This window comes from Parerythrobacter lutipelagi (genome assembly GCF_005434975.1).
Classification (GTDB): domain Bacteria; phylum Pseudomonadota; class Alphaproteobacteria; order Sphingomonadales; family Sphingomonadaceae; genus Parerythrobacter_A; species Parerythrobacter_A lutipelagi.
The window spans coordinates 56,073-113,743 of record NZ_SKCJ01000002.1 but is presented as its reverse complement, the minus strand read 5'-3'; the positions used below and the strand labels follow the sequence as shown (position 1 = coordinate 113,743).

Here is a 57,671-nt window from a genome sequence, read left to right as displayed (position 1 = left end):
GGCCCGCAGGTGGCGGTGTCGGGGTCGGGGTCGGCCCGCCGCCGATCGGATTGCTATTGCCCCCGCCTCCGCCGCCGCAGCCCGAAAGCGCCAGCGACATGGCCGCAGTCATGCACGAGAAGTTCCCCCCGCGCCGCATCTTACCGCAACCTGCCGATCGCATTGGTCGCGCGGCCCAGTGCAGCGCGGAACTGAGCGGGCTTGAAACCCTCCGGGCTGCGGACAGCGGCATAGGCAACGTTGATGTCGCCTCTGATGCTGGCCGCCGCGCCAACGGTGATCCGCCCTTCGCGGACCAGCGCGTTCAGCAAGGTATCGACCGCCATTACCGCCTGTGCCGAACCCGAATAATCGGTGAAACGCGGCGCCGTTGCGGTGTTCGAGATCGTCTGGATCACAGTGAAAGCATCGTTGCCGGAATAGGACCGCCCGGCAAGCGCGCCGGACAGGGCAGCCGCCTCTCCGCGCAGCCGCTGTGCTGCGCTGGCAGCCTCTGCCCGGCCCTGGCCCATTGCGCGGTGGAAATCCTTGCTTGCGGCATCGAATGCGGACGCACGGCTTGGCGCAAGCGAACGGGCAACCGATGACAGCATGATAATATTCTCATCGTTGAACGGCGCCTGGCCAAACGGGATCGGCCGCCCGGGATTCGTCTCGAAAGTCAGCCGCCGCTGCGGCCCGTCGGTGATTTCGCGGTGGCAGCTGTGGCAGTCGTAGAAATAGTACTGCGGGAAAATGCCTTTCGTCCCGAAGTCAGGCCGCGCGAAAAGATCGGTCGCCCGCGCCACCGCCTCGGCTTGCCCGACGGCCCAGAGACGCACACTGTCAGTACGCGGCTTGCCGCGAAGGCCTGTGTAATCGGCATCTTCATCATGGTGCTGCTGAAGGGCGGAGAAAAGGTCGAGCTCGAACGACACGCGCGGGTGGCCCGCAGCCATCATCGCATGCGTCACGAACTGGCCCGTGTCCTTGCTGCCATAATGGCAATCGAGGCAAACGCCCGCACGAACCTGCGGATTGGTCAGCCGCTTCAGGCCGCGCGCTACATTGCTTTCATGGGTTACCTGCCCCCGCGCCCCGTCGCTCAGCACATAATGCGATGCCAGCCAGCCCGACGCGGGGCCGTGGCAGCTCTCGCACCCTACCCCGTCGGTGATCTGGTAACGCGGTCCCTTGGCCACGCCCGGCTCGTAAGTGGTGTGGCAGCCGAGGCAGTCGGAATCCTTGTAATTCCCCGCATTCTTCAGACTGGTGATAATCTGGCGACCGCGCGGGCTGGACAGCACCGCATAGGCCCGGCTGTGCGCACCGCTGGCGGCTGACGGTTCTTGCCAGGTGGCGATCTCGTCTTGCCGGACAGCTTCGCCATTGCCTTCTGCACGGCCATGACAGGTCGAACCGGCACAGGTCGCAACGCCTTCGATTCGCGCGCCGCTCGATTGTGCGTCCGCGCTCGATCCACCGCCCGCAAGCAGGGTGAGCCCTGTCAGCGCAGACAGGGCGCCGATAACAATGGATTTTCCCCCAAATCGCATCACGATCCGATCCCCCCTGCTGCGCAGACTAGGCAATCGGCGCAAGGCCGCAAGGGGCTTGTCGAGAAAAGAGGTGAAGCGAAGTTGTGCCCGGCGGACAAACCAAGCGCGCAATCGGTAAAATATCCGCAGTCCACTTCCGCACGCCTCCCCTCAGCCCCGATCCCCGGTGGCTGGATACTCACTTTACCTGCGCCGCCTTGTGACGTGTCGGCAGGTCCGTGCGACCCGGATTGGCTGGAGCGCTTCGCGGCTCCGGAATAGCCTATACCATCTTGTCTGCGAGCAGGTCCAACTGTGCGTCGCAACCGTTTGCGATCAGCTGTTCTGCCATCGCTTCCGGCAGCTGCGCGGGCTCTGCAATCACCTTGAAAGTGACCGTCCGCGCATCGCCGCTCGGTCCGGTGATGACGTAATTTGTATCTTCAGCGAGTTCCATGCGCCCGGCATCCCAGTCCGCCAGCCACTGGTCTTTCTCGAATGCGACATGCAGGTGTTCGGTGCTGGTGCTGCTTGCGATCATATAGGTCGCGGCCTGATCGCCGCCCGGGCGATACAGCTGGATTGCCGAGAGACTTGGCACGCACACGGCGCCCGACTTGGTGACATCGACATCCCACAGCTTCGGGCTGACTGATCCGCCGCCAGCCCCCCCTGCACCCGTGCGGAGCGCCCCGGTTGTCACGCGCGCAGTCGAGCGTTGACGGGTCAGCGCAGCATAGGCTGAGCGCCGGCTCGTGCCGCGCGCTGCCACCCGGTGCGTACCGGGTCCGCTGATGGTTCGGGTCCCGCCATTGGCGAGGATTGTCAGCGTATCCCCTCTCTCCAAGGTTACCGTGCCGGAGTCGGCCAGCTTTTTGCCGCGCGGATATTTTGCAGCCGACGGTCCGCTCGATTTCACGACCACCCCGGCCTGCGCCGCACCAGCCATGGCCAGCGCTGCGGCGCCTGTCGCCAGGGCCAGTGATTTGCTTAGTGATTTACCCGAGAACATAAGTGTTTTCCTCGCTGAGATTGCGCATCCGGTGCAGCAAATTAGCCAATGCCGCGTCGTTCGGATGCCGTGCAACGACTGTCTCTACCAGATTGATCGCCTCGGTATTGTTCTTTTCCGACAAAATCATGGCTTGATGGAGCACTTTGCGGTCTTCGTCCGGGAAATCCGGTGCCGGCTCCATGATGTCGACCGGGCGCGCACGGCCGCGCAGGACGACGCGGCCCATCGGTCGCCACCAGTCCAGCCCTGACCGTTCGGCAAACTCGCGGCTCGCCATGACACTGGATTCAAGCGCCTTGTTGGCTGCTTCCAGCCTCGCCGCCGTATTCATGCTGTCGCCCAGTGCGGTGTACTGGATACGCGTCTCGCCGCCGAAGTTGCCGACCACCGCATCGCCATAATGCAGACCGACGCGGGTCTTGCCGATCTTGGGCAGGTTCGGGTCCATCTTGGCGACTTCTTCACGGAATCGCTCGCCCGCCTGCCAGATGGCATAGCCGGCCTTGGCGGCGCGCATGGCGTCATCCTCTTTTGCGATCGGGGCGCCCCAAAAAGCGACCACCGCATCGCCGACGAACTTGTCGATCACGCCGCCATGGTCGAGCACCACTTGGCTGAGCATTTCAAGATAACGGTTGAGCAGCTTGGCAACCATCTCCGGCGAGACCGCGTGGCTCATTTTGGTGAAACCCTCGAGGTCGGAGAAGAGGACATAGATCGCCTTCTTTTCCCCATGCAGCGCAAGCAGCTTGGGATTGTCGATGATCTCCTGCGCCATTTCGCGCGGCAGATATTTGCCCAATGCGCCTTGCGCGAAATTACGCTGCACCGCGCCCGCTGCGCGCGCCGCCGAAGTGATCGCCGTGAACGCTACGATCCACCCGGCAAGCCAGCCCACTGCGGGCAGCCCATAGGTATCGACCCCGCGAAAATGCATCAGGAACGGGATACCCGTCATCACCGCGAACTGCACCCCGAGCAGCACGTAGATCCGCCAGCTGCCCCATTCGAGCAGCCCGGTCAGCACTGCCATGGTCACGAACAAGATGGCGAAAATCCACAAGGTAACCGGCAGCGGCTTGGCCAGCGCTGCGCGGTCGAGCATTTGAGCCATCATCTCGGCATGGACCTGGAGACCCGGCGGCTCTTTGCCGGTAAACTCGCTCAACGTCGTGGTCTTCCGGTCGACATCGACTAGATCGCCGCCAATGAGGATGTATTTGTCTTCGAAGGCCGGGCGCATCTCGTCCTGAACCTCTGGGATCGACAAGAATTCCTCGTCGGTCAGGTTGCGAATTTCGATCATCGGGAACAGGCTTTCCCCGATCGCGTCCTGCCCGCCTTCGACAAAATCGTTTTGCCCGCTGCGAGCGGACAGCCGATAGCGGATCGCACCGGTGTAGCCGGGCAGAATCTTGTCCCCATCACCGCCGGCCTGCAACATCGAACGGACCATCGTCATCGGCAGGCGCGGGTCCGGCTCGGGGAATAGCCGAACCACTCCCAGTTCATTATTGAGCTGGATGCTTTGCGAAGTCGCTTTGCTACCTTTCAAACGCTCGTGAAACGCATCCAGATATTGCTGCTGGTCCCACTTGATGTCGCCTTCATTCGCCTCTTGAAGCACATAGGCAACCGAGACCGGTGTCTTCATGTTGCGCAGCGTTTCAATCAGTTCATCATCTTCTGCCTGAGGCTGATCGAACAGAATATCGATCCCGATCGCCTTCGCGCCGAAATTGTCCAGATTCCGCAGTGCTGCGGCGAGCATTCCCCGATCGAGCGGTTGCCGCTTTTCCGCAGCAATCAGCGTCTGCTCGTCATAGACCACCATAACGATACGATCGTCCTGCTCGACCGCGGTTTGGGCAGCGGTGTAGTATGCGCGGAAATCGTGCAGGCCGGCTTCTGCTTGCGCAACGATCGGAACCGACCAGCCGAACCGCGCAACGGTCAGCGCAATCAGGACAAGCAGGATCGTCAGCCCGAGCCGGCGCGGACCGGCTTCGCGGACATTGCGCCACCCGCGAAGGATGAAGCTTCCCTTGTCTATGCCGACTTCATCGCTCAAATCCGCCCTCCCCCGCGGAGTTTGCGCGCCCCGTTTTATCTTTTTCTTGCTGTGCGTTGTGGCGGAAGAGGGGCGCGTTTGGCAACCCCGCTTCCGCCCATCACGGGGATCAGCTCAGATTGGGATCATTCCACGCGAGCACCGGCTTGCGCGCGGCTTGCGTTTCATCGAGCCTGCGGCGCGGTGCATAATAGGGCGCCTGCTTCAGCGCGTCATCGCCCGCTTTCGCCCGTTCAGCCACATTGCGGAATGCCGTGATGAACTGGTCGAGCGAATGCTTGCTTTCGGTTTCGGTCGGCTCAACCAGCATCGCGCCGTGAACCACCAGCGGGAAATAGACCGTCATCGGGTGATAGCCCTCGTCGATCAGCCCCTTGGCCAGATCGAGCGTCGACAAGCCGCCGCCAAATTCCGCATCGGAGAACAGTGCTTCGTGCATGCACGGACCGCTCGGACCGAATGGCGCATCGAGCAGGTCTTCCAGGCTGCGCAGGATGTAGTTGGCGTTGAGAACCGCATCCTCCGCCACTTGCGCCAGCCCGTCTGCCCCATGGCTGAGGATATAGGTCAGCGCGCGGGTGAACATGCCCATCTGGCCGTGAAACGCGGTCATCCGGCCGAATGCCTGTGTGTGGTCGAATTCGGCGGCGTTCTCTTCCTCCACCAGATGGACCACACCGTCCTTGGTCTTCGCCGTGAAGGGCAGCGGGCCGAAGGGTGCCAGCGCTTCCGACAGCACCACCGGACCCGAACCCGGGCCGCCGCCGCCATGCGGGGTGGAGAATGTCTTGTGCAGATTGATGTGCATCGCATCGACGCCCAGATCGCCGGGGCGCACCTTGCCGACGATGGCGTTGAAATTCGCCCCGTCGCAATAGACATAGCCGCCCGCCGCATGGACCGCGTCGGAGATCGCCTTCATGTCACGCTCGAACAGGCCGCACGTGTTTGGATTGGTGATCATCACGGCTGCCACATCGGGGCCCAGCCGCGCCTTCAGCGCCGCCAGATCGACCCGCCCATCCTTGTCCGCAGGAATGTCTTCGGTCTGATAGCCGGCAAAGGCTGCAGTCGCAGGGTTGGTACCATGCGCGCTTTCCGGACACAGCACGACCTTGCGCGCATCGCCGCGCGCTTCCAGCGCCGCACGAATGCACAACATGCCGCACAATTCACCATGCGCGCCCGCCTTGGGGCTCATCGCGACACCGTGCATGCCGGTCAGCTCGATCAGCCAGTGCGCCAGCTCGTTCACGACTTCCAGCGCGCCGCGCACCGTATCGACCGGCTGCAACGGATGGACATCGGCAAAGCCCGGCATCCGCGCGACTTTCTCGTTCAAGCGCGGATTGTGTTTCATGGTGCAGCTGCCAAGCGGGAACAGGCCGAGGTCGATGGCATAGTTCTGGCGGCTGAGTCGCGTATAGTGACGCACCGCCTCGCCTTCCTTCAGCGCGGGCAGGCCGATCGGTTCGCTACGGTCGAAGCCGCCGAGCCGGTTGGATGCATCGCTGCGCGGATCGGGCAGGTCGACTCCGGTTTCGTCCATGTGGCCGATTTCGAACAGCAACGGCTCTTCCAGCATCAGCGCGCGGTTGCCGGTCGCGGTAACAGGCCCATCGGAACCATTCGCGTGCATGCCGTCGCCGGATGCGTTCATTTCGGGCTTCCAGCCGGATTTGTTGGGCGCGCTCATGACAGCACCTCCTCAAGTGCAGAGGCCAGGGCGTCGATGTCCTCCTCCGTCGTGGTTTCAGTGACCGCGACCAGCAGCGCACCGTCGAGGCCATCGCTGTTCGGATAGAGCCTGCCGAGCGACACGCCGCCCAGAATGCCCCTGTCCGCCAGTGTGCGCACCACTTCGCGCGCGTCGCGGGCCAGTGTCACTGTGAACTCGTTGAAGAAACTGTCATTCAGCACAGCGATGCCCGGCACCTTCGCAAGCCGGTCGGCGGCATGACAGGCAAGGCGATGGTTCTCCGCAGCAAGCCTGCGAATGCCCTTTTCGCCAAGCAGCGTCATATGGACATTGAACGCCAGCGCGCACAGCCCGCTGTTGGTGCAGATGTTGGAGGTCGCCTTCTCGCGCCGGATATGCTGCTCGCGGGTGGAGAGCGTCAGCACAAACCCGCGTTTGTCCTCCGCATCCCGGGTCTCGCCGCACAGGCGGCCCGGCATCATGCGCACATGCTTTTCGTCGCGCACCGCAAACAGGCCGAGATAGGGGCCGCCGAATTGCAGGCCGACGCCGATCGACTGACCTTCACCGACCACAATGTCTGCACCCAGTTCACCGGGCGACTGGATCGCGCCGAGCGCCACCGGTTCGGTGTTCACCGCAATCAGCAAGGCGCCCTTCTCGTGCGCCGCCTCGGCTATCTTGGCCAAGTCGGGAATACGGCCGAGAATATCGGGATACTGGACGACGACACAGCTGGTGTTTTCGTCAATCCGCGCGATCAAACCGTCATTGTCGGGCTGCGGCTGCAGCGCGAGCGGCGCATCGGCGATCTCGTCCTCAGTGAATTTGGCCATGGTCCGCACGACTTCGGCATAATGAGGGTGGAGCGCGCCGGAGAGGACCACTTTGCGCTTCTTGCCGCGCGCCACGCGCCCTGCCATCGCCACCGCTTCCCAGCATGCGGTCGAGCCGTCGTACATCGACGCGTTGGCCACCGCGCAGCCATAAAGCCGCGCAACCTGCGTCTGGAATTCGAACAGCATTTGCAGCGTGCCCTGCGCGATTTCCGGCTGGTAGGGCGTGTAGGCGGTCAGAAACTCGCCGCGCTGGATGATATGATCGACAGAGGCCGGAACATGGTGCCGATAGGCCCCCGCCCCGATAAAGAACGGCGCATCGGCCGCCGCGAGGTTTTTCTTCGACAGCCGCCGCATATGCTTCTCGACCGCCATCTCGCTGGCGTGCATCGGCAGGCCTTCGATCGGGCCGGACAGCCGCGCCTCTTCGGGCACATCGACAAACAGGTCATCGATCGTGGAAGCACCGACTTTTGCGAGCATCTCGCCACGGTCGGTATCGGTCAGGGGTAGGTAGCGCATTATCTCAAAATCTCGATTGGAGTGAACTCATTTGCTCGATCAGCGGTGGCTACAATATAACCCTCCCCGCTATCATAGATGCTTGGCTTTCCTATCGACCCACGAATAACGACTCTTGTACCGCTCAGTCGGCGGACTTTCGCTTCAATCGGCGTGCCCCCTCCTAGTGAAACACTAGTTCCATCGCCGCCTCGGCGCTCGGAGTGCAGATGACATTCAGTGGATCGGCATTTTCGCGAAATGTAGCCGCTAACGGTTACAACCTGCCCTTCTGCATTTCGGTCGTCGATCAATCTTCGCAGTTCAGCGACCGAAAGCACGTCACTTGACGGCAATTCGACGGAAGTGCAGCCCGCTAGCAAGGCAATTGCGGTCATCGAGCGCAAAAACATCAGAGTGAATCGCAAAAGCTCTTGTAACTCTTGTCGTCCATCAGCCCTTCGAGCTGGCTCTTGTCGCCGATGGTCATCTTGAAGAACCAGCCGTCTTCCTCTGGGCTGGTGTTGACCAGTGCAGGGTCGTCTTCGAGCGAGCCATTGGCTTCCATCACTTCACCGCTGATCGGGGCGTAGACGTCGCTCGCCGCCTTGACGCTTTCAACCACTGCCGCATCGCCGCCCTTTTCCAGCATGGTGCCGGTGTCGGGCAATTCGACGAACACGATGTCGCCCAGCTGTTCCTGCGCATAATCGGTGATGCCGACCGTGGCGCTATCGCCTTCGACATCGATCCACTCATGCTCATCGGTAAAGTAACGGGCCATCCTCTCAACTCCCTCGGTAGTAATTGTGCGGTACGAACGGCATCGGCACGACCGTGGCCGGCAGACGCTTTTTTCTGACTTCGATTTCGAGCGCGGCGCCTGTCGCGGCGTGCTCCGCGGCGAGATATGCGACAGCGATCGGGTAGCCGAGTGATGGCGAGAAACCGCCACTGGTGATAACACCGACTTTTTCATCGCCTGAAAACACTTCAGCCCCTTCGCGCGCGGGCATGCGGCCTTCCACCTTGAGACCGGCCCACTTGCGCGCAGTGCCATCCACGATCTCGCGGGTGATCCGGTCTGCGCCGGGGAAGCCGCCTTCCGTCCGGCGGCGCTTGTTGATGCCGAAAATCAAACCGGCCTCGATCGGGCTGGTGTCTGGCGAAAGGTCATGCCCGTAGAGCGGCAGCCCGGCTTCAAGCCGCAGGCTGTCCCGCGCGCCGAGGCCGATTGGCTGCACCTCAGGTTCGCCGCACAGGAGCGTGGCGATCTCTTCCGCCGCTTCGCCGGGCAGTGATATCTCGAACCCGTCCTCGCCAGTGTAACCTGCCCGCGCGATGGTCACATCGTGTCCGGCGATCGTAAACTTGCCAAACCGCATGAAGGTGAGGTCGGGCAATTCGTGCTCGCCCTTGGCGTGGCGCGCCAGTGCATCTGCCGCCTTGGGGCCCTGCAACGCCAAGAGCGCGCGATCTTCCAGGTGATTGAGCGTAATCTCGTCAGGCAAATGCTCGCGCAGATGGCCGATATCGTCCCATTTCGTCGCTCCGTTCACCACAAGATAGAGATGCTCCGGCCAGCGCGAAACCATCAGGTCATCTAGCACGCCGCCATTCTCGTCGAGCAGCAACGAATAGCGTTGGCGGCCCGGCTTCAGCGTTGAAAGATCGATTGGCAGGACAGCCTCGACCGCAGCATCCAGATCCGGGCCGGACAACAGCAACTGCCCCATATGGCTGACATCGAACAGGCCCGCACTGGTCCGCGTCCATTCATGCTCGGCCACGATGCCGCCATGCTCACCCGCATACTGGATCGGCATTTCGTAGCCGGCAAACGGAACCATGCGCGCGCCCTGCGCGCGGTGCCACGCGTCGAGCGGGAGCACACCCGGTTCCACGATGTCGTCTTCGGTTTCGGTATCGCTCATTCTCAATCCCTGACAGACGCGCGGCGCTTCGGAGCGAAGCACCGTTTCACGCGCCCCCTCTGTCAGGAAGACCTGAGAGCTTGACCCGCGAATGAGCGGGCTTACCCCTTCGGTGGCCCGTGCCGAAACAAGGACGCTTTCCAGAGTGTCAAAACGGGCGAGCGGTCCCGTGTGCCTGAGAGTTTCCGGGGCGGTTGCTCCTTCGGCGTCGCGCCGCTTTCCGCGAACACGAACTCTCCCGCTCGTCCGCCTGCAGAATCGCTCCTGCAGAAGACGCCATCGCCCTGCGCGATTCGCAAGGAATGGTCAATCGGGCAATGCGCCTCACCCCCAATTGAGCCACAGCAGGTATAACGCGGAGACGACGATCCACATCCCGCCAGCTGTCTTGAGCTTGCGCGGACCCAGCCACAGCGCAATCGGCCGCCCGAGGAACGCGCCGAGCAGCGCGCCCGGTGCGGCCAGCAGCACAGCCTCCCACTGCACCGTCCCATGCTCCACATGCCAGACAAGCCCGGCGATGCAGCTCACCGCCGAGATGACACATGCCGTGCCGACGCACAGCACCATCGGGTAGTGCCGCAGGAACAGGTAAAACGCGACCAGCTCGCCGATACCGACCGAAAACAGGGCGGTGATTGCGCCGCCCGGGATGGCAATGAACGCCAGCATGGCGAGATCCGCCGGCGCAAGGTTGGGCCGCTCCGCAATTGTCCGGTTGAAAGTCCATGTCGCAGCTATCAGCGCAAGACCCAGCACAATCGAAAAGCTCTTGTAGCCAAGCAGGACAGCATCGCCGTCAAACGGGACCATTCGCTGGGTGGCCAGCATCGCGGGCAGCGACAGGGCGAGAACCAGACCGCACACGGCCCAGTAATCTCGGAGCTGCGTGCCCGCTTCGAGCGGCGCAGGTGCATGCTGGTGATACAGCCGATCAGTCCAGCGGAGCGCGCCCAGGGTCATGCCGAATGCCTGGATGCCCATGGAAACCGCCACCACACGGAGCGGATCGAGCGCCATGACCCCCAGATCGCGCATGGCGTTGAACACCGGCACGAATACCACTCCGCCACCTGTACCGCTGGCGTTGGCGATGATTGCGCCCACGACGCCGACACCGGGGAGAAACCAGAGCGCGTCTAGCAGCGCATCGTCGGTTCCCACCCCGAACCACAGAGCGCAATAAGCGGTCAGCAACATCGCCCCGCCCCAAATGGTCAGCCGCGAGCTATGCCGAAGAGTCGGCTGGACGGTGTTCAGTCGAGGTTCGGTCGCAGCCATCGTTCGGCGGTCGCCATATCGACCCCGCGCCGCGCCGCATAGTCCTCAAGCTGGTCACGCCCGATACGGGCAACGCCGAAATACTGGCTTTCAGGGTGGCCGAAATAGAAGCCGCTCACCGCTGCCGTCGGCCACATGGCGAAATTCTCGGTCAGGGTCAGGCCGGCATTGGCCGGCGCGTCGAGCAGATCGAACAGGATCGGCTTGAGACTATGGTCAGGGCACGCAGGATAGCCCGGTGCCGGTCGGATGCCGCGATACTGTTCCTTGATCAGAGCCGTGCCGGTCAATTGCTCGTCGGGTGAATAGCCCCACAGGTCGGTCCGCACATGCTGGTGCAGCCGCTCGGCAAAGGCTTCGGCAAACCGGTCCGCCAGCGCCTTGAGCAGAATGTCGGAATAGTCGTCCTTGTCCGCGAGGAACTTCGCCGAGTGCGATTCAATCCCGTGAATGCCGACCGCGAAGCCGCCGATCCAGTCACCCGCCGGATCGATGAAATCCGCGAGGCACATGTTGGCCCGGTCGCGGCTCTTCTTGACCTGCTGCCGCAGGAAGGGGAGCACGACATGCTCCTCCTCGTCAGGCAGGTGGACGGTCACATCATCGCCATCTCGCGCGCACGGCCACAGGCCGGCAACGCCCTTGGCCGTGAGCCATTTTTCGCCGATAATCTGGTCGAGCATGGCCGTTGCATCATCGAACAATTGCTGCGCAGTTTCGCCGACCACATCGTCAGTCAGGATCGCTGGATAATTGCCGTGGAGCTCCCATGCGCGGAAGAATGGCGTCCAGTCGATGTACTCGCGCAGATCCGCCAGATCCCAGTCGCCGAAGGTGTGAAGACCTGGCTGGAGCGGCGGCGCGGGCTTGTCGCTGAGAAACCCGTCATAAAAATTTGCCCTCGCTTCCTCGAGACTGAGAAGCACGCTTTGCGCTTTGCCTTCTCGCGCCTGGCGAACCTTGTCATATTCGCTTGCAGTGCCGGTAACGAAGTCATCCTTCTGCGTGTCGGACAGGAGGCGACTCGCGACTCCCACCGCACGGCTGGCATCCAGCACGTGAATAACCGGCCCTTCATAGGCCGGGTCGATCCGCAACGCTGTGTGGACCTTGCTGGTCGTGGCCCCGCCGATCAGCAGCGGCAAGTCCAGCCCGGAACCCTGCATCTCTTCGGCGACCGTCACCATCTCGTCGAGCGAAGGCGTGATCAGGCCGGATAGCCCGATAATATCGGCCTTTTCTTCGCGCGCCACTTCGAGGATTTTCTGCCACGGCACCATCACGCCGAGGTCGACCACATCATAGCCGTTACACTGAAGAACCACGCCGACGATGTTTTTGCCGATATCGTGCACATCGCCCTTCACCGTCGCCATCACGATCTTGCCCTTGGCTTTGCGCTGGGACTCGGGAAGCAGGTCTTTTTCCGCTTCGATGAAAGGAATAAGGTGCGCGACTGCCTTCTTCATCACGCGGGCGGATTTCACCACCTGGGGCAGGAACATCTTGCCGCTGCCGAAGAGGTCGCCAACGACATTCATCCCGTCCATCAGCGGCCCTTCGATCACTTCGATCGGCCTTCCGCCCTGATCTTCACGGCCCTGGCGCGCTTCTTCGGTATCTTCGACGACATAGGCGTCGATGCCTTTGACCAGCGCATGTTCGAGCCGGCGTTCGACCGGCCAGCCGCGCCATTCCTCCGCCTCTTTTTCCGCCCGCAGATCGACACCCTTGTAGCTTTCAGCAAGGTCGATCAGCCGTTCGGTCGCATCCGGGCGGCGCATCAGGATCACATCTTCACACGCTTCCCGCAGCGTGGCATCGATCTGGTCGTAAACGTCGAGCTGGCCGGCATTGACGATCGCCATGTCGAGCCCGGCCGGAATCGCGTGGTAGAGAAACACCGAATGCATCGCGCGGCGCACAGTCTCGTTCCCGCGAAAGCTGAAACTGAGGTTGGACAGGCCACCACTGGTTTTCGCGTGCGGACACGCGGCCTTGATTTCCGCCACTGCCTCGAGAAAGTCGAGACCGTAACGATCGTGTTCTTCTATCCCCGTCGCCACAGCGAAGATGTTGGGATCGAAAATGATGTCTTCCGCCGGAAAACCCATGCCGGTCAGCAAATCGTAAGCGCGTTTGCAGATATCCACCTTGCGCTGCTTCGTATCCGCTTGCCCTGTTTCGTCGAACGCCATGACGACGACTGCCGCGCCATAAGCCATGCAAATCCGGGCGTGTTCGAGAAACGCCTCTTCGCCTTCCTTCATGCTGATCGAGTTGACGATCGGCTTGCCGGAGACGCATTTCAGCCCGGCTTCGATGACTTCGAACTTGGAGCTGTCGACCATCACCGGCACGCTGGCAATATCGGGCTCGGCAGCAATCAGCTTGAGGAACGTGGTCATGGCTTCGACCGCATCGAGCAGTCCTTCGTCCATGTTGACGTCGATCACCTGCGCGCCGTTCTCGACCTGCTGGCGCGCGACTTCCACAGCCGTGGCGTAGTCGCCCGACATGATCAGTTTCTTGAATCGGGCGGACCCGGTCACGTTGGTGCGTTCGCCGATATTGACGAAGCGAGCTGTCGAATTCTGAGTCATTTATGCTGCGATCGTAAAGGGTTCGAGGCCGGCGAGGCGCATTTCAGGTTCAAGCGAAGGGATCTGCCGTGGCTCCAGGCCACCGACCGCTTTGGCGATGGCCGCGATATGTGCAGGGGTCGAGCCGCAACATCCGCCGAGGATATTGGCACGGCCGCTGTCCGCCCACTGGCGAACCAGTGATGCGGTTGTCTCAGGCAGTTCGTCATACTCGCCCAGCTCGTTGGGCAGACCCGCATTGGGGTAGACCATCAGCAATGTGTCCGCGATTGCGGACAGCAGCTGGACATGCGGGCGGAGCTGTTCCGCGCCGAAGCTGCAGTTGAGGCCGATGGTCACCGGCTTCGCGTGCCGCACAGTGTACCAGAATGCTTCGACCGTATGGCCCGACAGGTTGCGTCCGGACAGGTCGGTCAGAGTCAATGAGATCATCAGCGGAACATCGCGGCCCAGATCGGCCTCGAGCTGCTTCACCGCCATAATGGCAGCTTTGCAGTTCAGCGTGTCGAACACGGTTTCGATCAGGATCGTATCCACCCCGCCTTCGACGAGAGCTGCGGCCTGTTCTCGGTAGACCGATACGATGTCATCGAAGCTGACTTCGCGAAAACCGGGGTCTTCGACATTCGGGCTGAGCGACAAGGTTTTGTTCGTCGGCCCCATGGCTCCGCAGACGAAGCGCTTGCGCCCATCCTTTGCAGTAGCAGCTTCGCAGGCATCCCGGATCACTTTGGCAGCAGCGATGTTGATTTCACGCACCAGGCCTTCCGCGCCATAATCGGCCTGGCTGATGCGGTTGGCGTTGAAGGTGTTGGTCGCAAGGACGGTAGAACCGGCAGCAAGATATTCGTCACAGATGGAACGGATCACCTGTGGCTGGGTCAAATTGACCAGGTCGTTGTTGCCCTTCTGATCATGCGTCAGTCCGGTGTCGCCCGCATAATCCGCTTCCGACAGTTTCGCGTTCTGGATCGCGGTGCCATAGGGTCCGTCCTTGATCAGGATGCGCTGCGCCGCTTCGGCCAGCAATTCTTCGCGCACGCTCATGCGGATATCTCCTTTGGCCGCATCCCGAGCATGTGGCAGATCGCGTAACTCAGCTCGGCACGGTTGAGTGTGTAGAAGTGGAACTGGCGCACACCGCCAGCATAGAGGCGGCGGCAAAGTTCGGCAGCGATCGTCGCGCTGACCAGCTGGCGCGATTCAGGGCGTTCATCGAGACCGTCGAACAGGCCTTCCATCCAGGTCGGTATATCCGTCCCGCACAGCCCGCTCATCCGCTGAACCGCAGCAAAGCTGAGGACCGGCATCACGCCCGGCACAATCTCGCCCACGATACCCGCAGCCGCAGCACGGTCGCGGAATTCGAAGAAGCATTTGGTGTTGAAGAAGAACTGCGTAATCGCGCGCGTGGCCCCGGCGTCGAATTTGGCTTTCAGATTGTCGAGATCGGCCTGCGCGTCGGGGCTGTCGGGATGGACTTCCGGATAGGCAGCAACGGAAATCTCGAAATCGGCCACGTCCTTCAGACCGGCGATCAGCTCGACCGCATTGGCATAGCCGCCTGGATGCGGGGTATAGACGCCGCTGCCATCGGGCGAGTCGCCGCGCAGTGCCACGATGTGGCGAATGCCCTCTTCCCAGTAATGACGCGCAACTTCGTTCACTTCTTCCTTGGTTGCCGCGACGCATGTGAGGTGGGCTGCGGCAGGAATTCCCGCTTCCTTCTGGATGCGCACCACCTGTTCATGGGTACGCTCGCGGGTCGACCCGCCCGCTCCGTAGGTTACCGAAGCAAACCGGGGGCCGAGCGGCTTCAGCGTTTCGACGCTGTGCCACAGGGTTTCGCCCATCTTGTCGCTCTTGGGCGGGAAGAATTCAAACGACACGTCGATATCGCCCGGCAATCCCTTGAACAGCGGACTGTCGAGTGCCGTGCGCGCTTCATGCATCTGGTCGAGAGTCGGGCTCATGCGTTACTCACCGGGCGATTTTCCTCTTGATTGATTTTTCGTCCGCGCTGGCCGGGGCGCCTTGGCGCGTGCCGAGCCAGATCTTGACGACCAGCTCGCCGCCTTCCAGCGCGATTGGATCGCTTGGAACGTATCCTGCTTCGGTCAGCAGCGTGTAAATGGCACCATCTGTAAAGCCGAGCCGCGCGTGCGCATATCGTTCGCGCAATTCCTCGTGACCATGGGCTGCGAAATCGACAATCGCGATGCGCCCTCCCGGACAGGTCACGCGTGCGGCTTCAGTCAACGCAACGGAAGGGTCCTGAGCGAAATGGAGCACCTGATGGAGCAGCACTGTGTCGAACGTATGCGCCGTGAACGGCAGTGCTGCAAAATCGCCCTGCACCAGTTCGACTGTATCAGCGGGCAGGTTCTGCAGCTTTGCGCGGGCGAAGCGCAGCATGTCGAGACTCTTGTCCAGCGCTACGATCCGCTCTGCCTTCTCGGCAAACAATTCGGCCATCCGCCCGGTGCCTGTTCCGACATCGAGCAACTGACCGAGCGGAGCATCGCCCAGCGCCGCCACGAGCCGGTTCTCCACCAGCTGGTCCGGACTATGCAGTTGGCGCAGCTGGTCCCAGTCTTCCGCATGGCGCGCGAAATAGGCTTCCGCACTGCTTTCGCGCGCAGAGCGGATCGCCGCCAGGTTGTGGCGATCATCTTCGCAAGACCTGGCAAAATCGGCATCTTCCCGCTCAGCGGTGGCCAGCAGCCGGTCGACTGCTTCGCCGACAGGGTTTCCGCGCTCCTTGCCGATCGCAGCACGGAGGAACACCCAGCTTCCTTCGCGGTGCCGCTCCGCAAGGCCTGCATCGCACAGGATGCCGACATGGCGCGAGACGCGCGGCTGGCTTTGGCCGAGCACCTGCGCCATTTCCCCCACCGCCAGCTCCATCGCGGACAGCAACCGCATGATCCGCAGCCTGGTAGGGTCGGCAAGGGCCCGCATGATCGCTTCGATGTGCATTCTGGCAGGGCATATAAAGAATTCTTTATATGTGCAAGGCGCCGCAGTTGCAGGTCCGGCTACTTCGGCTATGCCAACACGAAAGGGAGCTATCGACGATGCAATATGTCCAGTTCGGGAACACCGGCCTTACTGTTTCGAAACTCTGCCTCGGCTGCATGAGTTTCGGCGATGCGGCCAAGGAAGGCCACGACTGGGCAATGGACCTTGAAAGCTCGCGCCCGTTTTTCCGCCAGGCGCTCGAAGCAGGGATCAATTTCTTCGACACCGCCAACGCCTATTCTGGCCGATCGAGCGAGGAATTCACCGGCAAGCTGCTGAAGGAAATGGCCAATCGCGACGAGATCGTGATCGCTACCAAGGGCTTCTTCCGCTGGCGGCAGGCGCCCAACACCGGCGGACTATCGGCCAAGGCGCTGATCCACGCGGTCGACGACAGTCTGCGGCGGCTCGGCACCGATTACATCGACCTGTACCAGATCCACCGGCTCGACCCGAACACACCGATGGAGGAAATCGTCGAGACTCTCGATGCCATCGTTCGGAGCGGGAAAGTCCGCTATGTCGGCGCTTCCAGCATGTATGCGTGGCAATTCCAGAAAATGCTGCATCTCGCGGAAAGTGCCGGCCTCAGGCAATTCATCTCCATGCAGAACTACGTCAACCTGCTCTACCGCGAAGAAGAGCGTGAAATGCTGCCACTTTGCGCCGATCGGAAAATTGCCGTCATGCCGTGGAGCCCGCTTGCTCGCGGCAAGCTCACCCGCCCGTGGGACAGCTCGACAGAGCGCTCCGAAAGCGATCTGGTGGGCAAAGCGCTTTACGCCCGCACGCAGGAGAATGACCGGCAGATCGTCGAAGCCGTCGAAGCCGTGGCAAAACAGCGTGGACTACCCATGGCTCAGATCGCGCTTGCATGGGTGTTGCAGAAGCCTGAAGTGACCAGCCCGATCATCGGCGCGACGAAGGCGAAGCATATTGACGATGCCGTGGCGGCGCTCGATCTCCATCTGACCGAGGACGAGATCAAACAGCTCGAAGCACCGTACCAGCCGCATCCGGTCATGGGCTTGTTCGCCATGCCCCCGGCAGAGCTGAAAGTGACAGTCAGGCCCTGACGCTGCCCCTGCTTAGCAAATGAACCGGAACACGCCGCTCGTCCGGGCTGCGCTTGTCGCCAAGGACACTGCGCACCAGCATGCTACCTGCGATTTCAAAATCCGGTTCGATACTGGTCAAAGGCGGCGTGCTGTATGAACCGGCACGAATGCCATCGAAGCCGATAATGCCGCACTGGTCCGGCACGGCAATGCCGCGCCTGGCAAGCTCCTCCAGAGCGCCCAGCGCAATATTGTCATTCGCCACGAACAACGCGTCGAATTCAATGCCTGCGTCGATCAGTGAAGATACCGCCTTGCGGCCCTGCTCTTCCCGGCTGTCGGATTCGTCGATCGCTTCGAGTTGCGGCTCAAGTCCGGCTTTCTCCATCGCCGCCGCATACCCTTCGTAACGCTCGGCGAACTGGCGGTGAGGTGAAGTGGTCGTGCCGACATGCACGATCTTGCGATACCCGGCTTCGAGCAAACTATGGGTCGCGATCTGACCGCCTTCGAAGTTGTCCGACCGCACCCATTCGATGTCTTCGTAGGGCGAACTCCAGAACGTCAGCGTAGCGCCCCGATCGTCCAGCTCGCGAAAATAGGCCCATGCTGCATCATTGGTGGTCGTGCCGATTACAATCACGCCATCGGCCTGACCGCGCTCCTGATATCGACCGGAAAGCGATTCCGGATCCGACTGGAAAGAGACCAGTGTTTCATAACCCGCCTCCGCAGCCGCAGCGCTGACCGATCCAAGCAGCGAGAAATAGAACGGGTTGATGTCCGACACCGCCGTTTCCCTGCGGCAGATCATCACCACGGCAATGGTTCCGGTTTGGCCCCGGCGCAGCATCGCAGCCCGCGCATCGACGACATATCCCAGCTTTTCCGCCGCCGCGACGACCTTCGCACGCGTTTCCTCGGTTATCGCGCTGGATCCTGCCAGAGCGCGCGAAACGGTCGACTGGCTGACACCGGCTTCGGCGGCAACGTCAAACGAAGTGACGCGGTGTGGCGCAGTTGTTCGTGTCATGCCCTCTCCCGGCGTTCCACAGGCCAATCACCCGCTTGCGCCGAGAATGCAAGACCCGCACCTACATTGAAGCCGGACAGTACTTGGCCAGATAGTCTGCATGGTTCGGCATGTGCTGGACCAGGAAGCGGATCGAGCGTTCGATCTCGTCGACTTCCTTCTTCAGCTCCATGCTGCCCAACGTGTCGGCCATCGCATTGTGGCCGCCCATCTGGACCCCCTGTCCCATCATGACCGCTGCCCAGCTTGTTTCAGTAAACAGCTCGTCGTCCTCGCGGAAAATCTGGCCGTTGCTGCGAAACAAGTCCATCTTCTCGGTCAGGCTGTCGGGCACGTCCATGGTCCGGCAATAATTCCAGAACTCGGAGTCGTCGCGAGCTGTCGCCTTGTAGTGCAGGATCAGGAAGTCGCGGATCTTGTCATATTCCTTGCCGGTGAGACGATTGAAGGCGTCTTCCTGCGCCTGAGTAATCCCGTCCAGCGAAAGCAGCGCGACAAGCTTGTTGATGCCGGTGTTGACCAGATGGATCGATGTCGACTCCAGCGGCTCCATGAATCCGGCGGAAAGGCCGAGCGCGATCACATTCTTGTTCCAGAACTTCTTGCGCCGTCCGGTGACGAAACGCAGGAAATTCGGCTCGGCAGTTGGCTTGCCGGCCATATGTTTGACCAGAATGTCGTGCGCTTCGTCCGCTTCCATATATTCGCTGCAATAGACGTGACCGTTGCCGTTGCGCGTCTGGAGCGGAACCTGCCACTGCCAGCCCGCTGAATGGGCCATGGCGCGGGTGTACGGCGGCGGCGGGCCGCCATCATCGCGGTTGCACGGCAAAGCGACCGCACGGTTGCAAGGAAGATAATGCGACCAGTCGTCATATCCGGTTTCCAGCGCCTGTTCGATCAGCAGCCCTCTGAAACCGGAGCAATCGATAAACAGGTCGCCTTCGATCACGGCGTCATCGTCCATTGTCAGCGATGCGACATAGCCGCTCTCGCTATCCAGTGTGACATCGGCCACCCGGCCTTCACGGCGCACGACGCCGCGCTTTTCGGCGTATTTGCGCAGGAACTGCGCGTACGCGGTGGCATCGATGTGATAAGCGTAATTGACCGGCGGCAGATCGTCGCGCTGATAATCTTCCGTGCGGGCAAACTTGCCGAAATGAGCAGCCATGGTCTCGACATTGAAGACCTGGATTGGCCGCTTGTCCCCGGCCTGACGGTATTTGTGCCACACGTGATGGAAGGAAACACCTTCGATTTCGTAGCCGTAATTGCCGAACGGGTGGATATAGCTGTCGCCGAGCTTGCCCCAGTTGATGAACTGAATGCCAAGCTTGAAGGTGCCCTGCACCGCAGAGAGCATCTCCGCCTCGCCAAGTTCCAGCAGCCGGTTGAAATCGACAAACGGAGGGATCGTCGCTTCACCAACGCCAACCGTGCCGATCTGTTCGGACTCGACGAGGATGATTTCCACATCGCGCCCGGTTTTCAGGCGGCTCAGCGTGGCAGCCGCCATCCATCCCGCTGTACCGCCGCCGACTATAATAATGCGTTCAATCGCCATGCCTGTTCCTGTTCCGGTTTAACCCGATGGCCTTGAAGCCCGATTCCGCTCTGCCCGCAAGAGGCGGGCCCGGAGGAAAGTGTTGCAGACTTCTAACACTGGCAAGTCAAATTGTGAACGTTCATTTTTATGGTTGTGAACGCTCCCAATCAGGGTTAGGCGCAGACCGAGAATACAAGAATTTTACGCGATGGAGGGGTATGTGACTCGCAATTTCCGCACTTTAGAATCCGAATCGGGCAAGCGTAACTGGGCGCTTGGCACCGCATCAAGCCTGGCAATCTGCCTTGCGCTTGGTACGCCTGCCGCAGCGCAGGAGGCCCCTGCCGACACTGATGCGACTGAAGACGCGACTGCGGATGACGGTGCGATTATCGTCAGCGGCTATCGCGCTTCGCTTGAATCCGCGCAGGATTTCAAGGAAAACGCAGACACCGTCGTCGACGTTATTACTGCGGAAGACATTGGCGCGCTGGCCGACCGCTCGGTCGCCGAAGCGCTGCAACGCGTACCCGGCGTAAACATCTCGCGCTTCGAACAGCGTGACGATCCCGACCGCTTCTCGGTCGAAGGGTCCAACGTGATCATTCGCGGCCTGCCCTATGTTCTTTCGAACCTGAACGGGCGCGACATCTTCTCGGCCAATGGCGGACGCACCCTGTCGTTCAACGATGTTTCGCCAGAGCTGCTCGGCCGCGTCGAAATCTACAAGAATGTCAGCGCCGACATGATCGAAGGCAATATTTCGGGCCTCGTCAATCTCGTCACCCGCAAGCCGCTTGATCAAGATGGTTTCCACATCGCCGGTACGGTCGAAGTCAATGTCGGCGACATGGCGGAAGAATGGTCGCCCGGTTTCTCCGGCCTTGTTTCCAACACCTGGAACACGGATGTCGGCACCTTCGGAATCCAGTTCGGTTATGCCCAGCAAGAGCTCGTGACGCGCACGGACGCCTCGCAGCTGACCGATCCTTGCTACCGCGCCGATACGCTTGACGGAGCGTGTTTTCGCGTCGCCAATGTCAATTCGGGCGGCTATTTCGGCAACCCCAATTTTGACGCCACGAATTTCCCGCCAGCCAATTCGGTCGTCGTGCCGAAGGGCGCCGGCGTCCGCACAACCACCCTCGAACGTGACCGCCAAGCCTATTCCGGTGTTGCGCAGTGGGAAAGCAATGACGGCAGCGCGCTGGTCACTCTCGAGTACCTGCGTGCTGAAACGCAGGGTGCGCTGGATGAGTTCGCCGTGCTGGCGCTCGTCAATGACGACAACCTGTTCCCCGTCCCGGTCGCCGGCACCACGCCGACGTTCGAGAACGGCATCTTCCAGAGCGGCAATCTGACGCAATTCCAGCCGTTCAATGGCGGCTTCGGGATTCCGACCGAATTGCTGCGCTTCCAGCGTGAAGACGAAGCAACGACCGAGGATTTCTCGATCGACATCGACCTTGCTCCGACAGATCGCCTGCGCTTCAATTTCGAAGTTCAGCACATCAAGTCCGACCGTACCGAAGACGGCTTCATCTCCGCGATGCAGACCTACACGGACCTGTTCATCGACAACACCAGCGGCACGCCGCAGGTGCAGTTCTTCGAGCCGACCACGCAGGGCGATTCGACCGGCTACTTCAATGATCCGTCAGCGACCTTCTATTGGTTCCTGCTCGACAATCAGGTCCGCAACGAAGGTGAGCTCACCTCGATGCGGTTTGACGCCGAATACGACGTCAGCGACACCGGCTTCCTGCGGACCGCCAAATTCGGCGCCCGGTTTGCCGACCGTGAGCGTATCACCCGCAGTGCGAACTTCTCGAACTGGGGCAACCTTGGTGCACCGTGGACCGGTCGCGGCGGCAACTGGAACTGCCAGGACTTCCAGCGTTTCGGATGTGGCGGCGCCTATGTCTTCGACTTCCCGGAAAGCGCGCAAATCCGTAATCCGTTCGGGGACAACTTCCAGCGCGGCAACGTGCCAATTCCACTCGGCAACGGTTCTGCCTTCTTCTTCGGCGGCGACAATCTAGTCGACGAATATCTCAACGGAACCGTCGATCAGGTCGCCGATGATATCAACGCGTTCACGCTGACCCCGAACCCATACGGCACGATCAGCCAGCGCAATGGCCTTGTCGACGGCACGAACTTCCTGCCGGGCGAAATTTCCGACGTCGAAGAATCGACCAATGCGTTCTACGCCCGGTTCGATTTCGGCAGCGACTTCAGCAATGGCTGGGAACTGTCGGGCAATATCGGCCTGCGCTATGTCGACACGACTGTTCGGACCGAAGGCGAGATCAATTTCCCCTTCGCGAACTTCTTCGATACGGACGGCAACAATCGGGTCTCCGTGGCTGAGATCAACGCCGCCTGTAACAATGCCCAACAGCAACAACCGAACCAGCAGCTCCCAGGATACTGCTCGCTTTCCGACGCTCGCAAGGCGGAGTTTGCGGCAACGTTCACCGGCGCGGTGATTGACGACAGTGAGAACATCAACTTCGACAACTGGTTGCCGAGCGCCAACGTCAAGCTCGACTTCGGTGGCGGTCTGCTGGCACGCTTTGCAGTGTCGAAGGGCATCTCTCGCCCGGATCTCGCTGCCTTCCGTACCGGTGGTTCGATCTTCGACAACACGACGGATCTGCGTCAAGCCGGGACTCAGGCACTCGAAACAGGGCCGCTGTTCCAGATCTTCACCGGCAACCGCTTGCTGACGCCGATCGAATCCTGGAACTACGATCTCAGCCTCGAGTATTATTTCGATGATGTGGGTTCGGTTACGGCCGCGTTCTTCTACAAGGAATTCGACAACCTGTTCGGTGACGGGCCGACAGTTCGGCCTTTCACCGATCCAGGCGGCATCACAACCGATGTCGAGGTCAACGGTCCGATCAACTTCGGCTCCGCGAAGCTGAAGGGTGTCGAGCTCGCCTATCAGGACGTGTTCGAGTTCCTTCCCGCTCCGCTCGACGGACTGGGTACGCAGCTGACCTACACCTATATCGATTCGAAGGACTTCAGCAGTTCGGGCGATGTCTTCGGTGAATTGCCGCAGCCGGGTGTTTCCAAGCATACGGTCAATGCGACAGTGTTCTACGAGAAGGGCCCGGTATCTGCCCGTGCCGCCTACAACTGGCGGTCGGACTTCCTGCAGACTCCGCGCGACGTGATCTTCCCGTTCTCGCCGATTTACGGCGAATCGACCGGACAGCTTGACGCATCGATCTTCTTCTCTGTCACGGATCAGATCAAACTCGGTGTCCAGGGCGTCAACCTGCTCGACGAAGTAACCAAGACCAGCTCGGTCGTCGATTTCGATGGAAACCGGATTATCCGTTCGGCCTATCGCAATGACCGCCGCTTCACCTTCCTGGCGCGCTTCGACTTCTAAGGTCGGCCCGCCTGTGATGTAGCAATTCCGGGCCCCCGTTTGTGCGGGGGCCCGTTTTTGTTTGCGATTGAAATCCGAATATGGGCGGAGTGCGAAATGCCTGCGATCAATCGAATTCTCGCTGCCGTATTGGCATTCTTTCTCGCTGCTTGCGGAAACTCTCTGACGAGCGACAAGCAGACTGAGGTCATCGACCAGGTATCGCTCCCCGCGCCGGGAGAGGGACGTATGCCCGCACTTGAAAGTGGCTGGGACCTTGTCTGGTCGGATGAATTCGACGGCGCTCTTATCGACACCGGAAAATGGAGCCTGGTGGCCGATTGCTGGGGCGGCGGCAACGAAGAGCGGCAATGCTATGTCGACAGGTCGGACAACGCATCGCTCGAAGATGGCAAGCTTGTGATCACCGCGCTGAGGCAAGAACATACCGGCGCAGCCTGGCCGGACCATATGCGCGGCAGTGTTCCGGATGCCGATGCACAGGCAACCAAGCCATTCACCTCGGCCAAGCTCGTCACGAAGGGTAAGGCCTCTTGGCGCTATGGGCGGATCGAAGTCTCGGCCCGCTTCCCGCAAGGCCAAGGCACCTGGCCGGCGATCTGGATGCTCCCGCAGGACGATGCCTATGGCGGCTGGGCAGCCTCGGGCGAAATTGACATTCTCGAGACGGTCAACCTCGGCGTTGATTGCGATGAATGTCCGGGCGGACGAGAGAATACGATCCTGGGCACCCTGCACTTTGGCGGCGAATGGCCGGACAACGCCTTCAACAGCACGGAAACACACGCACCCGCGGTACTCGACGGCCAGTTCCACACATATGGAATCATCTGGGCACCGGGCGTTATCGAATGGACTTTCGACGGCGTGGTTTTTGCGCGCAAGCAAGCGGGCGACTGGTGGAGCGGCAATGCACAGCATGCCAAAGCGCCCTTCGACCAGCCGTTCTACCTCATCTTGAACCTTGCGATTGGCGGCGGTTTGCCTGAAGGAAGGGGGCTTGGCGGTGTTTCGGAGGCAGGCTTCCCGAAACGCATGGAAGTTGACTGGGTCCGGGTGTGGGAATGCAATCCCGACCTGGCAGCGAAGCGCCATTGCGCTTCGAAGCAGGGGGAATAATCATGGCGCGGCGCAGGCAGGCCGTCACCATCAAACACGTAGCAGCCGACGCAGGTGTTTCGTTGCAGACTGTCAGCCGGGTCATCAACGACGGGCCGAATGTCCGCCCGGCAATGCGCGAGCGTGTTCAGGCTTCGATCGAGAAGCTCGGCTATGTTCCGTCGATTGCAGCCCAGCGGATGAGCGGTGCGAAATCCTATCTGATCCTGGCGCTCAATGATCGCGAGCGGACCATTGCAGACTGGCGCAAACGCGAAGGCGGCGACTGGGTCGACCAGATGCTTCTGGGCGGCATGCTGAAATGCGCCGAGTACGGATACCGCATGATCATCGAGCTGGTCGACACGCACAACGACCATGTCGAACGCGAACTTGGCGCAGCGATCGCTGCTTTGCAGCCCGATGGCGTGATTCTCACCCCGCCCCACTCCGAAAACCCCTTGATCACCAAGCTGCTGGCAGAGAGGCACATTCCTTTTGCGCGGATCGGCACGAGGGCCAGCGGACCCGGCATCGCACTGACGATGGATGACCAGGGTTCCGCGCGCAAAGCTACGCAACATCTGCTGGAGCTCGGACATCGGCGGATCGGGTTCATTGCGGGACCGGCGGACTATTCGCTGAGCGGTCGGCGCGAAAAAGGCTGGCGCAGCGAAATGGTCAATGCGGGGATCGATGTTGAAGATCTCTACGCAGTAGGTGATTTCGGTTTCGATTCCGGTCTTCGTGCTGCTCGCAAACTGCTCCAGCAATCGTCACCGCCAACAGCCATCCTCGCGAGCAACGACCAGATGGCGCTCGGCGCGATGCAGGTCGCCCGCGAAATGGGGCTTTCCATTCCGCACAACCTATCGTTGATCAGTTTCGACAACACGCCAGTGGTCCGGTTTACGAAGCCGCCATTGACGGCAGTCGACCAGCCAATTGCCGAAACCGCATCGCGTGCAGTCGAACTGCTGATCGGCAACGCGAAGGCAGGCGATGAACCGCTGGTCATAGAAGGCTCGCTGGTCATGCGTGAATCGACCGCGCCGCCTGCCCGGCCCGGAAATGAGTGACGCGGACGTTCGACAAAGCCGGCGCTTCCTTCTGCTCTACGGTATGGCGGCCGCCGGCGGCGCGGTCGCTTACGTGCCATTCCTGACAGTCCTGCTGCCCGTCAGGATCAACGAGCTTTCCGGAAGCGACAATATCGAATGGCTCGCCATGGTCACTTTCGGCGGCGCGATCGCAGCAAGTCTCGCGAACATCGGATTTGGCTGGCTGAGCGATTGGACCAGGCGCAGGCGCTTGTGGATTGCATTGGGGCTCGCCCTGTCCTGCGTCCTGTTGGTGGCGGTTGCGCAAGCGACGACCTTGTGGACTCTGATTGGCATCGTCTTCTGCTGGCAAATCTCGCTCAACATGATGCTTGCTCCGCTCGCCGCCTGGGCTGGCGACAGCGTTCCGGACAATCAGAAAGGATTGCTGGGAGGATTGCTGGCGTTCGCGCCCGCGCTTGGCGCATTAAGCGGCGCACTTGTAACCATGCCCGGCCTGGCGGCGCAGGATTTCCGGCTCGTGCTGGTCGCCGGGCTTGCTCTGGCGATGGTTGCGCCGGTTTTGGTATTCGGCAATCCGAAGCGGATGCCGCACCTTATGCGTTCAGCGCAGACCGCCGGACAGAACGGACGAGAAGCAACCGGATCGGGTCCGACCGCCGCGTGGAGCCAGACACTCCGTCAGAAAGCTGGCAACATTGTTTCGCGCATGTGGCTTGCACGTTTGCTAGTCCAGATCGCAGAGGCCGCCCTGTTCGCTTACCTGTTTTTCTGGCTGCGCACTTTCATCCCCGATTTTTCGGACAGCAGCACGGCACGGTTGTTCGGGGTGACGCTGGCGATTGCGATCCCGTTCTCTTTTCTTGCCGGTTGGTGGGCTGATCGGAAGAGCCGCCCCATCTTGCCCTTGGCGATTTCAGCCGGTCTCGGCTCTGTCGGCCTCGGCATCATGGCGCTGGCGCCAAATCTTGCAGCCGGAATTGTTGGCTATGTCGTTTTCAGTGTCGCAGCGAGCGTCTTCCTCGCCCAGCATTCCAGTCAAGTTCTGCAAGTCCTGCCGACCCCTGAAAGACGAGCGAGAGATCTGGGGATTTTTAACCTTACCAACACAGTACCGTCGTTGATCATGCCATGGATTGCGCTCGCCCTGGTGCCGAATTTCGGGTTCTCGGGACTGTTTGCCCTGCTCGCGGTACTGGCCGCAGTGGCGAGTACTCTGCTACTGCGCGCCAATCGCAAAACTTAGCCGCTTGATTTCCCTGTCCGACCGTGCCAATCGTCCTGTTTGAGAACGTTCCCAAGAAGTATTGGAGGGGTTGGGATGTATCGCGGATTTTCAGCGTTTGGATTGGCTCTGGCGCTGGCAGCATGTGCGGCTCCATCGGCGCAAATGGCGCCCGTTGCGGCTTCTGCCGAAGCAACCGCCACGCTTACCGAAGATCAGATGGTCGCAGCGATACTTGCCCGGATGTCGGTCGAACGCAAAGTCGGCCAGCTGATCCAGCCGCAGATAAATTCCTTCACTGCCGCAGACATGGAGCGCTATCGCTTCGGCAGCTACCTCAATGGCGGCAATGGCGGGCCTTACGGCGATGAATTCGCGCCAGCTTCCGAATGGCTCCGGCTAGCCGACGAAATGTACGAAGCATCGACCCGGCCGCTACCGGGCGATGAGCCGGTAATCCCGACCATATGGGGCACGGATGCGGTTCACGGGCACACGAATGTGATCGGCGCGACGATTTTCCCGCACAATATCGGGCTGGGAGCGACCGGCGATCCCGAGATCGTGCGGCAGATCGGTGCGGCAACCGCGACCGAGATCGAGATCACCGGAATCGACTGGAATTTTTCGCCAACCGTCGCAATTGCGCGCGATGATCGCTGGGGCCGCACCTACGAAAGCTATTCGGAAGATCCGCAAATCGTTGCTCGGATGGGCAAGGCATTGCTCGAGGGACTGCAGGGCGAAAAGGGTTCTGACGACTTTCTCGGGCGCGGGCGCGTGATTGCAACCGCCAAGCACTTTTTTGGCGACGGCGGAACAGACCAAGGCATCGATACCGGCGACGTTAACGGCGATATCGATGAACTGAAGACGATCCACGCAGTCCCTTACCCCGTCGCAATCGATGCCGGCGTGCAATCGGTGATGGCGAGCTTCAACTCGATCAACGGCCGCAAGATGCACGGCAACAAGGATTTGCTGACCGGCGTCCTGCGCGAAGAGATGGGCTTCGACGGGTTGGTGGTGGGTGACTGGAACGGCCATGGACAGGTCAAGGGTTGCACCGTGACCGACTGCCCGCAGGCCCTGCTGGCTGGGCTCGACATCTATATGGTCCCCGACGAGTGGAAGGATTTGATCGAGAACCTGGTCGCTCAGGTCGAAGACGGGACAATCCCGATGGAACGCCTTGACGAGGCGGTCGGCCGTATCCTCAAGGTCAAGATGCGCGCCGGGATCATGGGACCGGGCGCTGTCAAACCGTCGCTGCGCCCCAATGCGGGGGAATATGACAAGCTCGGCATGGCTGCACACCGTGCGGTCGCCCGGGAGGCTGTCGCCAAGTCGCAAGTGATCCTCAAGAACAACGGTGTTCTGCCGCTCAAGGCCGATGCAAACATCCTCGTCGCGGGCAAGGCTGCCGACAGCATCCAGCAAGCAGCTGGTGGATGGACCCTGACATGGCAGGGCGGGAGCGAACTCACCAACGATTACTTCCCCGGTGCCACTTCGATTTACCGCGGGATCGCCGATGAAGTTGAAGCGGCAGGCGGCAGTGTCGTGCTGTCCGAAGGCGCGGATCTGCCGAGCGGTTCGGTCGATGCGGCTATCGTGGTCTTCGGCGAAGAACCCTATGCGGAATTCTACGGTGACCGGAAGAATCTGGCCTTCCCCGATACCGAAGGCCTCGAACTGATCGGCAAGCTTAAAGCGGCGAACATTCCGGTGGTGGCGGTGTTCCTCTCTGGTCGCCCCTTGTGGATGAACCGCGAGCTCAACGCGGCTGACGGCTTTGTTGCAAGCTGGCTTCCGGGAAGTGAGGGCGCAGGCGTTTCGGACATTCTGTTCGGCAAGCGCGAGGCCACTGGACGATTGTCTTTCAGCTGGCCTGCAGAATGCGGCGGTACGCCGGTCAACGGTGCTGCGGGCGCACTGTTTCCGCGCGGCTATGGTCTTTCTCTGGCAGAGCGTTCCGCTACCGCTATGCTCGACGAATCCTGCGGCTACCTTGCGCAGGGACCATCGGCTGCGTGGTACGAGGCCGGACGGCTGTATCCCGGCATCACCGCCAATGCGGGCGGCACGGATTTGCCGAATCTTCGCGGCGAAGCTGGCGGCATCGTGTCCCGCGGGATTGACCGTGAGCGGCAGGAAGATGCGCGTGAGATCACCTTCGGTCCGGGTGCAAGCCTTACGCTTGCGCAGGACGGTGCCGGCTCCGGCGCGTACCGTATTCTCTACAACATCGCCAATCAGCCGGCCGGGAAAGTCACACTTGCGGTGGGAGATGACGTGGTCGACATCACCCGCAACCTCGCCTTGAGTGCAGGCAAGGGCTGGCGCGAGATGATTGTGTCGGCAGACTGCGTCCCCGGGCTGGAAGACAGCATAACGATAACAAGCGACGCGCCGCTGGTCCTGCAAATCGGACGCGTCGCGCGCGAGGAAATGCCGGACGGAACGGAGTGTTCGTTCTAAAGATTGTTTCGAATTCTGATGGACTGACGATAGAGAAGCACTGGTCCATCGGCATCGCCAGCAAGGCGAATTCTTGGGAGGAATATTGATGGCTTTGGCACCCGACGTTGCATCGAGCACTGACCCGCGTCCCGTCATCGATGACGATGCGCCGCCGGTCGATGCGCCGGGCTTGCAATATTTCGTCTTCGGGTTGTTTTTCATCTTCGGCGGCATCACGTCACTCAACGATGTTCTGATCCCGAAGCTGCGAGAGCTGTTTACTCTTTCCTACACGGAAGCGATGCTGGTGCAGTTCTGCTTCTTTGCGGCGTATCTGCTGATCGGAATTCCGGGGGCGAAGCTCGTCAAGAAGATCGGCTACATGCGCGGAGCGGTGGCGGGTCTCGCGACCATGATCCTGGGCTGCCTGCTGTTCATTCCGGCAAGCCAGACAGCCACCTATGCCCTTTTTCTCGGCGCGTTGTTCATCCTCGCGAGCGGGGTGGTCATCGTCCAGGTGGTGGCCAACCCACTCATCAGTCTGCTTGGGCCGCCCTCGACGACGCACAGCCGCCTGACCTTTGCGCAAGCTTTCAACTCGCTAGGCACGACGGTCTTCCCGATCGTGGGCGCAGCGCTCATTCTCGGTTCTCTGGCAAACGTCAGTGCGGAGGATCTCGAAGGTGCAGCCTTGCAGGCCTACCGCGCAGCGGAGAGCGAAGCGATCTGGCAGGGCTATCTTGGGGTTGCCGTGCTGATCGCACTGGTCGCAGCGGCGGTCTGGATGTTCCGCAACCGCTTGCCGCATGACTCGTCAGTTATGGGCGATGGCGAGTTGGTCTCGAACGGACGCTATTTGATGGGGCTGGCGTTGGTCGCTGCGGGCGCTTTTCTCTCGGTACAGGTCAATGCTTGGCTGGGTATGGCGGTCATTCTTGCGGCTCCCGTGCTATGGCTTTATGACAACGCTCTGTTGCGGGGACGCAAGCGCTTCGCTTTCGGCGCGCTGTGCATCTTTTTGTACGTCGGCGGCGAAGTCGCCATCGGCTCGATCATCATTAATTATCTTTCTACGGAGCGGGTTCTTGGCCAGCCGGAAAGTGTGATCGGCTGGATGATCGGAATATACTGGTTCGGCGCCATGGTTGGCCGTTTCATCGGCTCAGCGGCGCTGCGTGTGTTCAGCCCGGGCAAGATCCTCGCCTTCAACGCAATCGGCGCCATCCTGCTGATCATTGTCTCGACCCAGACTTCGGGTGAAGTTGCCGCGTACACGCTGCTGGCCGTGGGCCTGATGAACTCGATCATGTTCCCGACGATCTTCTCGCTCGCCTGCGAGAAGCTTGGCCCGCAGGCAGCGGACGGTTCGGGCATCATCAACGTCGCCATTTTTGGCGGTGCCGTGGTGCCCCTGCTCTACGGCGTGGTGGCCGATGCGACCGGGGGGAACCTTGCCTTGGCGATGATCATCCCGATCATCTGTTATGCGATCATCGCTGGTTTTGGGATATTCGCCAGACGGCCTGCCTAACCCCTTCTACCATCAGGACTCTTGCTGCGGGTCGCCCTTCGTCACCGAAGGGCGACCCGTAAACATTTGTAAATTGGCAGTCCTTTCACACACTTAGCCATGGCCAGGCACATCGGAAAATGTAAACTGCGAATGTAAAAAATAATCGAACCAGCACTTTCGTATGAGAGGACGATATGAAAATTGCAATCGCGGACGACGATCCCGACATCCTGGAGCAAGTCACCATGGCGCTGGAGGGCAGCGGCCATGACTTCGACACATTTCGCAACGGAACCGATCTAACGATTGCGCTTAAACGCAACACTTACGATGTTGTCTTGGCGGACTGGAACATGCCGGGCGAAACCGGCATCGGTGTCCTGAGCTGGGTCAGGGAATCGCTCGATCATCCTCCTGCATTCATCCTTCTCACAAGCCGAACCGAGAAGAGCGACATTGTGCGCGGACTGGAAATGGGCGCGACCGACTACATCGTAAAGCCGGAAAGCAGCGAAGTGATCCTGGCCCGTATCGAAGCCGCGGCGCGGCGCGGCAAACGCGATACCAAAGAGCGATTCGAAGAATTTGGCGACTACAAGATCGACCGGCTCAAACAATCGATCGAATTCAAGGCAGAGCAGATCAAACTCACCTCCAAGGAATTCAGCGTCGCCCTGCTCTTCTTCGAGAACGTCAACCGCCCGCTATCGCGCAGCTATATCTTCGGTCAGGTGTGGGGCGGGTCGCTCGATATCGAGACCCGGACCCTGGACATGCATATTTCACGGGTACGGTCGAAGCTGAGTTTGCGTCCGCAAAACGGATATGTCATTCAAACGGTATTCGGTTTCGGATATCGTATGGATCGGTATCAGGGGGGCGAGGAGGACGAATAGAATGATGCAATGGTGCGAACGGCTTGTGACACGCACCGCGCTTCTGATCGTCCCATCTCTTGGATTGGCGGCATGCGCTGTAGCAACACCTGTTGCGGTTGAGTCCACCGCCCCGGGATATGGTTCCTTTTCCAGCGTGGCCTTGCAACAGGCCGAATCCGGACAGACTCAGCGGATGGCTTTCGCGGACACACTCCGGCGCAAGTTTGGCGATCATGCCATTGTAATTAATGCCGACGCGCCGCTGCTGGCCGATTACGCGATATCGCTCCGCAATTCCGAAACCGGTCTCGCTGAACCGTCCGATGGTGCTGCGAGCGCGCAAGGGATCGACTGGCATTCCGCACCGCGCAAGGGCCGGTTGTTCGACAAATGCGAAGCCGTGCGGCTGCGCGCAACGCTCGTGTTGCTGAGCAAGACTGAAGGTTCGGTCGTTTATCGCGGGCACGGTGAAACCAATGCCTGTAATGCGTCAGAAAGCGATTTCGACCGTTTGGCAGCCACTCTGGTCGATGACGCAATGGCCAAGGCATCACGCTAGGCCGCAAGGCTAAGCTTCCGCGCCTCCACTGGCATCCGGCAAGTTGATCGTGAAACGCGTGCCTTTGCCCGGCGCGCTTCGCACGATGATAGTACCCTGATGCAATTCGACTGCCCGCTTGACGAAGGTCAGGCCGAGGCCCGCGCTGGGGCCTGCTTTCGTTTCATGGGCCCCGAAGCGCGCGAAGGGATCGGCCAGCCTTTCCATGGGAAGCCCGGGACCCTGGTCGGCCACGACCAATTCGAACTTTCCATCCTCCGTTTCGGCCAAACGAACCGTCACCGACGACCCGCCCGGCGCGAATTTGATGGCATTGCCGAGCAGGTTGTCGAGCAATCGGGCGATGATCGAGGCATCGACCCAGGCGAAGATCGGCATCTCCGGCAAGTCTTGCCTGATCTCGATCTTTGCCTTCCGCGCGAGCGAATAAAAACGGTCGCAGGCTTCTTCCACCAGCGCGGCCAGATCTGTATCTTCGTATTGCAGATGCGCTTCTTCCAGACGGGCGATCTGCACGAAGTCATCAGCCAGTTTCAACGTTCGCTCGGCCTGAGCGCGGATGCGCTTGAAGCGTTCCTGCTCGGTCGCGCGCTCTTTGCCGCGATCCGCCAGACCGATGATCGCGACTTGCGGCGAGCGCATATCGTGAGAGAGAAATTCCAGCATCTGTTGGCGCTCGTTCTCGCGGCGCCGAATTTGCGAAATATCTCGTAGAACGACAATCTCTCCGGTCTCCTCTTCGTCGCTCAGTCTGAATTTTGCGCGAGCTACGAGGTACGTCTGATCCGCACCGACGCTTAATTCCCCTTTATCGCCATCGAAGGAAGCGTTGATCAACATCAGCATTTCTTCCAATGTGGGCTGATCGCCTTCCACTTCCCAGCCTGGAAATAGCGCTGCACCGCGCTGATTCATCATTTGCAATGCGCCAAGCCGGTCGAAGACCATCATCGCGTCGGGCGCGAGTTCGATGACACGGCGCATGAAAGCGAAAGAATCGCTGACATTGGTCACCAGACTGCGCATTCGATCAACCTGTCGTGCAACAACGTCGAAGCCAGTCCCCGCCGGGGTTTCTCCTGATGTCGTAAGCAAACGCGCTGCTTCACGGTCAAGGTAGGCGCTGACCGCGCTCAGACGGCGCCAGTTCCACAGTGGGTACGCCAGCAGGAGCGTGATAAGCGTAGCGGCCGGCCCAACCCACACCCGCGCCACCAGAACGAGTATCACTGCAACGAGAAAGGTTGAGGCAATGATGCTGATCGTGGCCAGCAAGCCGCGCTTGGGATCGAGCAACCAGAATGCGCCAAAAAGCAGCGCAATGGCCAGCCATGCCAGCCCGCCGGACCAGAATTTCCCAGCAGGCGTTATCAGGCTTCCATCGCGTGCAGCCAGGAAGAAGCTGGCCTGCGTCTGCACCCCGGGCATCGATTCCCACGCGCCTGACGGGACAATGTAGCGATCCCCCATACCCAAGGCTGTCGCGCCCACGAAGACTGTTCTGCCTTGAACAAATTCGTCAGCCAGCGCGCCCTGAAGCACATCGGAAGCAGAGATGGTGGTGACGGCACCGGGATCCTGAAAGGGCACCACCGGCCGACCGATGCAATTTTCCGCCGTCTCGCCCGCCGCCTGCGCCTGAAGAGCAGCGATGATCATATGCGGGTAGGTCTCGCCATCCGTCTGTTCGCGGCAGGAGAACCGACGTAGCGTGCCGTCGGCATCCTGTGCGGCCGAGACATGTCCGATCGCCTGTGCGGCGGCTGCCAGTTCGGGCAAGGGCAGCTCGGCGACAACGCCATCCTCGCTATTGCCCATTCGAATGAAAGAGTGCGGCAGCACGACTTTGCCCGATTCGATCGTTGCTCTGGCTAGCTCGCCGTCCGCTGCGGAATTGGTCGGCTCGACAAACAGGACATCGTAAATGATCTGCTCTGGCCCGGCAGCGTCGATCCGGTCGATCAGTTCGGCATGGAGATCGCGCGACCATGGCCATGCGCCGACTTGTTCGAGGCTCTGCTCATCGATCGCAATGACAAGAACATCATCGGCCGGTGGCTTGGCAACCAGCGATGTGGCAAAATCCAGTATCCGCGAATCGAGCTTGCTGTTCAGCCCCGTCGCGACCGAATAGGAAGCCAGCGCAAAGCTGCAAAGGAGCAGCAACCACCACTCGAAAACTAACCGTTTGGCAGACATGTGTTGCGCGCTGGCCAATCGTCAGCCGCAGGTCAATCCGACACGGTCAGCTTCTGCACCGGCGCCCAGACCTTGATCAACCCATCCTCTGGATCGGCCTGCATCACCGCGACGCGCCACTCGTAGGCTCCTTGGTCCAACCCGGAAAGGACCATGCCCGATCCGTCCAGCCCGACTTCGTCAACCAGCAAGGACTCGTTACTGCCCGCTGGCCACAACTGGAAAGCGTAATAGCTTTTGCCTTCACCTTCCTGGAGCCACGCAAACAGAAAACCGTCAGCGAGCGGAGATGGCGCGACAGACGGTGCAACACCAAGTCGTTTCCTGCGGAAGGTGTTGGCCTCTGTAGACTTTCCTTCGATGCCCTGAGCCGAAATTGCCCTCGCACGGACGAAGTAGCGCCCATTCTCGATGTTCGCGAAAGTTGCGGCCGCGGCGTTATCGATGCTCTCCGCTATGATATCGACAAAGCCGGCATCGCGGGCGATCTGCGTACGGTAGGCGGTGCTGCCGACCGGAAGATCAGCCACGAAACTGACTTGAGGATCCGTCTGGATTGCACCAGGTTTGTCCAGCGTCGGGGGCGGCAAAAGCGCCTCTTTTGCGCCCAAGCCAGTGGGAGAGCTGGCGATGCCAAATCCGGCATCGGTCAGGTCTGAACCGTCGCCGCTTGCAACCGTCACAGTACCCTCGACAACTTCGGTAATGCTGACGCTTGCGTCAGCATCATGGGCAACGCGAAACTCCGTTCCGCGCACTGCAGTCACGGCGAGCGGAGTGCGGACGCGGAAGCGTTCCTGATCGCGCAATTTCGGCGCTTGAATCGCTCCACGGCCGCCCAGCACTGCAAAATCGACATCCAGCGTCTGCCCCAGAAAATAGCGCCGCGCACGCACCAAGCGGGCTCGCGAACTGGACGGTATGGTGATCAGCGATCCGTCTGCACCGCCGAATGAAACGAAACCGTTGGCACCGGTTTGCACTTCCGTGCCTTCGGCCAGCAGGCTTCCGACAGAGGCCGCGCGCCCGGCAATTCGCACCGGCCCGCTGAATTTCCGAACACGCAGCGAAATATCTTCGTAGCGTGCAAGTTCGCGCGGAATGCGCAGCGTGGAACCGATTTTCAACCGGCGCGGATTTGCTACGCGGTTGAGGCTTTGCACGCGCGCCACCACATTTCGGCCATCCAGATACCGGTCGGCCAAAGCATAGAGCGTGTCGCCCGTCTGGACGCGATAGACCAGCGGAGGGTCATCCTGCGCATGAAGTGCGGGTGCCAGCGCAAATGCCAGGACTGCGGCCAAGACAAAGCGCAGTATCCGTTCCCATCTCGCCATCATCCGCCCTTGTCTCCCGCTATGCTTTTTCTCAGCTTGGCGCATTACCGCCGGATTGCCAACAAAGCATGCTGAAGCTGCTGGTTGTGACAAGTTCTTACAAGCGAACACTTTGATGCGTATGCTGGTGATCGCCAGAGGTATCGATTTGTCGCAACGCAAATTTTTGGTGCGCGATGACTATTGCTGATCGTTCTCCAGCATCCCCAACAGTGCGAAACTCGCCAGCCAATGTTCGCCCATATAGTCACCGGTCACGTGCGGCAGAGCGCTTGCCATGTGCGTATTGGCGGTCTCGCGGGCGATCGCGGCTTGTTTGCCCATATCCCTCGACAAGGATCGCCATGCCCAGGCGCGGCTGAGGTTGAGGCCGTCCAAGTGGGCTATCTTACCATCGGTGCGGTCACTCACGGTCGCGGGAGTGAACAGACTTGCGGGCTGGCGGCGGGCTAGATCGGGCAGAAAAGCTCTGAACCACGCGGCGAAGTCCCCCGCGTTGAGCGCACGCTGCATCAACATTGCTTCAGTCAGTGCGGAAGAGAGAAACTCGTCGCCGCCCGGTTCCCATGCCTGGCAGGCGCGGTCTGCATCGAACCAGCGGCATGCCTTGTCGTCGATCATCGGGACAAGAGCGAGATCATGTGCTTCCGCCCATTCGCGTGACAGCACCAACGCGAAGGCGCTGTTGAAATGCGTGCCGGTGCGGATCGGATAGGTCAGGATACCGAGATAATGCCGCAGCCGCGCGGCGAAGGCGCGGGCGAGCGGTTCGAGCCTCGCGCCCCACTCCGCATCGCCATGCCGGGTCGCTTCGAGGTGCAGATAGAGCAGCCACGCCCAGCCATAGGGTCGCTCGAACCCCGCCGAGCCGGGCCGGTCGAGATAGGCCAGTTCCACCGCCAGCTTGTCCGGCGTGAAGGTGTTCTCCGCCAGCGCGGTAATCTCGCTCGCCTCGGGCATATCGGGATAGAGCCGTCGCAGCGTCAGCAGGGTCCACCAGCCGTGGACGCAGCTGTGCCAGTCGAAACTGCCGAAGAAGCACGGATGCAGCACGCGCGGCGGCTGCGCATCTGCGTCCGCCGCCAGCACATGGTCGAGCTTGTGCGGGTACTCGCGCGCAACATGGCCCAACGCGGTGCGCGCGAAATGGCGGGCGATGTCCTCCGTCAGTTCGCCGCTCAGGTCCACAGGAGGAACGCCCCGACATAGATGATCACGACATTGCACACCCACAGCGGGATTGCGGTGCCGATCTGCTGCTTGATCACCCCGTTCTGGTCTTTCAGTTCGAGCAGCGCGGCGGGCACGATGTTGAAGTTGGCCGCCATCGGCGTCATCAGCGTGCCGCAGAAGCCTGCGAGCATGCCCACCGCGCCGATCACCGCAGGGTTGCCGCCATAATCCTCCACCAGCAGCGGTATGCCGATCGCAGCCGCCATCACCGGGAAGGCGGCAAAGGCGTTGCCCATGATCATGGTGAACAGCGCCATTCCGAGTGCGAAAACGATCACGGTGAGCAGGATACTGCCTTCGGGGATCACCGCGCCCGCCATGGCGCCGATTATGTCCCCCACCCCGGCAAGCGCGAAGACCGCGCCCAGCGCCGCGAGCATCTGGGGCAAGATCGCCGCCCAACCGATCGAGTCGAGCAGGCGGCGGCCTTCCTCTGCCGGGGCGAGCACCGGCGGCCGAAGCCACACCATCGCCGCGGCCAGCGCGAACAGCACGCCGATGCCGAACAGGATCAGCGTCTCGCGCCGTTCCTCGAACAGGCCGGTCTCGCCGAACGGGGTGTAATTGTAGAGCAGCGTGCCCGCGACGGCGGTGATCGGCACGATTAGCGCCGGGACGAACAGCTTGTTGCCGAGCAGCGCGGAGAAGTTCAGCCGCTCCTCGAGCGTGGTGGTCGGCGGATCGCTGCGTTTCAGACCGCCCACGCCCGCGATGCCGACCATGGCGAGCACGAGGACGCCATTGGCAAAGTCACTGAGATGGCTGCCGAAGAAGAAGCTGGCCGCAAGCAGGCCCCAGAAGGCAGCATTGCCCCATTTCCGATCGCGCAGCGACAACAGCGCCCAGATCGCGAAGAAGGCACCGGCGAGGATGAAGAGCCATTCGTAGGTGATCATCGGCCCGCCTCCGTTTCAACCGCGGGCAGCTTGCCGAGCCTCCGGTCCATCGCGAGCAGCCGCCCGCCGTGGATCAGGAAGGCGCAGATCGCGGTCGGGATCGCCCACACCGAGAGTTGCAGCGGGGTGAGCGGGTAGCCCGCGCTTTCGAACACGCCCTGAATCAGCAGGATCGAAGCGATGGCGAAGAAGATGTCCTCGCCGAAAAACAGCCCGACGTTGTCGGTCGCCGCCGACATCGCCTTGACCTTCTCACGCTCTTCGTCAGGCAAGTCGCCGTGTGATTTCTCCGCCGCCGCTTCGGCCATCGGCGCGACCAGCGGGCGAACCGCCTGCGGGTGACCACCGATATCCTTCATTCCGATTGCGGCGGTGATCTGGCGGAAGCCGAGATAGACGACCAGCAGCTTGCCCATGGTTGCACCGCGCATATTCTCGATCAGCCCGCGCGCGCGCTGCTGCAAACCGTATCGTTCGAGCAGGCCGATGACCGGCAGGATGATCCATGTGACCGAGATATATCGGTTGTCGTTGAAAGCCTTGCCCAGCGCCTCCACCACGGCGACGAAATCGAGGCCTGCCAGCAAGCCTGTCGCGAGCGCGGAGACGACCACCACCAGCAGCGGATTGAACCGCAGGGCAAATCCGGCGACGACAATGGCGATGCCCGCCAATGGCCAGTAGTTCATTCCGATGCCTCCCCGAAGCCGCCCCCGCCAGGCGTAAGTATAACAAAGGCGTCACCCGCTTCCATTTCTGCCGATGCGGTGGCGCTGAGCTCTTCCACTGTGCCATCCCTGCGCTCGACCCAATTGCGCCCCGGTAAAGCATCCCCCCCTCCAGCCAGCCCGCGAGGTGCAATCTTGCGGCGATTGGCCAGCATGTTCGCACGCACCGGTTCAAGGAAAGTCATTTTGCGCTCAACCCCGTCGCCGCCGCGATGCGCGCCTGAGCCGCCAGAGCCCCGCCGGATTGCGAACCGGTCAAGCCGCACCGGCAGGCGCGTTTCGAGGATTTCGGGATCGGTCAGGCGGCTGTTGGTCATATGCGTTTGCACTGCGCTGGTCCCGTCATGGTCCGGCCCCGCGCCCGATCCGCCCGCGATGGTCTCGTAATACTGGTGCGTCTCGTTGCCGAAGGTGAAATTGTTCATCGTCCCTTGGCTCGGTGCCAGGCGGCCGGTGGCGGCGAACAGCGCGTCGGTGACGACCTGGCTCGTCTCGACATTGCCCGCGACCACCGCAGCGGGCGGCGCGGGACTCAGCATCGAGCCTTCGGGCACGATGAGCTCGACCGGCCGCAGGCAACCATCGTTCATCGGGATCGGATCGTCGATCAGCGTGCGCAGCACATAGAGCGCAGCGGCGCGGGTGATCGATCGCGGGGCGTTGAAATTGTTCGGCAGTTGCGCGCTGGTGCCGGTAAAATCGAACACGGCGGAGCGGCGCTCGCGGTCGATACGGATCGCGACCGAGACCTGCGCGCCATTGTCCATTGCGTAGGTAAAACTGCCGTCCTCCAGCGTGCCGAGCAGGCGGCGCACGCTTTCCTCCGCATTGGCGAGCACGTGGTCCATGTAGGCGGCGATGACTTCGCGGGTCTGGTCGCGTGCGGCCTGCTGGAGCAATTCCGAGCCGCGCGTGCAGGCGGCAAGCTGAGCGCGCAGGTCTGAGATATTGCGATCGGGATTGCGCGCGGGCCATTCGCCCCATCTGAGCTCTTCGCGGATCGCGCTCTCGCGGAAACGCCCTTCGTCGACCAGCAGGACGTCGTCGAGCAGTACGCCTTCCTCATCGATAGTCGAACTTTCGGGAGGCATGGAGCCGGGGGCGATCCCGCCGATATCGGCATGGTGGCCCCTCGCAGCGACGAAAGCGTCGGGCGTATCGGAGGTGTCGTCGTAGAACACCGGGACGATCAACGTGATGTCGGGCAAATGCGTCCCGCCGCGATAGGGATCGTTGAGCACATAGGCGTCGCCGCGCCTTATGCCGCGATCGTCGCGATTGTCTCCGCGCACTTCGACCACGCGGCGGATCGAATCCGCCATGCTGCCGAGGTGGACCGGGATATGCGGCGCATTGGCAATCAGCGAACCGTCTGCGGCGAACAGCGCGCAGGAGAAATCGAGCCGCTCCTTGATATTGACCGAGGAGGCGGTCGACTGGAGGACCATCCCCATTTCCTCGGCAATCGCCATGAACAGGTTGTGGAATATCTCCAGCCGGACCGGATCGGCTTCGGTCCCCGCCGCGCGGCTTCGGTAGAGCGCGGTGTGACGGGTCAGGACAAGGCTGGTGTCCTCGCCGAGCCTCGCCTGCCAGCCCTCTTCGACCACGGTGGTGGAGCCTGGGTCGATGACCAGCGCCGGGCCATGGGTCGTCTCGCCCGCGCTCATCCCGCCGCGCTCGATCGTGCGCCAATGGCCGCTTGGCTGCGCGCCTGCGCTGTCCCCGACCAGCGGCTGCGCCCGGTCGAGGCCGCCCGAATCGCCACTGGCCTCGACGCTCAGGGCCTCAAGGATAATCAACGCCGTATCGTCCGAATAGCCGAAACGCTGGCGGTGGAGTTTGCGAAAATCCGCATCCATCGACGCTGCATCGGCAATATCGAGCGTGAGCGTGCTGTCGCTCCCCTCGAAGCGCAGCCGCGCGCGGGGGACCACGCTGATCGCTTCCTCGGCAATGCCCTGATCGCGCAAATCGCCGCGCGCCGCATCTACCAGCTCCGCCAGCTCCGCTTCGAACCCGTCCGCCAGCGCGCGCACCACGCTCGCCTCGCGAATCGCTTTCACCGGGGCAAGCCCGATACCGAAGGCCGACAGGATTCCCGCCAGCGGGTGCACCAGCACGGTCTCGATGCCGAGCATGTCAGCCACCTTGCACGCATGCTGCCCGCCCGCGCCGCCGAAACAGGCGAGCGCGTATTCGGCGACGTCGTGCCCGCGTGCGACGCTGATCTTGCGGATGGCGCCGGCCATATTGTCGACCGCGATGGCGAGGAATCCTTCAGCGATTCCCTCCAGCGGCATCGGCTCGGGCAAGGCCGCAGCAACTTCGCGCAATCGCTCTTCGCTCGCTGCCGGGTCGAGCGGCTCGTCGCCGCCCGGCCCGAAACTGGCAGGGAAGAATGCGGGATCGATGCGCCCGAGGAACAGGTTGCAGTCGGTTACCGTCAGCGGGCCGCCCTTGCGATAGCACGCCGGGCCGGGATTGGCCCCGGCGCTTTCAGGCCCCACGCGGAAGCGCGCGCCGTCGAAGCGGCAGATCGAGCCGCCGCCGGCCGCCACAGTGTGGATCTGCATCATCGGCGCGGCGATCCGGACGCCCGCGATCACGCTGTCTCCGGTCAGCTCGTACTCGCCAGCGTAATGGCACACGTCGGTGCTGGTCCCGCCCATATCGAAACCGATCAACTTGCGGAAACCGATGGGTTTGCTGGCAGCGACCATCCCGACCACGCCGCCCGCCGGGCCGGAAAGAATCGCATCCTTGCCGCGAAAGGCGCTCGCTTCCGCCAGTCCTCCGTTCGACTGCATGAAACGCATCCGCCCGGTTTGCGGCATCTGCCCCGCTACCTGCTCGACATATCGGCGGATTACAGGTGACAGGTACGCATCCACCACTGTCGTATCGCCGCGCGGCACCAGCTTGATCAGCGGCGAAACCTCGTGGCTGACACTGACTTGCGTAAAACCGATTTCGCGCGCAATTTGCGCCAGCCGGGCTTCGTGTGCTGTGTGCTTCCATCCGTGCATCAGTACGATGGCGAGCGCGTCGATCCCTCGCTCATGCACTGCCTGCAGGTCGGCGCGCGCCTTGCCCTCGTCAAGCGCGACCTGGACACTGCCATTCACATCGACCCGCTCGGCAATTTCGACCACAGTTTGCGGCAATTGCTCGGGCAGCACGATGTTCCGGGCGAAGATCTCGGGCCGTGCCTGCGTGCCGATGCGCAACGCGTCGCCAAACCCGGCAGTGATCGCGAGGGCGAGCGGCGCGCCTTTGTGTTCGAGCAGCGCATTTGTCGCCACAGTGGTGCCGATGCGGACTTCCGCAATCGGCGCCTTTCCGTGACGTGCCATGAGACGGCGCACCGCCTCGCTGGCGGCATCGGGATAGTGCTCCGGATTTTCCGACAGGAGCTTTTCCGTCACCAGCCGCCCATCCGGCGTGCTCGCGACGACATCGGTGAAGGTGCCGCCGCGATCGATTGCGATCCGCCAGGAAGGGCTATCCGCCATGCCTGACGTCGATCAGGCAGCCCGGCCCGTCTGCTGGGCGCTGAGTTCGATGAAACGCGCCAGATGCTCGTCCTCGTCACCCAGCACATGACCGAGCATGATGAGACGTTTGGCATAGTGCGAGAGCGGCAGTTCCCATGTCATGCCGATTCCGCCATGCAGCTGGATGGCTTCCTCGGCGACCAGCCGTCCGACCTTGCCGAGGGTGTATTTGGCCGCTGCGCCAAACCGGTCGCGCTCCTTCGCATTGCCATCAAAGAATGCCGCCGCGTTGATCGCCGCCGAACGCGCCTGCTCGATTTCGAGCGAAACGGTTGCCATCCGGTGCTGCAGCGCCTGAAATTTGCCGATCGGGATGCCAAATTGCTTGCGGGTGCGCAGATATTCCAGCGTCTGGTCACGCAGGACTTCCATCACCGCCGCCGCTTCCCATGCAGTGGCCACGACACCGGCAGCCAGCGCGGCGTCGATCGCGGTCGCATCTTCGGTCAACAGCTTGGCAGGTGCACTGGAAAGCGTCAGTTCCCCCGCTGCGCCGCCATCGACCAGCGGATAGTCACGCACCTCGACACCGGACGCGCCGGTTTCGACGAGAAACGCCGCAAGGCCGCCCCCTGTTTCAGCCGTGACAACCACGATATCAGCGCTGCCGAGATAATCGACCACGCCTTTGGCACCAGTCAGCGTCCAGCTATCGCCGGATTTTGTCGCTGTCGTTTGCTCTGCGACCGAGCCATCAGCCCCGACCGCAGCTTCATGCGCGAAACTGGCGATGCTCGCTCCGCCGATCACATCGCCCAGTGTTTCCTCATCGCCAGCCGCCTCGAGCAGCTTGCCCGCCAGCAAGGTCGCGAGAAACGGGCCGGTCGGCAGACCGCGCCCGACTTCGCCGAACACCACGCCGATGTCGAACGGCGAGCCGCCGAAGCCACCCACTTCTTCGCCAAACAGCGCGCCCAGGATGCCAAGCTCGGCCATGCCTTGCCACATGTCCTTGTCGTAGCCGGCTTCGCTTTCCAGCGCGGCCTCGCGCGCTTTCCAGTCAGCCTTGTCCGCAAGATAGCGGGACAGCGTATCGACCAGCATCTGCCGGTCTTCACCAATCGAAAAATCCATCTGTCTGTGTCCCGTATCTTAGAGGCCGAGGACGGCCTTGGTGATAATCTCGCGCTGCACTTCATTCGATCCGCCAAAGATCGAGAGCTTGCGATTGTTGAAATATTGCGATGCTACCGGGCCCGCCCATTCGGGACCGACCGGCTCACCGTTGAAACCTTCTTCGAGTGCTTCGGCGACGAACGGCCGCGCGTAACGGCCCGCAGCACGGCGCATCAGATCGTTGATCTCCTGCCGGATCTCCGTCCCGCGGATTTTCAGCATCGAGCTTTCAGCGACCGGGGCATGGCCCGCACCTGCCGCATCGAGCACGCGCAAATTGGTGGTCTTCATATTCTCCAGATCGATCTCCAACTTCGCGAGCCGCGCAGCGTAGAACGGGTCTTCGCTCAGCGGCTTGCCGCCTCGCATGGTGGACTGTGCGACATCTTTCAACGTATCGAGCAACGCCATCGACGCGCCGACCCCGGCGATATTGGTTCGCTCGTAAGTCAGCAGATATTTGGCGTAGGTCCAGCCCTTGTTCTCTTCGCCGACCAGATTGGCAACGGGCACCTTCACATCGGTGAAGAACACTTCGTTCACTTCATAGTCGCCGTCGAGCAGCTTGATCGGGCGTACTTCGATGCCCGGGCTTTTCATGTCGATCAGCAGGAAAGAGATGCCTTCCTGGCGCTTTCCTTCATTGCTCGTGCGCACGAGGCAGAAGATCCAGTCGGCATGCTGGCCGAGCGTCGTCCAGGTCTTCTGGCCATTGACAATATAATGGTCGCCCTCTCGCACGGCCTGCGTCTTGAGGCTGGCCAGGTCCGAACCGGCACCCGGCTCCGAATAGCCTTGGCACCACCAGTCGGTGCCATCGAGAATGCGCGGCAAATAATGGCGGCATTGTTCTTCACTGCCGTATTTGATCAGCACAGGTGCCAGCATGGACAATCCGAAAGGCACCACGCGCGGCGCGTGTGCGATTGCCGTTTCGGTTTCGAAAATGAACCGCTGCATCACACTCCAGCCAGTACCGCCCCATTCTTTCGGCCAGTGATTGGCCAGCCAGCCGCGGTCATTAAGGATGGCGTGCCATTCCTCCATGTCCGCCTTGGTCAAATTCTGGCCGGTGCGCACCTTTTCGGACAGGCGCTTCGGCAACTTCTCTTTTAGGAACTCGCGCACTTCCTCGCGGAAGGCTTCGTCTTCGGGGGTGAAATCGAGGTTCATATCGCTTGTCCAATGCTTGTGTGCAGGCAGGGGAAAGTGCCTAGCCCAAAGTTGACGTATCCGTAAAGCAGCTCCGCCAGATTGCTACTCCCCGGTCAGGAGGAGGCATGGATGAATATCGCGCCAGTGCAAAATGTAACACACGCTGTAGCGCAAAGCCCGTGCGATCGGGTACATGGTCAACACAATGACTTTGCGCCTGCCACCTCTAGTGCGACAATTCTTGCGAATACCGTGCGCGCTGCTTGCTGCGATGGTCCTATTCGTACCGCAAACGGCCCATGCGGACTTTCCCCGCCTGCGGGTCATTCCCGAAAGCGAGCTTCGATTCGGAGAATTCGCAGTCATGGATCGGGGGTACCGGATCGTCGGCCCGACCGGGACCGTGCAAAGCGTCGGGATCTTCTCAACCACGAATTCGGGAACCGGGCCTGCTCGGTTCAAAGTCAGCTACGACCGCGGAAACAACAGCCGCAGGCGGCTCGACCTCAAGATCGAATTGCGCTTTTCCGCCACGCCGATGCAGACGCAAGGCGGCCTTGTGACCCGGCTGACGCAATACCAGACCGATCTGCCAGGGTATTCGACCGTCTCCGCAGGTCAGGCGATCGAAATCACCATCCCCAATTGCGTCCAGCGCGCGTGCGAAACCACGTTCAATCTTGGCGGCCGGCTGGATGTGGAGCGCGACTCCGGCGGCGGAACAGTCGCGTTAGGAATTCCGGTCGATGCTGTCCTGATATCGGTCAAGTGATCTCTGCGCGCTGGAACAGCGCCAATTGTCCAATAGTCAGCGGCACATGACGCGTGCTGCTCACCGCCCTGAATTTGTCCGCCGACACGCAATCGCAGCACTGGTCCTGTTGTGTCTCTTCCCCAGCGTGGCGGCAGCGCAGCCAGGCAGAGCGACCGCGCAAGGTTCGGCTTCGGCTGTCATTGTCGAGCCATTGGCAGTTACTGCGATCACTGATCTGCAATTCGGGGCGGTAGCGGTTTCCGACCTGCAACCAGGGACTGTAACGGTTCCTGCCGGCAGCGGCACGGCAAGCTACACCGGCGGAGCAAGGGCGGCATGCAGCGAGCAAAATGACTGCGCCGCTGGAGCAGCCTTGTTCACGGTAAGGGGCGAGCAAGGACGGGATTACGACATTCTCCTCCCGGCTCAGGTCACCGCAGCTGCACGAGGCGGCGGCGGCGCTCTTTTCGTAACCGGCCTGCATTCGCAAAGCCGCAACCGCCCGGGAGACAACCTGATGGGCAAGCTCGATATGAACGGCAGCGACGATGTCCGTATTGGCGGCACATTGGAAATTCCGGCCGGATCCGAGCCCGGAACCTACTCGGCACAGGTGCCTATAGTTGTGTCGTATGGTTAGCGCCGGCTTAAATTTGGGGTTAAACCCCTGATATCGCCTCAAACCCGGAAGTAAGTCTTCTTTAAGACCTAAGGGCTATCCCCTAATTTGTAACACGAAAGGTCAACTCCCTTCGTGTTGTGGTGCGCAACAACGCATCGACCAGGACCAAGCCTTTTGGGGAAGACCGAAAATGAAAAAGATTGTTCTCGCAGCGTTCGCAGCTGCCATTGCTACCCCGGCTGCTGCCGCACCGGGCGACACTGACACCACGCAGGGTACCGCAACGGCTACCATTGTGGCTCCAATAACCATTACCCATGATACGGGCGCTGCGCTCGCATTCGGCACGATGACTGCCGGCGGCGGCGGCACTGTGACGGTAACTGCAGCTGGCGCACCGACTGCAGGCGGCGATGTTACGCTCCTGACCGGTTCGACCAGCTCGGCTGACTCGTTCACTGTCACCGGTAGCGCGAACCGCAGCTTCACCATCGCGACTGCGCCCGGAAGTGTGACTTCGGGCACGAACTCGATGGCCTTCACGACTGCCGCCAGCGGATCGACCGGCACGCTTTCGAGCACCGGTTCTGCCACGTTCACCGTCGGAGGCATTCTGACCGTCGGTGCGAGCCAGGCCGCTGGTGCCTACACCGGCAGCTACGACGCGACCGTCACCTACAACTAAGTCTTAGCGAGTGCGGGCGGACCCATCTCGGGTTCGCCCGCAACTTGTAGAGGCACAATTAACCATGTTCTCCCGGCCAACCCACAGCGCCGCTTTGCGGATCGCCCTTGCTGCCGTCGCATTTGCGACTGGCGGTACGGCCATGGCTGCGCCGGGCGACACATTCACGCTACCCGGACAGGCTCAGGCCCGTGTTGTCGAGCCGGTCGACATTCAGTCGGTCGCAGACCTGCGCTTCGGGCGCATCATGCAACCCGCCTCGGCAGGCACGCTGACAGTGCGGCCCGATGGCACGACCGCCACCACCGGCGGCGTCACGGGCAATGCCAACACCCCGCAGGCGGTTAACGGACGCGGCCCGGCGGTATTTGCGCTGTTTGGTGATCCAAACCGGCGGTTCAATGCCAGCACGACTACAAACACCAGCCTTCAGATCACCGTCACCAGCAGCACGGCTTCGATGTCGGTCAACCAGTTCCGCGACAACACCGGCCCAGGTTTCGACCAGCTCGACAGCAGTGGCTATTTCGCGCTGTTCGTTGGTGCCCGGCTCAATGTCGGCGCAAACCAGCAGGTCGGCAACTACACCGGCAATTTCCTGGTCACTGTGCGTTACAACTGATCCTTCGGGGACAGTCGACGCAGACTCTTTACCTGTGATTCCATCATGGTGTATGGCTGGCCCGATCGTGAGATCCGGGTTCGCATCACGGGGTTACAAATGAAATCGATCCAATCTTCCCGGCGATACCGCACTGCGGGATTCGCCCTTATCGCTTCGCTCGCCTGTCTGGCGACGACAGCCACTGCCCAATCGCAGTCCGCGCCCGAGGCCGAAGCACCCGAGCCGCCGGTAGATTCAGTCGGCGGGATGGGCGATATCAACCTGTTCCCCAAGCGCGTGGTGATCAACGGACGGCGCGATATCGCAACCATCGGCCTGTACAACAAGACCGTGAACGACGGCGATTACGAGATCCTCGTGCAGGACATGATTATGACCCCGCAGGGCCAACTGATCGAATTCAACAATGGCGTGAGCGAGACTGACAAGGCGCGCGTTCGCACCGCAAGCCCGTTTCTGCGTTATTCCCCGCGCCGTGTCACGCTGCGCGGCAGCGAATCCCAGACAATTCGCATGATGGCTCGCGCAACCAATGACCTGCCGGACGGAGAATACCGTTCGCACTTTCTTGCCATGTCGATTCCGCGTGATCAGGATGACGGCTTCTCGATCGACGATGCGATTGGCGGGCAGGAGGCAGAAGGCATCGGCGTCACCATCCGCCCGCGTTTTGGCATCTCGATTCCGGTCATTGTGCGCATCGGAGAAACGTCGCTGGACGTCGGTATCAGCCATGCGGCGCTTGTTGCCCTGCCCGACGGAACGCAAGGCGTTGGCGTTACCATCGACCGCACCGGAACGCGCTCCGCATTTGGCGATTTCGTCGTCACTGCCCCAGGTGCCAGCAAGCCCATAGCCATTTCCCGTGGCATCGGCGTCTATCCGGAAATCAACCAGCGCAAGGTTTTACTGCCGATCGATCCGGAAACAGAGCCGCGCTTTCTCGCCCCCGGTGTCGAATTGACGATAACTTATACGGACGATGACTTCGCGCCCGGTGCGGAGCTGGCCGAGCATAAATTCGTCATCAGGTGACCAGAACCAGAGCCCGCAATGTAGGAACGGTTGCCCTTGGCACTGTCCTGCTCGGGCTCGGCTGCAGCCAGCGCGACCAAACAGACAGCAATGCCGGCCTCGCCTTCCCGGAAGAGGAAGCCTCCGATCCGGGCGCGGTGCCGCGCAAGCAGGGTTATCCGGAACCGGAGTTCGGCCCGGTGGCACGCCGCGCGATCAAACAGCGCGAGATTAAAGAGCCCGCTATCGGGCGTATGCGCGATCCGGTTGCGCCCGCTGCAGACCTGCGCGAGCAAGGGTCTCTAAAGGATCGCAAGCGCGCATTGCTGGAAACGACCAGCGACCGGACGCTCGTTGCGGTCGAGCCGAAGCCGGTGACCGGCCCTGCCGCTTTAGCCACCGCCGCCCCGCCGGACGACAACCCGGCGCCGCCAAGCCCGCTAGCCGAAGCGGCCGCTCCGGGAGACGGAACAAAGGTTCCGGAGTCAGTCCTGGAGGCTGAAGGCGATTTCGTGGCCGCATTTGCAGCGGCCAAGGATGCTGCCGGCGACCCTGGTGAACATCTGGCGGAACCGGCGCCATCCAGTCCCGCAGGAATTGCGCAAGCACCGGACGAAGCAATTGTCTGGCCCGAGGTCGATTTCACCCCAGAAACAAAGCCTGCACAGAACACTTCCGAGGAACTCGCCGCGATATCGCTTGCCGGCGAGAGCGCCGCCGACGAGGAAGCGCCAGCGCTGTCCAAACCGGCATCGGGCGATCCGCAGTCAGCACAAGCGAGCTCCCCTCCGGTCTATGCTCCTCCTTCTTCCACCCCTCCCCAAGCGGAAACGCTTGCGATTGCAGAAGTGCCAGCAAACCCGCCGCTCAGGCAGGATCCGGACAATCAAGAGCCCTCCCAGACAGGCTCGAGCAGCACCGTAAACCAGGCGCAGCGCGTCAATCCGCCGGCGGAATCGTCGCCTGAACCGATTTCGCAATCCCCAGTGGAAGCGCCAATGCAAGCCCCGGCGCAGTCGGATGAGCAGGCATTTGCGGCCGCGCCGCCCTCCCCTGCATCGCAGGCGGTCTATGCCGATGTGATCGACCAAACGTCTTTTGTCCCGCCATCGGCTCTACCGGCCGACGATGATGCGACCGTTCGGCGCCGAACGATTGATCGCGGCGCAACTGCACAGGCTGCGCAAGGCAGGCCCGCTGAAGAAGCACCGGCGATCCAGCCATCGACAGTGCCCGAACTGGCGTCGGTCGTCCCGCCGCGCCGCAGCCCTATCCCGATGACCACCGCGACCACGCCGCAGCCCGATGCCGCGGAGCTGGAAGCGGCCAACGATACCGGCATCAACACAACGCAAGCTTCCTCAGCTGCCAGCACTTCCGAGCTCCTCCCGGCAGCACGCAGCCAGCCGACCCTCGGACTGAATAGCGGCGGCGCAGATCAGCGCCCGGACCCTGCCGCCGCGGGGATGACCGAAAGCCGGCAATCGGGTTTCACCGCATCCGCTCAGCCACCCGCGCTGAGCTATCAGGACGAGCTCATCCTTGAGTTGAAGGTCAAGGATGTCGAAGCGGCCGACACCATTATCGCTTATGGTACGCGAAGCGGCGTTTATTTACCGCTCGGCACGCTCGCACGTATCCTCGATCTGGCAATTGTGGTGAGCGATGACGGTCACTATGCCAATGGCTGGGTGCTGGAAGAAGATCAGACACTGACGATCGACCTGAGGCAGGGCATTCTGGTCCAGCGGGGCGAGGAAACCCCACTCGCGCCCGATGCCGCTGCCGCTTTCGAAGGCGATCTGTATGTTCGCGATAGCCAGTTCGAGCAATTGATGCCGCTGCGGATCAAGACAGACTTGCGCTCGCAAGCGGTACTCGTCGAAACGCTCCAGCCTTTCCCGTTCGAAGAACGGATGAAGCGCGAGGCCGATCGCAGGCGGCTCGCAAACCGGGCCAGTCCGAACACGCGCCAGACATGGCCGCGCGAAGATACGCCATATCGGGCGGCCACGTTGCCGCTGGCCGATATCGAACTCCGCGCCCTGTCGGACAGCGCATTCGGACCGCGCCTCGAAACCGATATCCAGCTAGCCAATGATCTGGGGTTCCTGACCGCACAGGTGTTTTTCAGCGCCGACACAGAGCGCGGTCTCACCGCTTCGCTGATCGAACTGGGCCGGATGGATCCCGATGCGGAATTGCTGGGACCGCTTGCCGCGACTGAATTTGCGGTTGGCGACGTCTCGACCACGTCGATGCCGATAGGGCTGCGAAGCGTTTCGGGGCGCGGCATCAGCATCACCAATTCCCCGCCGGAGACGTTCTCCGTCTTCGAGAAGATCGACCTGCGAGGCATTCTCCAGGAAGGCTATGAGGTCGAGCTGTACCGCAACGAAATCCTGATCGGATCAACCCGCGAACGGGTCAACGGGCAATATGAATTCCTGCAGGTCCCGGTCGACTTCGGCCTCAACGCTTTCCGCCTGGTGTTCTTCGGCCCACAAGGCCAGCGCAGCGAGCAAGTGCGCCGGATCACAGTGGGTGACGGGCGGTTGCCCGAGGGCAAATTAGTCTATCGCTTCGGCGCTGTGCAGAAGGACGAAAATGTCCTCGGCATACGCAATCCCGATTTCATTCCTGCGCAGGACTTCGGCGCCTGGCGGGCAAGCGGCGAGCTGGCTTACGGCCTGACATCGGACATCACCGCCCTGGTCAGTGGCGCTTGGTTCGAGACAGCGATAGAAGAACGGTGGGTCGCCTCTGCAGGAGTTCGCACCGGGCTCGGACGGTTTGCCATCAAGGGGGATCTCGCGGCTGCCAGCGGCGGCGCCTTTGCCGTCAGCGGCGGCATTGGAGGCAGGTTCGGCAATTCCGCAGTAACAGTGAGCCATGCCGAGTACTCCGGCAATTTCATCGACGAGACCCGAAGCGTCGGCTCGGAGTTTCTCCGCCGCGCGACGGAAATCGACTTCAATTCCTCGTTGAATCTGGGCGATCCCGTATCGGGGCTGACAATTCCGTTGACCGCACGCATTCGGCATACCGAGAGCGCTGCCGGAAGGGCCCAGACCAATGCCGCGTTGCGCGCATCGGCACGGCTGCCCCACTTCCTTGTCTCGAATACACTCGAATATTCGCGGTCATCGGTCCCCGGCCTCTCCACCCAATCGCAACTGTTCGGCAATTTCGATCTCGCAACGGCCACGCGTTCGAAAACCCGCGGGCGGCTGTCACTCGGCTATCAGATTGTGCCCGATCCAGATCTTGTCTCTGCGGCGGTGGAGGTCGATCGCGCGATCGACAGCAACACCGCGATCCGCGGATCGGTTGGCTATTCCTTCACTTCGAAATCGGCCCAAGTGGGGCTTTCCGCCGTTCGCGATTTCGATCGTTTCACAGCGGCGCTGGACGGGAGCTACGGTTTTCGCGACGATACCTATTCGATCGGATTGCGGCTGGGACTAAGTTTCGGGCGCGATCCGCTACGGGGCAATTTCTTCATTGCCCGGCCGGGTCTAGCGACATCGGGCGGGGTGTCTGCGCGCGCTTTCCGCGACATGGATGGAGATGGCGCTTTCGGCCCCGGAGACAGCGTGTTGCCTGAAGTCGATTTCGCCGCATATAACCAGACCGCAACCACGGGCGGCGATGGCATCGCCCGTCTTGCGGGCCTTGGCGAAGGGCGCGGCGTGAGCATTCAGGTCGACACTTCCACACTCCCCGACATCGATCTGGCGGCGATCAAACCGGGTATCGAAGTGGTGCCGCGCCCGGGCCGCATCCATGCCGCAGACTTCCCGATTGTCTCTGTCAGCGAAGTCGACGGGACCGTGACGTTCCGGCAGGAGGGACGCGCGCGCGGCGTTTCCGGGGTGCGGTTGCTGTTGAAGGATACGAACGGCAAAGTCGTCAAATACGCCCGCACTGAAGTGGAGGGCTATTACTTCTTCGAGCGCGTTTTGCCCGGCAGCTACACAATCACGCTCGAACCTGACCAGTCGGCCAAGCTCAATCTGTGCGCGCAGCAGGACTACACGCTGAATGTCGGCTTTGAAGCCGATCTGATCAGCAAGGATATCGACATCGCGCTGTGCAATTGACGCGCCGCGCTCTCTGATTGCTCGAATGGCGCACCTGATAGACAAGATTTCTTCCATCATCGGCGCAGCGCTGCCATCTGCCTTGGCACCATGACTCCAGGATTGACCCATCTCCAACGGCTCGAAGCCGAAAGCATCCACATCATGCGCGAGGTGGTTGCCGAGGCTGAAAAGCCGGGAATGCTTTACTCGATCGGCAAGGATAGCGCTGTGATGCTGCACCTCGCCAAGAAAGCCTTCTTTCCTTCGTCGCCGCCCTTTCCGCTGCTGCATGTCGATACCACCTGGAAATTCCGGGAAATGTACGATCTGCGCGCCAAGAGCGCGGACGATGCAGGCATGGAATTGCTGGTGCATCAAAATCCTGAAGCGCTGAAAGCCGGCATCAATCCGTTCGATCACGGACCTGCCCACACCGACATGTGGAAGACGCAGGGACTGAAACAGGCGCTCGACAAATTTGGCTTCGACGCAGCCTTCGGCGGCGCGCGCCGTGACGAAGAGAAGAGCCGCGCGAAAGAGCGGATATTCTCGTTCCGCAGCGCGAGCCACGGCTGGGACCCAAAGAACCAGCGGCCCGAGCTTTGGAACCTCTACAACACGCGGAAAAACAAGGGTGAGAGCATCCGTGTCTTCCCGCTTTCCAACTGGACCGAACTCGATATCTGGCAATATATCATGGCTGAGAATATCGAGATCGTACCACTCTATTTTGCCGCTCCACGCCCGACCTATGAATACGAGGGCGGGCTGTTCATGGCCGACGATATCGAACGGCTTGAGCAAGTGCTCGGCCATCGCCCCCGGATTACCGAACGGTCTGTCCGGTTTCGCACGCTCGGCTGCTTCCCGCTGACCGGTGCAGTTGAGAGCACCGCTTCGACCTTGTCCGAAGTGGTGCAGGAAATGCTGCTCACAACTACCTCCGAACGGCAAGGCCGCGTGATCGACAAGGATGCTGGCGACGCGTCGATGGAGCAAAAGAAGCGGGAAGGATATTTCTGATGACCACTCCCGCTTACGCAACCGATGCGCTCATCGCAGATGACATCGACGCCTATCTCGACCAGCATCAGAACAAGTCGATGCTGCGCTTCATCACCTGCGGTAGTGTGGATGACGGCAAGTCCACCCTGATCGGGCGGTTACTTTACGACAGCAAAATGATCTTCGAGGATCAGTTGGCGGCGCTCGAAAGCGACAGCAAGCGCGTCGGCACACAGGGTCAGGAAATCGACTTTGCATTGCTGGTCGACGGGCTCGCCGCAGAGCGCGAACAGGGCATCACGATCGACGTTGCTTATCGTTTCTTCACTACGGAGAAACGCAAATTCATCGTCGCCGACTGCCCGGGCCATGAACAATACACACGCAATATGGTGACCGGGGCTTCGACAGCCGATCTGGCCGTCATTCTGATCGATGCGCGCAAGGGCGTTCTGGTCCAGACCCGCCGACACAGCTTTCTGTGCCATCAATTGGGCATCACAAATATCGTGCTGGCGGTGAACAAGATGGATCTGATCGACTACGATCAGACGGCCTTTGACTCGATCGTCGCGGACTACGCCGCTTTCGCGGCCGAAATTGGCATCGCAGACTTCACGGCCATTCCGATCTCCGGCCTTGCTGGCGACAATATCACGCAAGGGTCCGGCAACACCGCGTGGTATGGAGGTCCATCGCTGATCGACCATCTAGAGTCGGTCGAAGTTCGCAGCACGGCCAATCTCGAGAAGCCGTTTCGCATGCCGGTGCAATGGGTCAATCGGCCCAACCTCGATTTCCGCGGCTTCGCAGGACAGATTGCCACCGGCAGCGTCAAGCAGGGCGACACCGTCCGCGTGTTGCCATCGGGCAAGACCAGCACCGTAAAGTCCATCGTCACTTTCGCCGGCGAGCTGGATGAAGCGCAATCCGGTCAGTCTGTAACGCTGTGTTTCGATGACGAGGTCGATTGCTCGCGCGGGGATGTGATCGCGGTGGCCGATGCGCCGCCCGAAGTCTCGGACCAGTTCGAAGCGACTATCGTCTGGCTCGACGATGAGCCCATGATGCCCGGGCGTGCCTATGCCATGAAGCTCGCGTCGCAGACTGTCTCAGCAACGGTCCAGCCGCCGAAATACGAAATCAATGTCAATGATCCGACCGGCGCGGGGTCGCACTTGGCGGCCAAGACGCTGGAGCTCAATGCCATCGGCGTGGCCGAGATCATGACCGACAAGCCGGTCGTGTTCGAGCCTTATCGGGAGAACCGAAGCCTTGGCGGGTTTATCCTGATCGACAAGCTGACCAATCGTACGGTCGGCGCAGGGATGCTCCACTTCAGCTTGCGCCGGGCGCAGAACGTGCATTGGCAGGCGGTCGACATCACCCGCGACGATCACGCCGCATTGAAAAACCAGAAGCCACGCGTGTTGTGGTTCACCGGGCTTTCCGGCTCGGGGAAATCCACCATTGCGAACGAAGTGGAAAAGAAGCTGGCGATGATGAACCGCCACACCTTCCTGCTCGACGGCGACAATGTCCGGCACGGTCTCAACAAGGATCTGGGTTTCACGGAAAGCGACCGGATCGAAAACATTCGCCGGATCGGCGAGGTCGCCAAGCTGATGACCGATGCCGGCCTGATTGTACTCACTGCCTTTATCTCCCCCTTCCGCGCAGACCGGCAGCTGGTTCGCGATATGATGGGCGACGGCGAATTTATCGAGATTCACGTCGATACCCCGCTCGAAGTGGCAGAGGCGCGCGATGTCAAAGGGCTCTACAAGAAAGCGCGGGCCGGTGAGCTGAAGAACTTTACCGGGATCGACAGTCCTTACGAGGAGCCCGAGGAGCCCGAAATTCGCGTGAACACTGTCGAGATGACGCCCGAAGAGGCCGCCAGCTATATTATCGAACAAGTCCTTCCGCTCAAATGAGCAAGCTGATGACCGCTGATACGTCCGATGCTGAACTGGCGGCGCAGCTGGCCTATGAAGCGGGCCGCATCTTGCTCGATATCCGCGCAACGTCGGGCCTCAACGGCAAAGCGCTTGGCAAGGCGGGGGATGATGCCGCCAACCGCTATCTGTGCGAGCAAATCCGCAGGCTCCGGCCCGACGACGGCCTCTTGTCCGAAGAGGAAAAGGACAGTGAAGAGCGGCTCGGCAAGGCCCGCGTATGGATCGTCGACCCGGTTGATGGGACGCGTGAATACGGCGAAACCCGCACGGACTGGGCGGTCCATGTTGCCTTGTCGATCGACGGCCAGCCCAGCATTGGCGCGGTTGGCCTGCCCGGTCTGGATGCAGTCCTGCGCACCGACAGGCCGCAAGTATTGCCGGAGGCGGCACAAACCCCGCGCCTAGTGGTAAGCCGGACCCGGCCGGCAAAGGAAGCGGTCGAAGTGGCCAAACGCATTGGCGGTGATCTGGTACCGATGGGCAGCGCGGGCGCTAAAGCCATGGCCGTGGTGCGCGGCGAGGCAGAAATCTATCTCCATTCAGGCGGACAATATGAATGGGACAATTGCGCCCCCGCCGCCGTCGCACTGGCCCATGGCCTGCATGCCAGCCGGATCGACGGGTCGCCGCTACGCTACAACAATGCCGACACTTACATGCCCGATCTGCTGATCTGCCGCCCCGAATGGGCCGGGCGCGTGCTCAGCGAAGTCGCGGCGATTTCCCGCTGATCAGTCCTCGACCTGCGCCAGCAATTGCTGCGCGCGCGACAGATGCGGACGATCCAGCATCTTGCCGTTCCAGCCAATTGTGCCCGCACCGGGATTGGCCGCGAACAGTGCGATGATCTCGCGCGCTTCGGCAATGTCGTCGGCGCTCGGGCTGAAGGCCGCGTTGATCACCGGCACCTGAGCCGGGTGGATCGCCAGCATCCCGCGATAGCCCTCGCGCCGGACCTGCTCGGCCCGTGCCTGCAAGCCTTCGAGATTGCGAAAGTCAGTATCGATTGTCTCTATCGGCAGAACTTCCGCCGCCGCTGCCCCAAGCAAGCATAGGCTGCGCGCCATCTTGTAGGTGAAAGAAAATTCGCCATCGGGATCGCGATTGGTCTGCGCACCGATGGAATCGGCCAAATCCTCTGCACCCCAGGTCATCGCGGCGAGGCGCGGCGAACCGGCATAGTCTCCAGTGGTGAACATTGCCGCGGCGGTTTCCGTAACCAGTGCGATAACCGGAGTGCTTCCCGGTTCGATTTCGTGTTCACCCTCAAGCGCAGAGAGCAGCCGGTCCAGTTGCTCCACATCGTGCCGTCCGCGTGACTTCGGCAGCATGATGCCGCCGGGCTTTCCGGGCATGATTGCTGCAAGATCGTGCGCCGTATGCGGTCCATCGAGCGGGTTCACCCGGACCCAAAGCCGCGCACGGTCAGCTGGGTTGGCGCGGAGAAAATGGTACACCGATGCTCTCGCCGCGGGCTTGTTCTCCTCCGCGACGGCATCCTCCAGATCGAAGATGACCACGTCGGCCTCGCCTTCGGCAGCCTTGGCCATTTTTCGGTCGCTGTCCCCCGGTGCAAACAACCATGAACGCGCTTTTCCAATCATGTTCGCTTTCATGCCATCATCTTTCGCCAAGCAAATTGCACAGGACTCGGATCTTGCGATGGATATTTTGCAGGCTGGACGCAACCCCAGTCGCTGCGATACCCGGTCGATACTGAACAGACATCTATGTTCCTGCCTGCCCGCACGCGGCCGCAAACCGGACAACGTGCTCCTCTCGAACGAGAGTTCTGCCATCCAGCGCAGTGAAAACCAGTTCCAGTGAGTATTCCGCGTCTGCGCCGGGAGCCGAAACCCGGACGGACGGGAAGCTGGCTGCAAGAATGACTGGTTGGCCATTAACGAAGGACCCGGTGCGCGAATAGAGGATCACGTCGCCGTCGATCAGGCGAACGCTCAGCGCCGCTTTGCTCGCCTGCTCTGTTCGCGCTGGAATAGCCGTCACTGACAGCATGCCGGACCTGCCGTTTGTCGAAATAGCTGTATCGATAGCCAGTTCGGCGATGTCGTTGCTCACCAATTGGCGGGTGTCACCGCACTCCGGCCCGGATTGTGCCGACGCAATTGGTACGGGACCCGCATGGCTCGTGGCACAAGCGGACACAACCATCGCCAAAAACAGGACTGTAAAACCGCGTGTGCTCATCGCCAAGCCATAGCCCAACCACCAGCGCAATTGATAGCGAGTCAGAGAGAATGAGGCCAGTAGGACCACGCCAGATCAGCCTGACGTGCAATCCGCTGCCTTCAACACTTACCGAAATTGGTGCCCAGAAGAGGCATCACATTCGGCCTCTTTTTCAACCTATT

43 protein-coding genes and 1 riboswitch (1 of these 44 only partly in view) are annotated in these 57,671 nt (G+C 61.3%); of the genes, 18 read left to right on the top strand and 25 right to left on the bottom strand.

Translation table 11 applies throughout. The annotated features are described in order from the left end of the window. From E0502_RS08905 to E0502_RS08845, 13 genes are all read right to left on the bottom strand, one after another. Window positions 1-112 carry the 5' portion of a heme-binding protein gene (locus tag E0502_RS08905; RefSeq protein WP_240048982.1) on the bottom strand. The gene continues 1,850 nt to the left of window position 1, outside the view, so 112 of the gene's 1,962 nt are visible here — the first part of the coding sequence; it begins with the start codon at window positions 110-112; its stop codon lies off the left edge, out of view. 28 nt (window positions 113-140) lie between these two features. After that, entirely contained in the window at window positions 141-1,535 is a 1,395-nt protein-coding gene (locus E0502_RS08900) for a multiheme c-type cytochrome (RefSeq protein ID WP_137677671.1), read from the bottom strand. A gap of 265 nt (window positions 1,536-1,800) precedes the next feature. Beyond that, the gene (locus E0502_RS08895; RefSeq protein WP_137677670.1) at window positions 1,801-2,529 is read right to left on the bottom strand and encodes a hypothetical protein; all 729 of its coding nucleotides are present in this window, start codon (window positions 2,527-2,529) and stop codon (window positions 1,801-1,803) included. After that, a complete protein-coding gene (locus E0502_RS08890; protein WP_240048981.1) occupies window positions 2,516-4,603 on the bottom strand; it encodes an adenylate/guanylate cyclase domain-containing protein in 2,088 nt (695 codons plus the stop codon). Before E0502_RS08890 ends, E0502_RS08895 begins: the two co-directional genes overlap by 14 nt. A gap of 109 nt (window positions 4,604-4,712) precedes the next feature. Next, complete coding sequence (gene gcvPB / locus E0502_RS08885) at window positions 4,713-6,299, bottom strand: aminomethyl-transferring glycine dehydrogenase subunit GcvPB (protein ID WP_137677669.1); 1,587 nt, start codon at window positions 6,297-6,299, stop codon at window positions 4,713-4,715. Next, window positions 6,296-7,663, bottom strand: a complete 1,368-nt coding sequence (gene gcvPA / locus E0502_RS08880) for an aminomethyl-transferring glycine dehydrogenase subunit GcvPA (protein ID WP_137677668.1) — start codon at window positions 7,661-7,663, stop codon at window positions 6,296-6,298. Before gcvPA ends, gcvPB begins: the two co-directional genes overlap by 4 nt. A gap of 391 nt (window positions 7,664-8,054) precedes the next feature. Continuing rightward, entirely contained in the window at window positions 8,055-8,426 is a 372-nt protein-coding gene (gene gcvH / locus E0502_RS08875) for a glycine cleavage system protein GcvH (protein WP_137677667.1), read from the bottom strand. Between the two features lie 4 nt (window positions 8,427-8,430). Then, window positions 8,431-9,576, bottom strand: coding sequence for a glycine cleavage system aminomethyltransferase GcvT (gene gcvT, locus E0502_RS08870; RefSeq protein ID WP_137677666.1), 1,146 nt, complete (start codon window positions 9,574-9,576; stop codon window positions 8,431-8,433). 152 nt (window positions 9,577-9,728) lie between these two features. After that, a riboswitch (glycine riboswitch) is annotated at window positions 9,729-9,827 on the bottom strand. Between the two features lie 73 nt (window positions 9,828-9,900). Beyond that, on the bottom strand, window positions 9,901-10,776 hold the full coding sequence (locus E0502_RS08865; RefSeq protein WP_161593745.1) for a sulfite exporter TauE/SafE family protein: 876 nt from the start codon (window positions 10,774-10,776) through the stop codon (window positions 9,901-9,903). A gap of 56 nt (window positions 10,777-10,832) precedes the next feature. Further along, the gene (gene metH, locus E0502_RS08860; protein ID WP_137677664.1) at window positions 10,833-13,460 is read right to left on the bottom strand and encodes a methionine synthase; all 2,628 of its coding nucleotides are present in this window, start codon (window positions 13,458-13,460) and stop codon (window positions 10,833-10,835) included. After that, window positions 13,461-14,507 (bottom strand): homocysteine S-methyltransferase family protein, encoded by a 1,047-nt coding sequence (locus E0502_RS08855; protein WP_137677663.1) that lies wholly within the window; start codon window positions 14,505-14,507, stop codon window positions 13,461-13,463. Continuing rightward, entirely contained in the window at window positions 14,504-15,433 is a 930-nt protein-coding gene (gene metF / locus E0502_RS08850; RefSeq protein WP_137677662.1) for a methylenetetrahydrofolate reductase [NAD(P)H], read from the bottom strand. Before metF ends, E0502_RS08855 begins: the two co-directional genes overlap by 4 nt. A 7-nt stretch (window positions 15,434-15,440) precedes the next feature. Continuing rightward, complete coding sequence (locus E0502_RS08845; protein ID WP_137677661.1) at window positions 15,441-16,439, bottom strand: ArsR/SmtB family transcription factor; 999 nt, start codon at window positions 16,437-16,439, stop codon at window positions 15,441-15,443. A 98-nt stretch (window positions 16,440-16,537) separates the two neighbouring features. On the opposite strand from E0502_RS08845, the gene E0502_RS08840 reads away from it, so the two are divergent. After that, entirely contained in the window at window positions 16,538-17,557 is a 1,020-nt protein-coding gene (locus E0502_RS08840) for an aldo/keto reductase (RefSeq protein WP_137677660.1), read from the top strand. Here E0502_RS08840 and E0502_RS08835 read toward each other — a convergent pair. Next, a complete protein-coding gene (locus E0502_RS08835) occupies window positions 17,547-18,572 on the bottom strand; it encodes a LacI family DNA-binding transcriptional regulator (RefSeq protein ID WP_137677659.1) in 1,026 nt (341 codons plus the stop codon). The two genes, E0502_RS08840 and E0502_RS08835, sit on opposite strands and share 11 nt — an antisense overlap. 61 nt (window positions 18,573-18,633) lie before the next feature. After that, window positions 18,634-20,139, bottom strand: coding sequence for a tryptophan halogenase family protein (locus E0502_RS08830; protein ID WP_137677658.1), 1,506 nt, complete (start codon window positions 20,137-20,139; stop codon window positions 18,634-18,636). Window positions 20,140-20,341: 202 nt separating this feature from the next. Between E0502_RS08830 and E0502_RS08825 the strand changes: the two genes are divergently transcribed. From E0502_RS08825 to E0502_RS08790, 8 genes are all read left to right on the top strand, one after another. After that, window positions 20,342-23,530: a TonB-dependent receptor gene (locus E0502_RS08825; RefSeq protein WP_240048979.1), complete on the top strand. Its 3,189-nt coding sequence runs from the start codon at window positions 20,342-20,344 to the stop codon at window positions 23,528-23,530. A gap of 96 nt (window positions 23,531-23,626) precedes the next feature. Next, window positions 23,627-24,649: a glycoside hydrolase family 16 protein gene (locus tag E0502_RS08820; RefSeq protein WP_240048978.1), complete on the top strand. Its 1,023-nt coding sequence runs from the start codon at window positions 23,627-23,629 to the stop codon at window positions 24,647-24,649. 2 nt (window positions 24,650-24,651) lie between these two features. Next, a complete protein-coding gene (locus E0502_RS08815; RefSeq protein ID WP_137677656.1) occupies window positions 24,652-25,707 on the top strand; it encodes a LacI family DNA-binding transcriptional regulator in 1,056 nt (351 codons plus the stop codon). Next, window positions 25,700-26,935: an MFS transporter gene (locus E0502_RS08810; protein WP_137677655.1), complete on the top strand. Its 1,236-nt coding sequence runs from the start codon at window positions 25,700-25,702 to the stop codon at window positions 26,933-26,935. Before E0502_RS08815 ends, E0502_RS08810 begins: the two co-directional genes overlap by 8 nt. Window positions 26,936-27,079: 144 nt before the next feature. Beyond that, window positions 27,080-29,395 carry a glycoside hydrolase family 3 protein gene (locus tag E0502_RS08805; protein ID WP_240048976.1) on the top strand — a complete coding sequence of 772 codons (2,316 nt, stop codon included), beginning with the start codon at window positions 27,080-27,082 and terminating at the stop codon, window positions 29,393-29,395. Window positions 29,396-29,483: 88 nt separating this feature from the next. Next, entirely contained in the window at window positions 29,484-30,908 is a 1,425-nt protein-coding gene (locus E0502_RS08800) for a sugar MFS transporter (RefSeq protein ID WP_137677654.1), read from the top strand. 176 nt (window positions 30,909-31,084) lie between these two features. Further along, window positions 31,085-31,786, top strand: coding sequence for a response regulator transcription factor (locus E0502_RS08795; RefSeq protein WP_137677653.1), 702 nt, complete (start codon window positions 31,085-31,087; stop codon window positions 31,784-31,786). Between the two features lie 175 nt (window positions 31,787-31,961). After that, a complete protein-coding gene (locus tag E0502_RS08790; protein WP_137677652.1) occupies window positions 31,962-32,327 on the top strand; it encodes a hypothetical protein in 366 nt (121 codons plus the stop codon). A gap of 9 nt (window positions 32,328-32,336) precedes the next feature. Here E0502_RS08790 and E0502_RS08785 read toward each other — a convergent pair whose 3' ends face one another. From E0502_RS08785 to E0502_RS08750, 8 genes are all read right to left on the bottom strand, one after another. Continuing rightward, window positions 32,337-34,526 carry a CHASE2 domain-containing protein gene (locus E0502_RS08785; RefSeq protein ID WP_137677651.1) on the bottom strand — a complete coding sequence of 730 codons (2,190 nt, stop codon included), beginning with the start codon at window positions 34,524-34,526 and terminating at the stop codon, window positions 32,337-32,339. 32 nt (window positions 34,527-34,558) lie between these two features. Continuing rightward, window positions 34,559-35,866 (bottom strand): FecR family protein, encoded by a 1,308-nt coding sequence (locus tag E0502_RS08780; RefSeq protein ID WP_161593744.1) that lies wholly within the window; start codon window positions 35,864-35,866, stop codon window positions 34,559-34,561. Between the two features lie 177 nt (window positions 35,867-36,043). Continuing rightward, window positions 36,044-37,051 carry a DUF2891 domain-containing protein gene (locus E0502_RS08775; RefSeq protein WP_137677649.1) on the bottom strand — a complete coding sequence of 336 codons (1,008 nt, stop codon included), beginning with the start codon at window positions 37,049-37,051 and terminating at the stop codon, window positions 36,044-36,046. Further along, window positions 37,042-37,992, bottom strand: a complete 951-nt coding sequence (locus tag E0502_RS08770) for a DUF979 domain-containing protein (protein WP_137677648.1) — start codon at window positions 37,990-37,992, stop codon at window positions 37,042-37,044. The genes E0502_RS08775 and E0502_RS08770 overlap by 10 nt, the downstream gene beginning before the upstream one ends. Next, window positions 37,989-38,681 carry a DUF969 domain-containing protein gene (locus E0502_RS08765; RefSeq protein WP_137677647.1) on the bottom strand — a complete coding sequence of 231 codons (693 nt, stop codon included), beginning with the start codon at window positions 38,679-38,681 and terminating at the stop codon, window positions 37,989-37,991. The genes E0502_RS08770 and E0502_RS08765 overlap by 4 nt, the downstream gene beginning before the upstream one ends. Continuing rightward, window positions 38,678-42,235, bottom strand: coding sequence for a hydantoinase B/oxoprolinase family protein (locus tag E0502_RS08760; RefSeq protein ID WP_137677646.1), 3,558 nt, complete (start codon window positions 42,233-42,235; stop codon window positions 38,678-38,680). The genes E0502_RS08765 and E0502_RS08760 overlap by 4 nt, the downstream gene beginning before the upstream one ends. Before the next feature lie 12 nt (window positions 42,236-42,247). Beyond that, a complete protein-coding gene (locus tag E0502_RS08755; RefSeq protein WP_137677645.1) occupies window positions 42,248-43,351 on the bottom strand; it encodes an acyl-CoA dehydrogenase family protein in 1,104 nt (367 codons plus the stop codon). An 18-nt stretch (window positions 43,352-43,369) separates the two neighbouring features. Then, the gene (locus E0502_RS08750) at window positions 43,370-44,566 is read right to left on the bottom strand and encodes an acyl-CoA dehydrogenase family protein (RefSeq protein ID WP_137677644.1); all 1,197 of its coding nucleotides are present in this window, start codon (window positions 44,564-44,566) and stop codon (window positions 43,370-43,372) included. Window positions 44,567-44,819: 253 nt separating this feature from the next. On the opposite strand from E0502_RS08750, the gene E0502_RS08745 reads away from it, so the two are divergent. From E0502_RS08745 to E0502_RS08705, 9 genes are all read left to right on the top strand, one after another. Continuing rightward, window positions 44,820-45,320: a DUF4402 domain-containing protein gene (locus tag E0502_RS08745; protein ID WP_161593743.1), complete on the top strand. Its 501-nt coding sequence runs from the start codon at window positions 44,820-44,822 to the stop codon at window positions 45,318-45,320. 46 nt (window positions 45,321-45,366) lie between these two features. After that, window positions 45,367-45,942, top strand: a complete 576-nt coding sequence (locus E0502_RS08740) for a DUF4402 domain-containing protein (protein ID WP_137677642.1) — start codon at window positions 45,367-45,369, stop codon at window positions 45,940-45,942. Between the two features lie 172 nt (window positions 45,943-46,114). Beyond that, window positions 46,115-46,609: a DUF4402 domain-containing protein gene (locus E0502_RS08735; RefSeq protein WP_137677641.1), complete on the top strand. Its 495-nt coding sequence runs from the start codon at window positions 46,115-46,117 to the stop codon at window positions 46,607-46,609. Between the two features lie 64 nt (window positions 46,610-46,673). Then, complete coding sequence (locus E0502_RS08730) at window positions 46,674-47,231, top strand: DUF4402 domain-containing protein (RefSeq protein ID WP_137677640.1); 558 nt, start codon at window positions 46,674-46,676, stop codon at window positions 47,229-47,231. A gap of 99 nt (window positions 47,232-47,330) precedes the next feature. Then, window positions 47,331-48,269: a fimbrial biogenesis chaperone gene (locus E0502_RS08725; protein ID WP_137677639.1), complete on the top strand. Its 939-nt coding sequence runs from the start codon at window positions 47,331-47,333 to the stop codon at window positions 48,267-48,269. Further along, window positions 48,266-52,351 (top strand): SdrD B-like domain-containing protein, encoded by a 4,086-nt coding sequence (locus E0502_RS08720; protein ID WP_137677638.1) that lies wholly within the window; start codon window positions 48,266-48,268, stop codon window positions 52,349-52,351. Before E0502_RS08725 ends, E0502_RS08720 begins: the two co-directional genes overlap by 4 nt. 90 nt (window positions 52,352-52,441) lie before the next feature. Next, window positions 52,442-53,356, top strand: a complete 915-nt coding sequence (gene cysD, locus E0502_RS08715; protein WP_137677637.1) for a sulfate adenylyltransferase subunit CysD — start codon at window positions 52,442-52,444, stop codon at window positions 53,354-53,356. After that, complete coding sequence (gene cysN, locus E0502_RS08710; protein WP_137677636.1) at window positions 53,356-55,275, top strand: sulfate adenylyltransferase subunit CysN; 1,920 nt, start codon at window positions 53,356-53,358, stop codon at window positions 55,273-55,275. Before cysD ends, cysN begins: the two co-directional genes overlap by 1 nt. Before the next feature lie 8 nt (window positions 55,276-55,283). Further along, window positions 55,284-56,030, top strand: a complete 747-nt coding sequence (locus E0502_RS08705) for a 3'(2'),5'-bisphosphate nucleotidase CysQ (RefSeq protein WP_137677635.1) — start codon at window positions 55,284-55,286, stop codon at window positions 56,028-56,030. Here E0502_RS08705 and E0502_RS08700 read toward each other — a convergent pair whose 3' ends face one another. Together E0502_RS08700 and E0502_RS08695 are read right to left on the bottom strand one after the other, a co-directional pair. Beyond that, window positions 56,031-56,903 (bottom strand): HpcH/HpaI aldolase/citrate lyase family protein, encoded by an 873-nt coding sequence (locus E0502_RS08700; protein WP_137678749.1) that lies wholly within the window; start codon window positions 56,901-56,903, stop codon window positions 56,031-56,033. Window positions 56,904-57,027: 124 nt separating this feature from the next. Beyond that, window positions 57,028-57,378, bottom strand: a complete 351-nt coding sequence (locus tag E0502_RS08695; protein WP_161593742.1) for a hypothetical protein — start codon at window positions 57,376-57,378, stop codon at window positions 57,028-57,030. Window positions 57,379-57,671: the final 293 nt, after the last annotated feature.

Bases quoted from the DNA above. Each gene is read 5' to 3' on its own strand.
- metF (WP_137677662.1), bottom strand. From the start codon at position 15,433: ATGAGCCCGACTCTCGACCAGATGCATGAAGCGCGCACGGCACTCGAC.
- E0502_RS08700 (WP_137678749.1), bottom strand. From the start codon at position 56,903: ATGATTGGAAAAGCGCGTTCATGGTTGTTTGCACCGGGGGACAGCGAC.
- metH (WP_137677664.1), bottom strand. From the start codon at position 13,460: ATGACTCAGAATTCGACAGCTCGCTTCGTCAATATCGGCGAACGCACC.
- cysN (WP_137677636.1), top strand. From the start codon at position 53,356: ATGACCACTCCCGCTTACGCAACCGATGCGCTCATCGCAGATGACATC.
- E0502_RS08740 (WP_137677642.1), top strand. From the start codon at position 45,367: ATGACGCGTGCTGCTCACCGCCCTGAATTTGTCCGCCGACACGCAATC.
- E0502_RS08780 (WP_161593744.1), bottom strand. From the start codon at position 35,866: ATGATGGCGAGATGGGAACGGATACTGCGCTTTGTCTTGGCCGCAGTC.
- E0502_RS08845 (WP_137677661.1), bottom strand. From the start codon at position 16,439: ATGCACATCGAAGCGATCATGCGGGCCCTTGCCGACCCTACCAGGCTG.
- E0502_RS08745 (WP_161593743.1), top strand. From the start codon at position 44,820: ATGGTCCTATTCGTACCGCAAACGGCCCATGCGGACTTTCCCCGCCTG.
- E0502_RS08750 (WP_137677644.1), bottom strand. From the start codon at position 44,566: ATGAACCTCGATTTCACCCCCGAAGACGAAGCCTTCCGCGAGGAAGTG.
- gcvT (WP_137677666.1), bottom strand. From the start codon at position 9,576: ATGAGCGATACCGAAACCGAAGACGACATCGTGGAACCGGGTGTGCTC.
- E0502_RS08755 (WP_137677645.1), bottom strand. From the start codon at position 43,351: ATGGATTTTTCGATTGGTGAAGACCGGCAGATGCTGGTCGATACGCTG.
- E0502_RS08770 (WP_137677648.1), bottom strand. From the start codon at position 37,992: ATGATCACCTACGAATGGCTCTTCATCCTCGCCGGTGCCTTCTTCGCG.
- E0502_RS08785 (WP_137677651.1), bottom strand. From the start codon at position 34,526: ATGTCTGCCAAACGGTTAGTTTTCGAGTGGTGGTTGCTGCTCCTTTGC.
- gcvH (WP_137677667.1), bottom strand. From the start codon at position 8,426: ATGGCCCGTTACTTTACCGATGAGCATGAGTGGATCGATGTCGAAGGC.
- E0502_RS08725 (WP_137677639.1), top strand. From the start codon at position 47,331: ATGAAATCGATCCAATCTTCCCGGCGATACCGCACTGCGGGATTCGCC.
- E0502_RS08900 (WP_137677671.1), bottom strand. From the start codon at position 1,535: ATGCGATTTGGGGGAAAATCCATTGTTATCGGCGCCCTGTCTGCGCTG.
- cysD (WP_137677637.1), top strand. From the start codon at position 52,442: ATGACTCCAGGATTGACCCATCTCCAACGGCTCGAAGCCGAAAGCATC.
- E0502_RS08830 (WP_137677658.1), bottom strand. From the start codon at position 20,139: ATGGCGATTGAACGCATTATTATAGTCGGCGGCGGTACAGCGGGATGG.
- E0502_RS08810 (WP_137677655.1), top strand. From the start codon at position 25,700: ATGAGTGACGCGGACGTTCGACAAAGCCGGCGCTTCCTTCTGCTCTAC.
- E0502_RS08865 (WP_161593745.1), bottom strand. From the start codon at position 10,776: ATGTTGCTGACCGCTTATTGCGCTCTGTGGTTCGGGGTGGGAACCGAC.
- E0502_RS08815 (WP_137677656.1), top strand. From the start codon at position 24,652: ATGGCGCGGCGCAGGCAGGCCGTCACCATCAAACACGTAGCAGCCGAC.
- E0502_RS08765 (WP_137677647.1), bottom strand. From the start codon at position 38,681: ATGAACTACTGGCCATTGGCGGGCATCGCCATTGTCGTCGCCGGATTT.
- E0502_RS08895 (WP_137677670.1), bottom strand. From the start codon at position 2,529: ATGTTCTCGGGTAAATCACTAAGCAAATCACTGGCCCTGGCGACAGGC.
- E0502_RS08800 (WP_137677654.1), top strand. From the start codon at position 29,484: ATGGCTTTGGCACCCGACGTTGCATCGAGCACTGACCCGCGTCCCGTC.
- gcvPA (WP_137677668.1), bottom strand. From the start codon at position 7,663: ATGCGCTACCTACCCCTGACCGATACCGACCGTGGCGAGATGCTCGCA.
- E0502_RS08805 (WP_240048976.1), top strand. From the start codon at position 27,080: ATGGCGCCCGTTGCGGCTTCTGCCGAAGCAACCGCCACGCTTACCGAA.
- E0502_RS08730 (WP_137677640.1), top strand. From the start codon at position 46,674: ATGTTCTCCCGGCCAACCCACAGCGCCGCTTTGCGGATCGCCCTTGCT.
- gcvPB (WP_137677669.1), bottom strand. From the start codon at position 6,299: ATGAGCGCGCCCAACAAATCCGGCTGGAAGCCCGAAATGAACGCATCC.
- E0502_RS08835 (WP_137677659.1), bottom strand. From the start codon at position 18,572: ATGACACGAACAACTGCGCCACACCGCGTCACTTCGTTTGACGTTGCC.
- E0502_RS08820 (WP_240048978.1), top strand. From the start codon at position 23,627: ATGCCTGCGATCAATCGAATTCTCGCTGCCGTATTGGCATTCTTTCTC.
- E0502_RS08735 (WP_137677641.1), top strand. From the start codon at position 46,115: ATGAAAAAGATTGTTCTCGCAGCGTTCGCAGCTGCCATTGCTACCCCG.
- E0502_RS08790 (WP_137677652.1), top strand. From the start codon at position 31,962: ATGGCTTTCGCGGACACACTCCGGCGCAAGTTTGGCGATCATGCCATT.
- E0502_RS08840 (WP_137677660.1), top strand. From the start codon at position 16,538: ATGCAATATGTCCAGTTCGGGAACACCGGCCTTACTGTTTCGAAACTC.
- E0502_RS08795 (WP_137677653.1), top strand. From the start codon at position 31,085: ATGAAAATTGCAATCGCGGACGACGATCCCGACATCCTGGAGCAAGTC.
- E0502_RS08705 (WP_137677635.1), top strand. From the start codon at position 55,284: ATGACCGCTGATACGTCCGATGCTGAACTGGCGGCGCAGCTGGCCTAT.
- E0502_RS08760 (WP_137677646.1), bottom strand. From the start codon at position 42,235: ATGGCGGATAGCCCTTCCTGGCGGATCGCAATCGATCGCGGCGGCACC.
- E0502_RS08855 (WP_137677663.1), bottom strand. From the start codon at position 14,507: ATGAGCGTGCGCGAAGAATTGCTGGCCGAAGCGGCGCAGCGCATCCTG.